Source organism: Hafnia sp. (genome assembly GCF_036648275.1).
Lineage (GTDB): Bacteria > Pseudomonadota > Gammaproteobacteria > Enterobacterales > Enterobacteriaceae > Hafnia > Hafnia alvei.
This window is the reverse complement of the sequence record NZ_JAVXIQ010000014.1, coordinates 57,672-103,159: the sequence shown is the minus strand read 5'-3', so window position 1 is coordinate 103,159 and position 45,488 is coordinate 57,672. Positions and strand designations below refer to the sequence as shown.

40 protein-coding genes and 1 tRNA gene (1 of these 41 only partly in view) are annotated in these 45,488 nt (G+C 47.5%); 16 read left to right on the top strand and 25 right to left on the bottom strand.

Annotation, left to right across the window (positions count from 1 at the left end):
• Positions 1-35 precede the first annotated feature (35 nt).
• On the top strand, positions 36-599 hold the full coding sequence (gene dnaT / locus RSC70_RS13785; protein WP_234619157.1) for a primosomal protein DnaT: 564 nt from the start codon (positions 36-38) through the stop codon (positions 597-599).
• A 20-nt stretch (positions 600-619) separates the two neighbouring features.
• On the top strand, positions 620-1,348 hold the full coding sequence (gene dnaC, locus RSC70_RS13780; protein WP_372338157.1) for a DNA replication protein DnaC: 729 nt from the start codon (positions 620-622) through the stop codon (positions 1,346-1,348).
• An 18-nt stretch (positions 1,349-1,366) separates the two neighbouring features.
• On the opposite strand, the gene RSC70_RS13775 is transcribed toward dnaC, so the two are convergent.
• Both RSC70_RS13775 and ppiB read right to left on the bottom strand, forming a co-directional pair.
• Positions 1,367-2,092 carry a UDP-2,3-diacylglucosamine diphosphatase gene (locus RSC70_RS13775; RefSeq protein WP_332542767.1) on the bottom strand — a complete coding sequence of 242 codons (726 nt, stop codon included), beginning with the start codon at positions 2,090-2,092 and terminating at the stop codon, positions 1,367-1,369.
• Between the two features lie 11 nt (positions 2,093-2,103).
• Entirely contained in the window at positions 2,104-2,598 is a 495-nt protein-coding gene (gene ppiB / locus RSC70_RS13770; RefSeq protein ID WP_004847094.1) for a peptidylprolyl isomerase B, read from the bottom strand.
• Between the two features lie 298 nt (positions 2,599-2,896).
• Here ppiB and cysS point away from each other — a divergent pair, with 298 nt between their 5' ends.
• Positions 2,897-4,282, top strand: a complete 1,386-nt coding sequence (cysS, locus tag RSC70_RS13765; RefSeq protein WP_063585710.1) for a cysteine--tRNA ligase — start codon at positions 2,897-2,899, stop codon at positions 4,280-4,282.
• A gap of 65 nt (positions 4,283-4,347) precedes the next feature.
• On the opposite strand, the gene ybcJ is transcribed toward cysS, so the two are convergent.
• From ybcJ to folD, 3 genes are all read right to left on the bottom strand, one after another.
• The gene (gene ybcJ / locus RSC70_RS13760; protein WP_025800580.1) at positions 4,348-4,560 is read right to left on the bottom strand and encodes a ribosome-associated protein YbcJ; all 213 of its coding nucleotides are present in this window, start codon (positions 4,558-4,560) and stop codon (positions 4,348-4,350) included.
• Between the two features lie 186 nt (positions 4,561-4,746).
• On the bottom strand, positions 4,747-6,114 hold the full coding sequence (locus tag RSC70_RS13755) for an NAD-dependent succinate-semialdehyde dehydrogenase (protein ID WP_332542766.1): 1,368 nt from the start codon (positions 6,112-6,114) through the stop codon (positions 4,747-4,749).
• Between the two features lie 276 nt (positions 6,115-6,390).
• Positions 6,391-7,248, bottom strand: a complete 858-nt coding sequence (gene folD / locus RSC70_RS13750; RefSeq protein ID WP_103009140.1) for a bifunctional methylenetetrahydrofolate dehydrogenase/methenyltetrahydrofolate cyclohydrolase FolD — start codon at positions 7,246-7,248, stop codon at positions 6,391-6,393.
• 205 nt (positions 7,249-7,453) lie between these two features.
• Between folD and RSC70_RS13745 the strand changes: the two genes are divergently transcribed.
• Positions 7,454-7,530, top strand: a tRNA-Arg gene (locus RSC70_RS13745).
• A gap of 201 nt (positions 7,531-7,731) precedes the next feature.
• On the opposite strand, the gene RSC70_RS13740 is transcribed toward RSC70_RS13745, so the two are convergent.
• From RSC70_RS13740 to RSC70_RS13705, 8 genes are all read right to left on the bottom strand, one after another.
• Positions 7,732-9,462 carry a flotillin family protein gene (locus tag RSC70_RS13740; RefSeq protein ID WP_442904303.1) on the bottom strand — a complete coding sequence of 577 codons (1,731 nt, stop codon included), beginning with the start codon at positions 9,460-9,462 and terminating at the stop codon, positions 7,732-7,734.
• A 35-nt stretch (positions 9,463-9,497) separates the two neighbouring features.
• Positions 9,498-10,136, bottom strand: a complete 639-nt coding sequence (locus RSC70_RS13735; protein ID WP_332542765.1) for an OB-fold-containig protein — start codon at positions 10,134-10,136, stop codon at positions 9,498-9,500.
• Between the two features lie 434 nt (positions 10,137-10,570).
• Positions 10,571-12,088: a sigma-54 interaction domain-containing protein gene (locus RSC70_RS13730; RefSeq protein WP_332542764.1), complete on the bottom strand. Its 1,518-nt coding sequence runs from the start codon at positions 12,086-12,088 to the stop codon at positions 10,571-10,573.
• Positions 12,089-12,223: 135 nt separating this feature from the next.
• Positions 12,224-13,507, bottom strand: coding sequence for an amino acid permease (locus RSC70_RS13725; RefSeq protein ID WP_234619150.1), 1,284 nt, complete (start codon positions 13,505-13,507; stop codon positions 12,224-12,226).
• 165 nt (positions 13,508-13,672) lie between these two features.
• Positions 13,673-14,866 (bottom strand): methionine gamma-lyase, encoded by a 1,194-nt coding sequence (gene megL, locus RSC70_RS13720; RefSeq protein ID WP_332542763.1) that lies wholly within the window; start codon positions 14,864-14,866, stop codon positions 13,673-13,675.
• A gap of 347 nt (positions 14,867-15,213) precedes the next feature.
• Positions 15,214-15,654: a GNAT family N-acetyltransferase gene (locus tag RSC70_RS13715; protein WP_040044508.1), complete on the bottom strand. Its 441-nt coding sequence runs from the start codon at positions 15,652-15,654 to the stop codon at positions 15,214-15,216.
• Positions 15,655-15,984: 330 nt separating this feature from the next.
• On the bottom strand, positions 15,985-16,476 hold the full coding sequence (locus RSC70_RS13710) for a FidL-like protein (RefSeq protein WP_282814496.1): 492 nt from the start codon (positions 16,474-16,476) through the stop codon (positions 15,985-15,987).
• Between the two features lie 12 nt (positions 16,477-16,488).
• On the bottom strand, positions 16,489-17,307 hold the full coding sequence (locus tag RSC70_RS13705) for a winged helix-turn-helix domain-containing protein (RefSeq protein ID WP_332542759.1): 819 nt from the start codon (positions 17,305-17,307) through the stop codon (positions 16,489-16,491).
• A gap of 394 nt (positions 17,308-17,701) precedes the next feature.
• Between RSC70_RS13705 and RSC70_RS13700 the strand changes: the two genes are divergently transcribed.
• Entirely contained in the window at positions 17,702-18,418 is a 717-nt protein-coding gene (locus RSC70_RS13700) for a GNAT family N-acetyltransferase (protein ID WP_130933716.1), read from the top strand.
• Positions 18,419-18,524: 106 nt separating this feature from the next.
• Here the strand turns inward: RSC70_RS13700 and RSC70_RS13695 are convergent, their stop codons facing one another.
• The gene (locus tag RSC70_RS13695; RefSeq protein ID WP_025800590.1) at positions 18,525-19,034 is read right to left on the bottom strand and encodes an RrF2 family transcriptional regulator; all 510 of its coding nucleotides are present in this window, start codon (positions 19,032-19,034) and stop codon (positions 18,525-18,527) included.
• Positions 19,035-19,268: 234 nt separating this feature from the next.
• Here RSC70_RS13695 and RSC70_RS13690 point away from each other — a divergent pair, with 234 nt between their 5' ends.
• On the top strand, positions 19,269-20,471 hold the full coding sequence (locus RSC70_RS13690) for an NAD(P)/FAD-dependent oxidoreductase (RefSeq protein ID WP_332542757.1): 1,203 nt from the start codon (positions 19,269-19,271) through the stop codon (positions 20,469-20,471).
• Between the two features lie 364 nt (positions 20,472-20,835).
• Positions 20,836-22,290, top strand: coding sequence for an EmmdR/YeeO family multidrug/toxin efflux MATE transporter (locus RSC70_RS13685; protein ID WP_043491694.1), 1,455 nt, complete (start codon positions 20,836-20,838; stop codon positions 22,288-22,290).
• A gap of 55 nt (positions 22,291-22,345) precedes the next feature.
• Here RSC70_RS13685 and lldD read toward each other — a convergent pair whose 3' ends face one another.
• The 4 genes from lldD to RSC70_RS13665 form a co-directional block, all read right to left on the bottom strand.
• Positions 22,346-23,491, bottom strand: a complete 1,146-nt coding sequence (gene lldD / locus RSC70_RS13680) for an FMN-dependent L-lactate dehydrogenase LldD (RefSeq protein WP_025800593.1) — start codon at positions 23,489-23,491, stop codon at positions 22,346-22,348.
• Positions 23,488-24,279 carry a transcriptional regulator LldR gene (gene lldR, locus RSC70_RS13675; RefSeq protein ID WP_025800594.1) on the bottom strand — a complete coding sequence of 264 codons (792 nt, stop codon included), beginning with the start codon at positions 24,277-24,279 and terminating at the stop codon, positions 23,488-23,490. Before lldR ends, lldD begins: the two co-directional genes overlap by 4 nt.
• Positions 24,276-25,931, bottom strand: a complete 1,656-nt coding sequence (gene lldP, locus RSC70_RS13670; protein WP_332542756.1) for an L-lactate permease — start codon at positions 25,929-25,931, stop codon at positions 24,276-24,278. The genes lldR and lldP overlap by 4 nt, the downstream gene beginning before the upstream one ends.
• A gap of 245 nt (positions 25,932-26,176) precedes the next feature.
• Complete coding sequence (locus tag RSC70_RS13665) at positions 26,177-27,070, bottom strand: LysR family transcriptional regulator (protein ID WP_332542755.1); 894 nt, start codon at positions 27,068-27,070, stop codon at positions 26,177-26,179.
• A gap of 185 nt (positions 27,071-27,255) precedes the next feature.
• Here RSC70_RS13665 and RSC70_RS13660 point away from each other — a divergent pair, with 185 nt between their 5' ends.
• Together RSC70_RS13660 and uraH are read left to right on the top strand one after the other, a co-directional pair.
• A complete protein-coding gene (locus tag RSC70_RS13660) occupies positions 27,256-27,651 on the top strand; it encodes a (R)-mandelonitrile lyase (RefSeq protein ID WP_130970249.1) in 396 nt (131 codons plus the stop codon).
• 129 nt (positions 27,652-27,780) lie between these two features.
• Entirely contained in the window at positions 27,781-28,194 is a 414-nt protein-coding gene (uraH, locus tag RSC70_RS13655) for a hydroxyisourate hydrolase (protein WP_025800598.1), read from the top strand.
• Between the two features lie 60 nt (positions 28,195-28,254).
• Here uraH and RSC70_RS13650 read toward each other — a convergent pair whose 3' ends face one another.
• Positions 28,255-28,869: a TetR family transcriptional regulator gene (locus RSC70_RS13650; protein ID WP_332542753.1), complete on the bottom strand. Its 615-nt coding sequence runs from the start codon at positions 28,867-28,869 to the stop codon at positions 28,255-28,257.
• A 578-nt stretch (positions 28,870-29,447) separates the two neighbouring features.
• Between RSC70_RS13650 and RSC70_RS13645 the strand changes: the two genes are divergently transcribed.
• From RSC70_RS13645 to yjfF, 6 genes are all read left to right on the top strand, one after another.
• Positions 29,448-30,611, top strand: coding sequence for an efflux RND transporter periplasmic adaptor subunit (locus tag RSC70_RS13645; RefSeq protein WP_063585695.1), 1,164 nt, complete (start codon positions 29,448-29,450; stop codon positions 30,609-30,611).
• Positions 30,612-30,649: 38 nt separating this feature from the next.
• Positions 30,650-33,763, top strand: a complete 3,114-nt coding sequence (locus RSC70_RS13640; RefSeq protein ID WP_130997885.1) for an efflux RND transporter permease subunit — start codon at positions 30,650-30,652, stop codon at positions 33,761-33,763.
• A gap of 433 nt (positions 33,764-34,196) precedes the next feature.
• The gene (gene ytfQ / locus RSC70_RS13635) at positions 34,197-35,153 is read left to right on the top strand and encodes a galactofuranose ABC transporter, galactofuranose-binding protein YtfQ (protein ID WP_332542751.1); all 957 of its coding nucleotides are present in this window, start codon (positions 34,197-34,199) and stop codon (positions 35,151-35,153) included.
• Positions 35,154-35,249: 96 nt separating this feature from the next.
• Entirely contained in the window at positions 35,250-36,755 is a 1,506-nt protein-coding gene (locus tag RSC70_RS13630) for a sugar ABC transporter ATP-binding protein (RefSeq protein WP_332542750.1), read from the top strand.
• 13 nt (positions 36,756-36,768) lie between these two features.
• Entirely contained in the window at positions 36,769-37,788 is a 1,020-nt protein-coding gene (gene ytfT, locus RSC70_RS13625; RefSeq protein ID WP_025800604.1) for a galactofuranose ABC transporter, ATP-binding protein YtfT, read from the top strand.
• The gene (yjfF, locus tag RSC70_RS13620; RefSeq protein ID WP_025800605.1) at positions 37,781-38,788 is read left to right on the top strand and encodes a galactofuranose ABC transporter, permease protein YjfF; all 1,008 of its coding nucleotides are present in this window, start codon (positions 37,781-37,783) and stop codon (positions 38,786-38,788) included. The genes ytfT and yjfF overlap by 8 nt, the downstream gene beginning before the upstream one ends.
• Positions 38,789-38,951: 163 nt before the next feature.
• On the opposite strand, the gene RSC70_RS13615 is transcribed toward yjfF, so the two are convergent.
• The 6 genes from RSC70_RS13615 to rhaB form a co-directional block, all read right to left on the bottom strand.
• Positions 38,952-39,557, bottom strand: coding sequence for a transglycosylase SLT domain-containing protein (locus RSC70_RS13615; RefSeq protein WP_025800606.1), 606 nt, complete (start codon positions 39,555-39,557; stop codon positions 38,952-38,954).
• Positions 39,558-39,745: 188 nt separating this feature from the next.
• Positions 39,746-40,060: an L-rhamnose mutarotase gene (gene rhaM / locus RSC70_RS13610; RefSeq protein WP_332542749.1), complete on the bottom strand. Its 315-nt coding sequence runs from the start codon at positions 40,058-40,060 to the stop codon at positions 39,746-39,748.
• 9 nt (positions 40,061-40,069) lie between these two features.
• Positions 40,070-41,218 carry a lactaldehyde reductase gene (fucO, locus tag RSC70_RS13605; protein ID WP_332542748.1) on the bottom strand — a complete coding sequence of 383 codons (1,149 nt, stop codon included), beginning with the start codon at positions 41,216-41,218 and terminating at the stop codon, positions 40,070-40,072.
• 78 nt (positions 41,219-41,296) lie between these two features.
• Entirely contained in the window at positions 41,297-42,121 is an 825-nt protein-coding gene (gene rhaD, locus RSC70_RS13600; protein WP_025800609.1) for a rhamnulose-1-phosphate aldolase, read from the bottom strand.
• A 25-nt stretch (positions 42,122-42,146) separates the two neighbouring features.
• Positions 42,147-43,403, bottom strand: coding sequence for an L-rhamnose isomerase (locus tag RSC70_RS13595; protein ID WP_332542747.1), 1,257 nt, complete (start codon positions 43,401-43,403; stop codon positions 42,147-42,149).
• Positions 43,400-44,878, bottom strand: coding sequence for a rhamnulokinase (gene rhaB, locus RSC70_RS13590; RefSeq protein ID WP_442904302.1), 1,479 nt, complete (start codon positions 44,876-44,878; stop codon positions 43,400-43,402). Before rhaB ends, RSC70_RS13595 begins: the two co-directional genes overlap by 4 nt.
• 338 nt (positions 44,879-45,216) lie before the next feature.
• Between rhaB and rhaS the strand changes: the two genes are divergently transcribed.
• On the top strand, positions 45,217-45,488 hold the 5' end (the start) of the coding sequence (gene rhaS, locus RSC70_RS13585; RefSeq protein WP_040045641.1) for an HTH-type transcriptional activator RhaS. It continues 550 nt past the right edge of the window; the window shows 272 of its 822 coding nt (coding positions 1-272); it begins with the start codon at positions 45,217-45,219; its stop codon lies off the right edge, out of view.

Sequence of the window (45,488 nt, the reverse complement as noted above, 5' to 3'; positions counted from 1 at the left end):
TATCAGTTCACACTTCATCAGAGTAAAAAGAAAACATGTCTGTCAAAATTTTGGCCTCCTCCATTACGAGCTTAGATTCATTTAGCCGCGATCCGGCGACGGCGTTAAAATCCGGCGATCGCGGAGTAATGACTGTGCTCGATAACAACATGCCAATTTTTTACGCCGTGACGCCTGAGAGAATGGCTGAGCTGTTGGCCATTGAGGAAGCGGCTGGTCGCGCAAATTCAGATGTCACTCTTGAAGAGTCTCTGTTTAATGATGATTTTAGCCATGACGTTGCCGCGCCTGTTGCACCGAATATTCCAACGCCGTTGGGCAAATTTGTGATGTACGCTGGATGGCAGCCTGATGCGGATTTTTTGCGTATGGCAGCAATGTGGGGATGCATTTTGACTTCACCGGTAACCCCAACCGAACTGGCTTCATTTGTTGCCTACTGGCAGGCCGAAGGCAAAGCCTTTCACCATGTGCAATGGCAGCAGAAACTCGCCCGTAGCGTACAGCAAAATCGCATGAGCAATGGTGGTCAGCCAAAACGTGATATCAATGACATAGGCGAACAAGATTATTCCATCCCTAAAGGTTTCAGAGGTTAATGATGAAAGATGCCGCTAGCATGAACCTGATGCAGAGATTGAAGAAAATGATGCCTGCTCACGTTGAGCCAAAGTTTACCAACGCTGAGGAATGGCGGATTTGGCAGGAAGAAGAAGGGCGTAAACGTTCAGAAGCCATTTCGCGTGAGAATCAGGCAATGAAAATGCAGCGTGTTTTCAAGCGCTCTGGCATTCGCCCCCTGCATATGAACTGTTCTTTTGATAATTATCGTGTGGAGTGCGAAGGGCAGCGCATCGCGCTGGAGCGTGCTCGCCAATATGCTGCTGAATTTGACGGCAATATCGCAAGCTTTGTGTTTTCTGGTAAGCCCGGCACAGGAAAAAATCATTTGGCTGCAGCCATTGGCAACGATCTGATTTTACGCAATAAGTCAGTGCTTATTGTCACCGTGGCGGATTTGATGTCGAGCATGAAGGGCACGTTCAGTGGCAACAGTGACACCACCGAAGAGCGTCTGTTAGAGGATCTTAGTGCGGTCGATTTGCTGGTTATTGATGAAATTGGTGTGCAGACAGAATCTCGCTATGAAAAAGTGATCATCAATCAAATCGTTGATCGCCGCTCATCATCTAAACGACCAACCGGTATGCTGTCTAACCTAAACGTGCAGAGTATGAATACGTTACTCGGCGAACGCGTGATGGATCGCATGAGTTTAGGCAATAGCTTATGGGTTAATTTTGATTGGGAAAGCTATCGCAGCCGCGTCGTGGGCAACGAATACTAACGCCAACTTAAGGCGCTTTTAGAAAGGGAACTCAATCAGTTCAATACCTGCGGGCGTAACGCTTATCATCGAACCTTGATAATGCCATGCGCCCAGTACGGCCCGTTTTGCAAGCTTACTGTTCGGCATGGAGATATCATGAATCGCTGGGCGGTGAGTATGTCCATGAATCAGCCACTCGGCCTGATTTCTCTCTAACGCTTCTATAACAGCCTGCTGATTGACGTCCATGATGGCGTCAGATTTATCACCATTGGTCATCTGGCTGCGATCGCGCATTTTGGCCGCGATATTCAAGCGGGTACGCAAAGGTAGCCATAAAAACAACGTTTGAATAATCGGGTTATGAACTTTACGGCGGTAACGTTGGTAGTCTGTATCGTCAATACACAGGGTATCACCGTGCATGATGAGAATGCGGTGCCCGTACAGCGTTAACAACATTTCCTGGGGAAGTAACGTCATTCCGCATTCCTGCGCGAAACGTTTACCTATCAAGAAATCACGGTTGCCGTGAATGAAATAACACGGTATGCCAGAAGCCGTTAGATCGCGTAATGCTGTGGCGATTTCACGGTGCAGTAGCTGTGGATCGTCGTCGCCAATCCAGTACTCAAAAAAGTCACCGAGAATATACAAAGCGTCAGCCTGATAGGCATCGCGCTGTAAAAAACGCAGAAAACCGGCGGTAATCGCCGGTTCCTGTTCGCTAAGATGCAAATCTGCAATAAATAGCGTACGCATCAAGAAAGCGATTATTCGCTTACGGTGACGCTTTTGATGATCACGTCTTCACGTGGAACATCTTGGTGCATGCCGCTACGGCCAGTAGAGACTGCTTTGATTTTGTCTACTACGTCTAAGCCTTCAACGACTTCGGCAAAGACTGCATAGCCCCAACCGTCTGGACGTTCTGAACGGAAGTTCAGGAAATCGTTATCAACCACGTTAATGAAGAACTGCGCAGTTGCTGAATGTGGGTCGTTGGTACGCGCCATTGCCAGCGTGCCACGGGTGTTTTTCAAGCCGTTGTTCGCTTCGTTTTTGATCGGAGCTTTAGTTTCTTTTTGTTTCATGCCAGGTTCGAAGCCGCCGCCCTGAATCATGAAACTGTTGATAACACGGTGGAAGATGGTGTTGTCGTAGAAACCTTCACGGCAATATTCCAGGAAGTTGGCAACGGTAGCCGGTGCTTTGTCGTCAAAAGTTTTGATGACGATGTCACCGTGGTTGGTGTGGAAAGTAACCATATCAATAATCCTGTTTTTTTGATGTAGAGGACGAAAGAATGCGATTGTAGCCGATGCGCAGGGCGCTGACACCCTTTTGTCGCAGTTAGCGTATCGCCTTTCTTAAGGGTACATCACTACGATAACGGAAATACCCCTTGGGCTGCAAAACTCTGTGAAAATCGAAAACGTGAAAGAGCACAAAGAAGAACACAGGAAATCGGTACCCAAACGGGTGAAAATAGGGGTTATTCTTGCAAACAGCCTTTCTTCGCGGTTCAATACACCTAATATTATGTCAAACATCATGGATGCCCCGATGCTAAAGATTTTTAACACACTCAGTCGTCAAAAAGAGGAATTCAAACCTATTCACGCCGGTGAAGTCGGTATGTATGTGTGTGGGGTAACCATTTACGATCTGTGTCATATCGGCCATGGCCGTACATTTGTTTCTTTTGATGTGGTGGCGCGTTATCTACGCTATTTAGGCTATAACCTTAAATATGTGCGTAACGTGACGGACGTAGATGACAAAATCATCAAGCGTGCACTGGAGAATGGCGAAACCTGCGAGCAGTTGACCGAGCGTATGCTGGCGGAAATGCACAAAGATTTCGACTCGCTGAATATCGCGCGTCCCGATCTTGAGCCACGTGCGACGCACCATATTCCTGAAATTATTGAAATCGTCGAATTGCTGATTGAACGCGGTCACGCTTACGTTGCTAGCAACGGCGATGTGATGTTTGCTGTGGATACCGATCCGGACTATGGCTTGCTGTCTCGACAGGATCTGGATCAGCTGCAAGCAGGTGCTCGCGTTGAAATTGCCGATGTGAAACGCAATCCGATGGACTTCGTACTGTGGAAAATGTCGAAACCGGGTGAGCCAAACTGGGAGTCTCCTTGGGGCCCTGGTCGTCCTGGATGGCATATTGAATGTTCAGCCATGAACTGCAAACAGTTGGGCGCACATTTCGATATTCACGGCGGTGGTTCTGATCTGATGTTCCCGCACCATGAGAATGAAATTGCGCAATCAAGCTGTGCACACGACGGTCCTTATGTGAACTACTGGATGCACTCCGGTATGGTGATGATTGACCGCGAGAAGATGTCGAAATCGCTGGGCAACTTCTTCACTATTCGTGATGTGCTGCAGCACTATGATGCTGAAACCGTGCGTTACTTCCTGATGTCAGGTCACTATCGTAGCCAACTGAACTACAGCGAAGAGAACCTGAAGCAAGCACGTTCTGCTTTGGAACGTCTGTATACCGCGCTGCGTGGCACAGATCCTCACGCTGAGCCAGCCGGTGGCAACGTCTTTGAAGCCCGTTTCCGTGAAGCGATGGACGACGATTTCAACACGCCAGAAGCTTATTCTGCGCTGTTTGATTTGGCGCGTGAAGTTAATCGCCTGAAATCAGAAGATATGGCGCTGGCGAATGCCATGGCGGCAGAGCTACGTAAGCTGGCGAAAATCCTAGGTCTGCTGGAGCAAGATCCTGAAGTATTCTTGCAAAGCGGTGCGCAAGGTGACGATGGTGACGTGGCCAAGATTGAAGCGTTGATCAAGCAGCGTAACGATGCTCGTGCGGCAAAAGATTGGGCGATGGCAGATTCGGCGCGCGACCAATTGAATGAGCTAGGCATTGTGCTCGAAGACGGCCCGCAGGGGACGACTTGGCGTCGTAAGTAAGGCGTTAGATTTATCCAATAAAAAAGCCGGCTTATCTGCCGGCTTTTTCACATCAAGCATAAAAGTTACGCTTTGACCTGCACGCTCTGACCGTTATAAGTTACCGTCTGGCCGTCAAGAATTTTGCAGCGTTTGCGGGTTTCGATCTTCCCATCAACTTTCACATAGCCGTCAGCAATGGCGTTTTTTGCCGCCGCGCCGCTGTCATTCCAGCCTTGTAGTTTCAGCAGATCGCACAGTTCAACGTGCGGATGGTTTTCCAGATGGAAGATTTCCATGGTGTTATCTCTTTATTCTTTGGGAGTGATTCGTTCGAGATGCCGTAGCCATCATACAGCCAATATATGACTATCAATATACGGCGGGCAATGCGCTATTATGCCAGTTTGCGCGCGATGGCGCATAGCTAATCTACGAAGTGCGGGTGCGTTGTACACCCGCAGAGAACTAATCCCAAGAATAAGTTAGGCCACAACCACCAGTTTTTGGTTCGTGAACTCTTTAATCCCAAGATCGGCCAGCTCGTGACCATAGCCTGAACGTTTTACACCACCAAACGGCAGTTCTGGCGCAGTACCGCTCAAGGTATTGATGAATACCATGCCGGTTTCAATGCGTGAGGCCATTTTTTTGCCGCGTTCAATGTTGCCTGTGAAGATGGCACCACCCAGCCCATAGTGTGAATCGTTCGCTAAGCTAATGGCTTCATCGTCACTCTTCACAACGAATACCATAGCGACTGGGCCAAAGAACTCTTCGAAATAGGCCGGATTATCACGCTTAATATCGGTGAGGATTGTTGGAGGATAGAAATAGCCTTGTTTATCCATCGCCTTGCCTCCTAATGTGGCCTTCGCGCCGTTTTTGACCGCTTTATCAACCTGTTTAGCTAAGTTCTGCAAAGCGCTTTTAGACGACAACGGCCCTAATGTAGTGCTCGGATCGAGTGGATCGCCCATTTTTACAGATTCCAGCTCTTTGGTAAAACCGGCAAGAAACTTATCGGCAATCTTTTCATGAATAATAAAGCGTTTGGCAGCGGTACACACCTGACCCGCATTTTGTAGGCGAGCTTGAGCACCCACTTTAATCGCCTTTTCGAGGTCGCAATCATCGAGAACTACAAATACGTCGTTCCCACCGAGTTCCATGGTGGATTTTTTAAGGTTCTTGGCAGCCTGCGCAGCTACCACGCTACCCGCCTGTTCGGAACCGGTAAGGGCAACGCCGCTGACACGATCGTCATCGATGATACTGGCGACCTGATCTTGAGAGATGAACAGATTGGTATAGGCGCCTTTGGGGGCGCCAGCCTGAGAGACCATCCGTTCGAAGGTTTCTGCACAGTGGGGGACGATGCTGGCGTGTTTTACCATCACGCTGTTACCAACGGCCATATTCGGGGCTAATACGCGCATGAGCTGGTAGAACGGGAAATTCCAAGGCTCAACGGCCATGATGATGCCAATGGGATGATGTTCAACCCACGCGTCACCGAGCGATGAAGAGTATTTAACCTGTTTGAGGAACGCTTTGGCGTTATCTGCATAATATTGGGCGATTGCGGCGCAGATCTTAACTTCCCCACGGCTCTGCTCGATAAGTTTACCCATTTCTTGGCTGATCGTTTTTGCCAGTTCTTCCTCGTGTTGGGTAAATAGCTCAGACAGTTTGCTAAGCACGTTAAGACGTTGAGATATATCGCCTTGTGCCCAGTCTGACTTATAGAGTTTGTGCGCGGTTGCTAAAGCGGATTCAACATATTTATCGTCGTGCTGCGGATATTCTTTGATGAGTTTGTCGGTATAAGGGTTGATTGTCTGGTATGGCATGATGGCTCCTTGGCGGTATAGATCATGTTGACGAAGACGAGTTGGATATTCTCCGAGATAGGTGATTGAATGACATAATGTTTATGAACGTGAATGGAGCAACTGAGGTTAACGAGTTCGCGGCTCAATCGCTGATGTGTAATAAATAACTATAGGCCGGAATGACATATCTACAAGGAAGTGGAGTGAGACTAGGAATTATCTTGCCGGGCTGACAGCCGCTAAAAATGAATAAAGCCAGTCAATGACTGGCTTATATAGAAAGTAGTTTGCTGCTTAAATATCGTGAAACTCTTCGCAGGCTTGCAGGGTATTTTGAATCAGCGTTGCTACGGTCATTGGCCCAACGCCACCCGGTACCGGCGTGATCCAGCCAGCACGCTCAACGGCAACATCAAACTCAACGTCGCCAACAACTTTCCCACTGGGCAAACGGTTGATCCCGACATCGATCACCACCGCGCCTGGTTTGATCCATGCACCAGGAATAAAGCCCGGCTTACCCACGGCAACGACAACCAGATCGGCATTTTCAACGTGCTTTTGCAGATCCTTGGTAAAGCGATGGGTGATGGTTGTGGTGCAACCGGCTAACAACAGTTCCAGCCCCATGGGACGACCTACAATATTCGATGCGCCAACGACCACGGCGTTTAAGCCGTAGGTATTGATTTCGCAGCGTTCTAGCATAGTGATAATACCGCGAGGGGTGCAAGGGCGGAGCTTTGGCGAACGCTGGCACAAACGGCCAACGTTATAAGGATGGAAGCCATCAACGTCTTTATCGGGGCTGATTCTTTCCAGCACTTTGACGTTATCGATACCGGCAGGCAGCGGAAGCTGAACCAAAATACCGTCGATAGTGTTATCGGCGTTGAGATCATCAATCAGACTTAACAGCTGCTCTTCGCTGGTAGAAATCGGCAGATCGTAAGATTTTGATACGATACCGACTTCTTCACATGCGCGGCGTTTGCTGCCGACGTAAATCTGTGATGCAGGGTTTTCGCCTACTAATATTACTGCTAGCCCTGGGGCACGTTTCCCCTCAGCCAAACGTTGTTCTACGCGCACAGCCATCTCGCTTCTAACCTGCTGCGCAATCGTTTTACCATCAATAATCTTTGCTGCCATCAGTGACGAAATCCATCAATATTGTTCAAGCGGGGGGAGGGCTTCTATTGTGTCAGATGCAAAGCGTGCTGTCAGGCAAAGAATAACCATAAAATAACCAAGTGGATGATCAAACGGACAAAAGGCATTGACTCAAAGCAGACTGACCGTATAATCCAAATCCGCTGCACTGCCTGACAGTTAGCCTCTGCTACACCGTCCCAATGCGCCCTTAGCTCAGTTGGATAGAGCAACGGCCTTCTAAGCCGTAGGTCACAGGTTCGAATCCTGTAGGGCGTACCATTTAACTCAACGAATAATATTCCTTCCTACTGACACAAAAATAACCCATAGCAAAAATTAATGTCACTGTTGGTATAAGCGAATTTTTTCAGATCTGGTCAAGGCTAATTTGTCTCCTGAATTGAATTTAGGCTGCGTCAGACTCTTTTCTCACATGCCACTGATCATCGAGTGACACAGCCTCGTTGTGCTGAAAATAATTTAAGCAGGTAGTGGGGCGTTTTCGTTGCCAACAACTGATATGTTTTCTTGTACTGGGTGTTCAGTCGTCGTCAGATCTGCATGACCAAGAGTGTTGGGTAATGCCGCGGTGAGCGCAGCTAATGAACCACCCGAAAGGCCGACTTCTTTGAGTAGGGAGTCTACAATCGGCGCATGTGTACGGTAGGATAACGCTGCCGTCATGGCTTGTTCCGCGAGATTGCCGCCGCCATTGCTGTTTGATTCTAACGCGCCACCGGCTGTGGCCGAACCATTCCGGTTTAAACCGTCAACCTGAATTATTTTGATTCCGTCGATAGATTTCATTGGCTCAACGGATTTCTCGATGATGCTAGGCAGGGACTGCAATAGCGCCAGTTTGAATTTTAAGCTGGTCTGATTATCAGACAGTATATTGACCGCATCATTCAACGCCCTCTGAGCTTCAGCTTCAGCAAGTCCTTTTTTCAATGTTGCTTCAGCAAGTTTAATGATGGCGGATGCTTGTAATTCTGCGGCCTCTTTCTCAGCTTGTGCCTTTAGCGTTAGCTGCACGGCTTCGGTTTCTGCTGATTGTTTAGCAACGATTAGCGCAACCTGTTTGGCACGATCTGCCTCGGCTGTTTCTCTGGTTGTCACCACATGCTCTTCGGCTCGTACTGCCTCGGCTAATGCATCGTTTGCTCTTGCCTGAGCTTGAGATTGCTGTTCTGATTTACTTGCAATAGCAATATCTTTATCCTGCGCAGCAATTTCGGTAACTTGCTGTTGTTCAATTTCTTTTATTCTAATTTCTCGTTCAGCTTCCACCTTACGAGTACGAACAGCCTGTTCTCGCGCAATTTCTGCTTCCTGAATCTGACGTTCGGTACTAATACGGCTCTGCTCCGCTTCTCGACGACGTTCAGCCTCGAATACGGCAATATTAGCGCTTTGTTCAGCGCTGCGGGTTTTAACCTGCTGCTCTTGGTCAAAGGTCATGAATGATTCTTGCTGCTCAATTTCTAGCTTACGTGACATGGCATCGCGGTTCTTTTCACGTACGGCAACTTCTATATCTTGCTCGACTTCATTACGTTCGCGGCGGCGGCGTTCGGTTTCCTGAGTGAGCTTGGTTAGGCCCTCTGCATCAAACGCATTGTTAGGATCGAAGAACTCTTTTGAGGTTTGGTTAAAGTTAGTTAATGAAACACTCTCCAACTCAAGGCCGTTCTTGGTTAAATCTTCAGCGACCGTATTCTGCACACCTTGAACGAAGTGTTCACGGGTGTCTTGGAGGTCATGCATGGTCATTTGTGATGCCGTTGCACGCAGCGCATCTACAAATTTGTCTTCAATAAGGATGCGCAGATCTTCTGGTGACAGCGTTCTTTGTCCTAACGTCTGTGCCGCGGTTGCGATACCTTCGATGGTTGGTTTTACACGTACAAAGAATGCGACGACCACATCGACTCTCATACGATCTTTGGTGATCAGGCTGTCTTTCATGGAGCGGCTGACTTCTAGCTTGAGGGTATTCATATTGATATGAATAAGCTCATGAAATATAGGAAGTACGATAGCTCCTCCGCTCATGACAACTTTTAGCCCACCCAAACCAGTTCTAACAAACGATTGTTCTGCTGAAGCTCGCTCATAGAGTCGAGAAAAAATAATCCCGATAACCAACAATATGATTAATACACCAACTGCAACAAATCCCCAATAAGGGATGTTATCCATTTCAAACATAAAATTTCCTTTTGATATCTCTGAGTAATATAGATTTACAGCAAATTAGGCCAAGGGTTTTTGCTTGCTAAAAATCGCGCTGCCGATATTTGGGCAATAATGAGTACGCGTTCCCCTCGGGTAAAAATAACGTCTGAATTTTCTGGTTCGATCAATAAATAGTGGGATTGTCCGTAAGCATCGATAATTTTGCATTCGGCCGACATCCCTGGCTGACCTGCTGATTGAGTCACGAGAGCCATTGAACCAACAAAACTATCTTCTGACACTGCAAAGGATTCATCTTTTGGAAGATATGGGGCGAGCCATCGCCCTATGAAATGTAAAGTAGGCAACGATAGCACAAATGAAATCAGAGCCATTAACCCCGCGGATAGCGGTGCTTGAAGCAGGCTAATCATTAAATATTGCCCGCTGATGCCAATAATAGCAAAGCTACCCAGCAGTAAAACGAGCGTAACCAATAGCGGAAGCTTGCCAATGTGCAACCAGCTCAGCGCCTGTACTAACAGGTTATTCCCAGTGGCGAGATCAAGATGAGTTCCTATGGAGGAATCTATATGGCTAAATGCGCTAGCGCCTATTAACAACGATAGAATCTCTAATACACCAAGTGAAATGATGAATGCGAGCGCAAAGAGAAAAGGGGCGTTATAGGCTGAGAGTAGTATCACTAGGGCATCCTTTCTGTGTATATCCGTAATATTTCTATTCTAACGTTATTTTTTTATTTCGGATACGGAGGAGAAGAGATATAGGATAATGACGTGGAAAGATAAACTTTACGAATATTCGATAGTAAATCATCAAGGTTTAAAGTGGCTTGTGTCAACTATCCAATCTTTGAGGTGCTAACCGATTATTATTTTAACGCAAATCAGACTTCCAAGATAAAATGGTGATAATGGACATCTTTGCGATATAATAATATTTAATTGAATGCTGTGGTAGTTGGAGGGCTCAGTTATGGTTGTGAATAAATTACTCATACCCCCATTTTTATAAGAGTAATTCATTCTGTAAATGTTGGGAGCCTAAGTTGATAGGGGAAGAAATTTTATTCATATAAAACATAACTATAATAAAAAATATATGAATCCCGAAGAAGCTATTTTTTGTTGTGAGACAGCAAATGCTCTAAATGATATTGCTTAATTTTATTGAGCACCGTGGTGTGCGATAGCCCAACTTGGTTTGCGACTTTCCTAGCTGAGCCCAGCGAAACAAGATATTTCCTAATAATGTCGCGTTCTTGTTTTTCAATCATCGCCTTAATGCTGCCATTATGTATGTGCTCTTCTAGATGCTTATTTTCAGGTAGCGGAATATCAGTACCCGCGATTTCTTGTTTCTCAGCTAATAGCATAATTCTAAGTAGGATATTCTTTAATTCACGTACGTTGCCAGGCCATGAGTACGCAGTCAGCGTGGCGAGAGCGCTGGGCAATAGCGTTAGTTTTTTATCCAGTTCTTGGCTGTATTTTTGGAAAAAATAGCTGACAAGTGGAAGAATATCTTCTTTGCGATCTCTCAGTGGCGGGATGACGATAGGCAGAATATTGACACGATAATAGAGATCTTCGCGAAACTGCTTCTGTTCAATCAGGTGTTCTAGATTTTGGTTGGTGGCTACGATCACTCTCACATTCACATGCTGTGTCTTGAGTCCTCCCACGCGCTTAATCATTCCGTCTTGCAGCACTCGTAGTAGCTTGCTTTGAAGGGAAAGAGAAAGCTCACCAAATTCATCAAGAAAAACAGTGCCGTGATTGGCACTTTCAAACAAGCCCATCTTGCCGCCTTTAAGTGCACCGCTAAAAGCACCATATTCGTAGCCGAAGAGCTCGCTTTCAACTAAAGACTCAGGAATTGCTGCACAGTTTATCGCTTCAAAAGCATTGTTCCGCCGCTCGCTGGAGTCGTGAATAGAACGTGCAATGAGCTCTTTGCCTGTACCTGTTTCGCCCCGAATCAGGACGGTGTATTTACTTTGCGCTATTTTGCGTGCTGCGGCTAAGCAGTCAGCCATAATAGGGCTTGCGTAGATGAGTTCATCGAAATCAGAGGATAGCTTTTTACTCTTGGACGTATGTATTCGTGATGTATTCTTGGTGTTACCAAGAATAATATTGGCCCCCGTAATTTTGTTATTGTGTAATACAGGGCGGATAGTGCAGCTAATCATCTCCCCGGTGATCTTGTTTTCTATTTCTTTAGTGCTGACTTTCCCACAGCGAAAATCCTTAACTTCTTCCCAATCAATCAGTGCAGATATATTTCTGCCAATCATTTCATGGCGTAATAAGCTGAACACTTTTTCTGCGCTAGAGCTAAAGTCATTAATAACGCCATAGTTTGAAATAACAATATGGGCAAAGTGTGAAGAGGGTGATGCCGTCGGTTCGCCATTAGCCGGATATATGCTTAGAATATCATTATTTATCAGTAAATTACCTAGTAGGTATTGAAGTTTTTTTTCCGAGGGAATACTAAAGCGAATGAAAATTTCACAAGATGATACGTGCATTGCATCAATATAAACATCCATGTTTCTGAATTCACTAATCACATCAGCAATCATGGCTGTGCGATCGATAGTTTTTATATTCCACCCAACGGTAAGCATGATAACCACCAGAGTCAAATGTATGACGACTATGGTAACAATGTTTGTTCGTTGAGCAATTGCAGATTGTCCGGCGAGTGATTTGGTACCCGCCGGACATCACAATACTGAGAGATTTTTGGAATGGACTAACCGCTATTCGAAAAATTTAAGGAAAGGTGATATGACCAGCAGGATGCCAAACGCTAACACACACCATGTTTGCACTCCCTTGAATTTATGTAATTTTTTTACTTTATAGACAAGGTAGCACGGGATTAAACATGATACGATGCCGTAGAGTGGGCTGCCGATATGGAAGAAGATCACCACGGAGAAACCAAGAGAAACCCAAGCAAATAGCAAAAGGACGATAAAAATATAAACGCCAAGCCCAAGCGCTTTATGGTTGATTCTCTCTTCTGGAATGAATCGCTGGATGATATTAACTAAAATACCTTTAACGGCTTCTTGAAAACCTAAATAGATACCCAAGAACGCGGTTAATACTGCGAAAATATTTAGCAGAGTTGTCATCACGTGGACAAGCGTTCCGGGGATAACCTTTGCTGCCATAGCGAGAGCAGAAATATTCAAGTTAAAGGCTTCTACGGCCTGCTCGTGGCTCATTGAGAAGGTAAACGAGAATGAAAAGAATATTATTATACTAATGAGGATAATATAGGAAATGCGATGTACGCGGATGGCTTTATAAGTGGCAAGCTGCTTATCCTCCTCTCTTTTTCTATAGGCAATGTTCATTGGATTTAAGATTTGTACAAACACAGCAGAGAAGAAAGCAAAAGGAGCTGTTAACAACACGTCTCGACAAAAAACACCTATTTCAGGGAATGCGGTAATATTATTCAAATCCCAGTGAGGGATCATCACTAAGCCGAGCAAAATAATAATGCCCACTTTTATGACAACCATCGGCCCTGATATTTTAAATAGCAAGCGTTCACCGCGAGAAGCAATAAACACTAGCACCATAAAAACGATGAGTTTATATACAGCAGAGTTAGACAGAATCTGATCCGTTACCCCAAACGTTTTTAAATATGATGCACTATCGTAAATTACTGAAATAGAATAGATAAACATGCCGTGGACCAGCATGATGAAATAGATGATCCCCAGAGCTATGCCCCAGTTTTTGCCAAGGTACTGGGTAATAATGTTGGAGTAGTCTTCACAGATATCGCTCTCTGAGAGCGTTTTCATATAAAGATTCTGTAACATGTAAGTAGCAGGGTAGGCGATTAAAAATGCGACGATAAATACCCAAATACCTTTCAAACCGATTTGTACTGGAACTAACACGGTTCCTGCCCCAATAGCCATGCCGATGCACAGTAATATCCAGCCAATATCATAGGCCGTGAGAGGAACGCTTTTGTATTGCCGCTTTGTTTCACTTAGAGAAGCAATGGTCGACATGAGTTACTCCTGTCTGAATAATCGAGAGAGTCAAAATTGCAGCCGGTGCCTATCTGTTTTATATGTGCGCACTCAGGCTGTTTCCCCTTGGTGCAGCCACGGCATGATGATAGTTTTCCCTATCGTGTGGGTGCGGTGGCTGCTAAGAGGACAAATGAGTAAAGGTTAATAAATCGCCTTATTAAAAGCTTGTTCGAGGTCAGCGATGATATCTTCAGGATCTTCAAGTCCTACAGATATTCTTATTAGGCCATCGGTAATACCGGCTTTCATTCTTTCCTCTGGTAACATAGGTGAATGCGTCATAGACGCAGGATGCTGAATCAAGGTTTCAGTATCGCCAAGGCTGACTGCAAGCAGGCATAGCTCAACGGAGTCCATCACTGTTTGCCCCGCTTCAACGCCCCCTTTGATTTCAAAGCTAATCACAGCGCCAAAATTCGACATCTGTTTTTTGCCCAATTCATAGTTTGGGTGTTCTGGCAGGCCGGGATAATAAACCTTTGTGACGGCAGAATGCGAGGATAAAAATTTCGCCACCTGCATGGCATTCTGGCAGTGGCGTTCCATGCGAACGGCCAATGTTTTTAATCCACGTAGCGTGAGCCACGCGTTGAAAGGACTGATGCAGCCACCTGTTATATCTTTGACGCCGACAAAGAGCGCCTGATTGATGAATTCTTGGTCACCGACGATCACCCCACCGATGACATCACCGTGACCATTAATATATTTAGTCACGCTGTGAACTACGATATCAGCGCCAAATTTAAGTGGGTTTTGACAATAGGGTGACATAAACGTGTTATCAACGACTAATAATGCATCGTTGGCATGAGCAAGTTTGGCGCTTTGCTCGATATCAATAATAGATAAGGTAGGATTGGCAGGAGTTTCAATATAAATCACTTTGGTATTCGGTTTTATTGCTGCTTTGATGTTCTCTATATTGGCAGCATCGACGAAAGTAACTTCTATCCCGAATTTGGGCATGCTGTGTGATAACAACGCATGGGTACAACCATATATTGCCTCTGAAGCAACGATATGATCGCCTTGTCCGCACAGCGTTAGCAGCGTTGATGAAATAGCGGCCATCCCTGATGCGGTGGCAAGCGCAGCTTCACCTCCCTCTAACATGGCAATTTTTTCTTCAAGAGCTGTTTGCGTTGGGTTCCCAAGGCGTGTGTAGATATATCCGGGCTCCTCAAGGGCAAACCTAGCGGCACCTTGTTTAGCGTTTTCGAATACGAATGTAGAAGTCTGAAAAATAGGTGTGGCTAGCGCACCGGTTGTTGCATCGGGATGCTGTCCTGCATGGATGATTTTAGTGTTATAGCCTTTGTCGTGCAGTTTCATACTTCGTTGCCTCATTAGGTTAGGTAATGTCCTAATGGATATAGCAATGGCTGTGCCAGAATTTAATCTATTGAAGTATATGTGTTTTATTATATTTTAATTCTTTTATGTCAATTTTATTACCAGTAATGGAAATATTATTTACAGTATGAAAAATAGTTTTTTAAATTTAAAATTTAAAATTTAAAATTTAAAATTTAAAAATAAAAATCAATCTATAAAATAAAATAGAATTTTAAACCAGGATTAATTAATGTGTTTTATGATTATCGTGATAAATTTTTAGATTAAAAGGAGACGTTGGGGCTCCATTCATGAATAATACGCAGAAGCCCCAATTATTTTTATTAAACTAATTTATTATAAACGTAGAATGCTTCGTCGCGGACATACCCGTTATTTTCGTATAGTGCCTGTGCTTTTGTATTATCAGTCGCGGTGCTAAGCATAATGAAAGCAGAGTTTGTTTCTTTGGCTAACTGATCAGCACGTTCAATGAGTTGTTTAGCAACACCGTGTTTTCTTGCCTCTGGCGCTACATACAAATCATAAAGCAACCAGATTCGTTTCATTTCTAGTGAGCAGAACAGCGGATAAAGCTGAGTAAACCCTACGGCTTTTCCATTATCTTCTACGTAGTAAATGACTGATTCACCGAGCGTAATACGGTTTGTCAGAAATTCCTCGGCGGCTTCTTTAGATTCGCTGACTTCATAAAATTTGCGGTATCCAAGATATAAAGGAAGGATTTTTTTTACATCTTCTGGCTGGGCTTTTAAAATTTTCATTGTGTATCCTTATCTTGATAAAGAAAATATTATAACTCTCGCACAATGTTGTATTTAGCACGTATATTCAATACGAAATAAGTGTAGCGTAAAAAACTATCTGCTTAGGATAATTTTTATCTTTGTCATAGGACTGAATAAGCACGTATCATTTAATACATCATTAAACCGATAAGTTTATGATATTGCGTCGAACGCTTCTTTTATATTTATAAATAGAAAATGAATGTTTTTGGTGAAAGCATCTAAAAAAATATCATTTATAGATTTTTATACTGCATAATCGATGGCTTGCGCCGTTTTTTAGTTATTTGGAAGAAGGTAAGACCGTTAAGATTTATCAACACACATAATAATAGGGCTATACATATTACCAATGCTATAAGTGTTGTTGTTAGCGCGGCGTACAACATACACTAAATCAGCGTTCGGCTTCCCAGTGATATTGTTTTCAATGAGCTGCGTGGGCGTGTTGTCACGTGCTGCTACGTGTTGTGCATTTAATTTTATTGAAAGTATATTGTTAGTATCTTTAGGTTGGTATTGGAATCCAACTTCTCTAGCAACATAATAATTAGTTCCATTGTATTCAGCATCGCCAGATAATCCGATATATCCAGTTGAATCAGGTTTAAAACGAACTAAAACGGTGCCTGAAAAATGAAAAGGTACATTTTCATTATCTCGATTGGTGCTGAGTTTAAGGGTAGACTCACAAAATATATCCAGTTTTTCCTTATGTGATGCGGTATGCGGTGCAAAATAAACCCACAGTGCAAGAATAAGATTAATTGCCAAAACAACACAGAATATTTTTTTCATCGTATTCATCACTTAATTAGTATAGTTGCTATGGCAGCTGGAATACTTGTCATCATTTATCTGTTCACAGATAGAAACGAAGATCATTGCTTTTTTACCCTGAAGTGCAGAATCCCCAACTTTAAGATAAATATCGCTGCCTAAGCGACAGCTGAGATCTGAGTTTTTTAAGCTATCATTCGCAAGGGCGAGAAGCTTATCTCTATTCGTTCTATCGGTATGGTAAAAGCTGTAAACTGGGCATGAATCTATTTTCCCGACCAGATAGCGGCTTTCGAAAGAAGGGCTCGGAGTGACTGAGAGAAAATAATAGATTCCGTTGGCGAGAGTTAAGAAAACCAAGGCACTTATGATGAACTTCTGCCACTTGTTTTTTACTACAGCCTTAGAATTTGGTGCTGCTGTGGATAGTGCTTCGCCCGTATCCGTAATAATCTCAGGCGCTGCTTTTTCTGCTGTTGAAGGTTCAATGGGCAAAGAACTTTCAATGGAGACATCGATATCCTTGCTGAACATAAAGCCAACCGTGGGAATCGTCACGATCACCACTTCTTCGATGCCAAGATCGGCAAAGTTGCGGCGAAGCATGCTGACATACTGGTTTAGGCTATTGTTAGACGCTTTTAAACCATGAGCGTCCCAAACTTGCTCAAGTAGTTCATCGCGTTGCAGGATGCTGCCATGATGAGCGATGAGTAGGCTAAGTAGGCGGTTAGCCGTGGGCGCTAGCGTAATCTCACCGGTTGAAAAATAGCTCGGATCGTCGCTGATGAGCTTTATGCTACCGTCATCTGGGGTATAGATAATAGAGTGACTGATTCGGTAGATCATAATCTCACCAGAACATTTATAGTTTAATAGAGTATAAGTGACAGATAACAATATTATCAAGATATGTATTGAGATCTTTTTTTAAATAAAAATCCGCAACGAGATAAATTTTCATACGTAATACACAGTTATTGAATGGCTATTCAATCATTATTTTCACTGTAAGAATAATCTGAACAGGAAAAGTCTTATTAATGTAAATAGTGTTTATGTAGTGAGGTGTTAGCTGTTTTTATTTTGTTAAATATTGTATTTGTATTATAGGATATATCTTAATTGGATATGGGTATATATACATTTAATTTTATTTTCATTATATGAGGCCGTGGTTATTATTTTTATGATAATAAGATACAATGGCATTACGGTACTCTACACAGAGAAAACATTAGTTATGAATAATGAATATAATCAGTTCAACCAGCCTGTAGGGCATAGCTTACCTCATTGGAATGGATGTGATGCGCCAACTCAATCTGTCCTTAACGGGCAGTATTGTCGGTTAGAAAGGGTATCCGCTGCTCATGCTGATGATCTGTTCGAGGCTTATCAATTGCCCGGATCAGAAAAGGATTGGACATATCTTCCTGCTGGCCCGTTTAACGATCGACCGGAGTTTGAACGGCACTTCAATGCAATCTTAGCTTCAGTGGATCCACTGCACTATGCGGTTGTTGATTTAGCGACGGGTAAGGCGATTGGTACCGTTGCACTCATGCGCATTGATGCGAAAAATGGCGTAATTGAAATGGGGTGGGTAGTTTATTCAAGAGCATTAATGCGCACTCGTATGGCGACGGAAGCACAGTTTCTGTTGATGTCATATGTCATGGATAACCTCCATTACCGCCGCTATGAGTGGAAATGCGACTCCCTGAATGAAGGGTCGCGTAAAGCTGCATTGCGCTTAGGGTTTAAATTTGAAGGATTATTCCGTAATGCCACGGTCTATAAAGGAAGAACCCGAGATACCGCATGGTTTTCGATTATCGATGAAGAATGGCCAGAAGTTCGAAATGCACTTGTCTCTTGGTTAAGCTCGGATAATTTTGATAATCAAGGCCAGCAACGCCAGAGCCTAAATGAAATTAGAAATAACAACGTGGCATGAGATTATTCTTTTCTGAATATAACTCTTATTCGCAATAAATCTATTGAGACGCTCTTGGGCGTCTTTTATTTTCTTCAGAAGTATCCGGCGATAATTTGCTGAGAATTTATCTTGAACTGCGACGCTCTGAAATCCAGTCCTGAATTTCGATAGCGAAAGTGTCAGGCGCTTTGCGGAATGTGCGCCGAGCCAAATCTAAAATCGTATGACGAGCCAACTCTTCTTCCATGCGTTGCTGGGCGCTATCCATCACCGCGCGAATGCTGCATGGACCTTCGCACGCCCAAGCCGGAGGTGTTTCCTCAAAAACGGCTAGGCGTTGACGAATTTCTTTGCATTCAAACACTGTTTTGGAGCCATCAATGGCCTGAGCAACGTCAAGCGCGGTAATGAGCTCAGGCGCTCTCGCTAAGCGGAATCCTCCCCCTTTACCTTCGGTGCTGACCACTAATCCGGCACGTGAAAGACGGGTAAAAATTTTGGCGAGGTAATCGAAGGGAACACCTTGAAGCTCTGCCATCTCACGCACATTCATTTCACGATCGTCGCCTTTGCTGTCGACCATGCATAACAGGCTATGAAGGCCATATTCCACGCCTGAACTATAGAATGCCATATCAAACTCCGCTTATTAAATTCTTAGTAAGAATACATGGAACCGCACGATCTGCAAAGGTATGCGTGATGTATAGTCTTAGGTGTAATTTTAATGACTTTAAAATCAAATAATTAGGAGATCTCACTGACTAAGCGCTGCCGTTAACTCCGAAACATGTTGTCGGAGTTAACGGCGACATGTATAGTCGTAGTTATTGAAGTAGATGATCAAATAATCAAAAGGTAGCAAAGCATGAATAACCGTATTCTTATCGTTGGCGCTGGTTTTTCTGGCATGTGGGCCGCTATCAGCGCTGCGCGTTTAGCACATCTGAATAATCGTCGTGATATCGAAATCACCGTCTTAGCACCGCAGCCAGAACTGCGCGTTCGTCCGCGATTTTATGAAGATAAAGTAGCCACGTTAGTTTCTCCTTTGCTGCCACTGTTTGGTGAAATTGGTGTCAACTTCCTGCAGGGAAGTGCAGAACAGATTGATTATAAAAATAAAACTGTTTCATACCGTGACGGTGCAGGAAATGCCGCTTCGGTATCGTATGACCGGTTAGTGCTAGCCAGTGGTAGTCGTGTGAAGAAGTCGTTGGTTGAAGGTGCGCAGAAATATGCCTTCGATATTGATCAGTTAGAATCGGCCCAGAAGTTTGAAAATCACCTGCAAAATTTATCGAATCAAGAGCCGAGTGAAGCGCGTAATACCGTTGTCGTATGCGGCGGCGGATTTACTGGTATTGAGTTGGCAACGGAGCTTCCTTCACGTCTTAAAGCGTTATTAGGCGAGGATACGAAGACTAAAGTTATCGTAGTTGAACGTGGTGCCGAAATCGGCAGTCGGTTCAGCGCTGAATTACGTGATGTCATCGCTCAAGCTTCTGAAGAGTTAGGTATTGAGTGGAAGCTGAATGCGGAAGTCGAAGTTATTGATGCCAATGGCGTGACGCTGAAGGATGGAACACGCATTGATACTGCTACCGTGGTGTGGACCGTTGGTGTAGAGGCCAGCGCACTAACACAGCAGTTGGAGGCTGAACGTGATAGCCAAGGTCGCTTGCTGGTTGATGAAAACTTGCAGGTTCGTGGATTGCCGGGCGTTTATGCCACTGGAGATGTTGCCCATGCCGCAACCGATAGTTTAGGGCATAAAGCGCTGATGACCTGTCAGCATGCGATTCAACTGGGGAAATTTGCCGGTAATAACGTTGCCGCCGATCTTATTGGCGCTTCTGGCGTTGCTTACCGCCAGGAAAACTATGTGACCTGCCTTGATTTAGGCGCGTGGGGCGCAGTCTTCACGCAGGGCTGGGAGCAAAAAGTCGACTCGGTTCGCGATGAAGCTAAAAAGATTAAAATCTCGATTACCAATGAGCTGATCTACCCACCAAAAGCAGAGCGCGATGTTGCTTTTGCGGCGGCAGATCCGTTGGCCGCGTTTGTATAACCACGTCGACGAGGGGCAGGCTTTGAGCTTGCCCTAGCTTTTCTGAGTCATGCGATGTTCTATTGTCGAATTTTAGCGTGGCTCAAATATCATTTTCTATTAATAATAAAAACGTATACCAATAACTCATTATTGTTTTCTACGTTATAACCCTGCCAGCGAAATTATTATCCCCCTCACGCTAATTCTCTCTTTTTACAATGCCTTAGTTTAAGTAAGCTTTTTGCCATTCCTTATTGTTATGCCATAAATCGCCTTTGTCCCGTTTTAGCGACAACAGTAGGATACAAAAAATACTTTGCAGAATAAGTATCTATAAATCATTATTTGAAACGTGGTTTCACTCCAATTTTGTAGGCTAATCTTGAACTTACATGCAGTACTGCGTCAACGCGTAGCCAATACGCGTTGGTATGCGAAAAGAAAAAGTTATCGGGTTCTATTCTGGCGAGAAATAACGCCGCTTGCTGTTCCTATCTTGGTAGAAAATGCCTGTGTGTTACTGATGGGCGTCCTCAGTACTTTTCTCGTTAGCTGGATTGGCAAAGAAGCGATGGCAGGTGTTGGGCTTGCCGATAGTTTTAATATGGTGATTATTTCTTTCATTGCTGCCGTTGACCTAGGGACGACCGTGGTGGTCGCCTTTAGTTTGGGAACACGCGATCGCCGTCGAGCGCGCGCCGCCGCAAGGCAATCACTGGTATTGATGACGGTTGTTGCTTTGCTGCTGGCTGCGGGTATTCATTTGGCGGGTGAACACATTATTGATGTCATCGCGGGTGATGCGACGCCAGAAGTCAAAACGTTAGCGCTGTCTTATCTGCAAACCACGGTGTGGAGTTATCCCGCGGCGGCCATTGCGCTCATCGGTAGCGGGGCGCTGCGCGGTGCCGGTAATACAAAAATTCCCCTGCTGGTTAACGGTGGGATGAATATCCTGAACATCATGATCAGTAGCGTACTGATTTACGGCATCTTTGGCTGGGGTGGGCTTGGTTTTATCGGTGCAGGGCTTGGGCTAACGCTCTCTCGTTATATCGGCGCGGCCTGCATTATTTACGTGCTGTTAAAGGGTTTTAACCCTGCGCTGCGTATTTCGCTGAAAAGTTATTTTAAACCGCTGAAGCTGAATATTCTGTGGGAGGTTTTGGGCATTGGTATTCCTGCCAGTATTGAATCGGTGCTGTTTACCGGCGGTAAGCTCCTAACCCAAATGTTTGTGGCCGGTATGGGCACCAACGTTATTGCGGGTAACTTTATTGCCTTTTCTGTAGCGGCATTAATCAACCTACCCGGCAATGCGTTGGGCTCCGCTTCAACGATTATCGTTGGACGACGCTTGGGCAAAGGGCAAATAGGCCAAGCTGAACGTCAGCTGCGTTATGTGTTCTGGTTATCAACTATTGTCTTAACTATTATTGCTTGGGGAACCGCACCTTTTGCAGGCCTGTTTGCATCTTTCTATACGCAAGAGTCCGATGTTATCGACGTGGTTAAAATATTGCTGTGGCTCAATGCCGCATTTATGCCGATCTGGGCTGCATCGTGGGTGCTTCCGGCTGGGCTTAAAGGCGCACGTGATGTTCGCTTCGCCATGTGGATTTCAATGCTTGGAATGTGGGGCTGTCGCGTAGTGGCAGGCTATACGTTAGGCGTTGTACTTGGCATGGGGGTCGTTGGCGTTTGGCTGGGCATGTTCTTTGACTGGGCAGTGCGCGGCGTCTGCTTCTATTGGCGAATGGTCAGCGGTCGCTGGCTATGGAAATATCCTCGTATTCAGCCTGAAATCGTGGAAATTGATACCAATAAAACAGAATAGGTCAGTCGTTGACGATATTCCTCCCCCCGTAACCGGGGGGAGATTGATGAATCAATTAGCTCAATCCTTCCTGTACCAAAGAGTCGCGGCTAATTTCAGCAATTGATTTCGCCCCTGTCAGCGTCATCGCAACGCGCATCTCTTTTTCAATTAAGCCCAACAGATTTTCTACGCCGGCTTGTCCGGCGGTGGCTAGCGCATACAAATAGGCGCGGCCTAATAATACGGAATCAGCACCGAGGGCGATCATTCTCACCACGTCTAAACCGCTGCGAATACCGCTATCGGCAAGAATTTTAATCTCTCCTTTAACCGCATCAGCAATCGCGGGCAGGGCGCGGGCAGACGATAAAACGCCGTCTAATTGGCGACCGCCATGATTCGATACCACGATGCCATCTGCGCCGAAGCGGACTGCATCACGCGCATCTTCGGCATCCAAAATGCCTTTAATCACCATTGGGCCGTCCCAAAAATCACGGATCCACTCTAAATCGCTCCAAGAAATCGACGGATCGAAGTTAGTCGCCAGCCAGCCGATGTAATCTTCGAGCCCCGTCGGTTTACCGAGATAGGCGGAAATATTGCCCAAATCGTGTGGTCGGCCATTGAGCCCCACGTCCCACGCCCAGGCTGGATGCGTCATCGATTGCAGATAGCGACGCATCGCGGCATTAGGGCCGCTCATTCCTGAATGGGCGTCACGATAACGCGCGCCCGGCGTCGGCATATCTACCGTAAACACCAGCGTTGAACAGCCTGCTGCTTTGGCGCGTTCTAAGGCATTACGCATAAATCCGCGATCTTTCAGCACATACAGCTGAAACCACATGGGGCGATTAATCGCCGGTGTAACTTCTTCGATAGGGCAAACGGAAACCGTGGAAAGCGTAAACGGAATGCCTTTATTATCAGCGGCGCGAGCGGCTTGAACCTCACCGCGACGTGCGTACATCCCGCATAATCCAACGGGACCAAGCGCAACAGGCATGGCGAGTTTTTCATTGAATAATTGAGTCTCAAGGCTCAGCGCCGACATATTTTTCAGTACGCGCTGCCGTAACGCTACCTGCGACAGATCTTCTACGTTGCGTCGTAGGGTGTGTTCGGCATAAGCGCCGCCGTCAATGTAGTGAAACAAAAACGGAGGCAGTTTGCGTTGCGCCGCGGCGCGGTAGTCGGTTGCTGCTGAAATAATCATGGATTTCCTTCCCTTGTTACATTTGTTTCTTCGTCGGGCAGGCGAGTGATACGGGCCTGCCGCGCTTCGTCTTCATGCAGATTTTTTATGGTGGAGTGAACGAAACCGAGGTGTGATTTTGCCGCTTTGCTAGCACGCTCGGGATCGCCGGCCAGAATGGCCTCAAGCAACTCGTTATGTTGCTCAGTGAGTCGAGAGAAAATGGTGGGTACGGTGTACATGCGCTGTCGGCTATGCATCACTGACGACTGCATTAAATCGAAAAAGCCGCGCATGGTTTGCAGTAACACCACGTTGTGTGAGGCTTCGGCGATGGCCAGATGGAAACGTACATCGGCCTGTGCCGCGAGATCGGGGTTATCGCTTTCTTTCAGTTTCAGCGTTGCATCAAAACAGTATTGGAGTTTTTCTTTGTCGGCGTCGGTGGCTCGCATTGCAGCGTGCCATGCGGTGCTGGCTTCAATCGCGTGTCGGGCTTCGAGGATGTCATAACGATAGTTGGGGTCCTCGGCGACCAGCGTTCGCAAAGGTTCCACGATACGTTGTTCCGACCAAGGCTGTAGCTCAAAGCGCACGTAGGTGCCGCCGCCACGCCGGCTGATCAGAATATTTTCACTGATCAGTTTCTGAATGGCCTCTCGCAGTGATGAACGAGACACCCCCAGTTCGGCGGCGAGCTGTCTTTCTGCGGGCAAACGCATGCCCGCCTCCAGATTACGTTCGTGAATAATCGCCTTAACGCGCTCAACTAAATGATCGGCAAGGCGAGGTTGCGGCAATGACGTCATGGAATCATCCAAGTTAGCAGATACGCCTGTAGCGTGGTGATCACACCCACCATGCAGGTGAATATCAGGCTATGTTTCACCGTGAAGCGAAACAGATCAGATTCTTTACCAACCAGCCCAACGGCGGCGCAGGCAATGGCGATAGACTGCGGTGAAATCATTTTCCCTGTCACGCCGCCGGTGGTGTTTGCTGCAACCAGCAGAACATCTGAAACACCGATTTGCTGCGCGGTTGTCGCCTGAAGGGCCGCGAACAGCGCGTTTGATGAGGTATCCGAACCGGTAAGGAATACGCCTAGCCAGCCAAGGAACGGTGAAAAGAAGGTGAATGCGTCGCCGGTGTGCGCCAAAGCCAGCGCCAGCGTTGCAGACAAACCTGAATAGTTAGAGATGAATGCAAAAGCCAAAACCATCCCGATGGAGTAAATCGGTAGCGCCAGTTCTTTCATCGTGGAGAAGAACGTCGCTACCGCGGCCTGCGGTTTCATGCGCAGATAGATAACCGAGATAACCGCCGCCACCATAATGGCCGTACCGGTTGCCGAGAGCCAATCGAGCTTATATACCGCAGCATAAGGCATGCTTTCTGCTACCACCGGCGGCATTTTTGCTACCAGCTTATCCAGCAGAGGAACGGAGAAGTTAAACACCCAATCCTGTAATGCGCCACCTTTGGCAAACAATGCCTTGAACGGTGGAATACTCCAGATAGTGACCGTCGCGGTCAGGAAAATAAAAGGCATCCACGCGCACACAACCTGTTTGGCCGTGTAGTTCTGGCGCGCGAGCGTTTGATCGGTGACGGATGCGCCCACATCGTTAAAACGGAAGATGCGCTTTGGCTGCCATACGCGCAGGAACGTTGTGAGGCACACTAATGACACTAACGATGAAATGATATCCGGCAGCTCAGGCCCGATAAAGTTAGAGCTCAGGTATTGGGCGACGGCAAACGAACCACCGGCAACCACCACCGCAGGCCAAGTCTCTTTGATACCGCGCCAGCCATCCATGATAGCCATAATCCAAAACAGCACGATGATGGTCAAGAAAGGCAGTTGGCGTCCCACCATCTGGCCAATTTCAAAGCTGTCTAGGCCAGTAACTTGTCCAGCCACAATAATAGGGATGCCCATTGCACCGAAGGCAACCGGCGCGGTGTTCACGATAAGGCAAAGGCCAGCGGCATAAAGCGGATTAAAGCCTAAACCTACCAGCAGCGCTGCGGTGATCGCCACGGGCGCACCAAAACCTGCGGCACCTTCCAAAAATGCACCGAAGCAGAAACCAACAATCAGCATTTGCAAACGCTGATCCGGCGTGATGGAAAGAATGGAAGAACGGATGATGTCAAACTGCCCTGTTTTTACCGAGATTTTGTATACAAATACGGCGGCAATAATGATCCAAGCGATTGGCCATAAACCATAAAAAAAACCATAAATGACGGAGGCGAAGGCGCGGTCGGCGGGCATTTGGTAGAAAAACAGCGCCACCAAAAGTGCAATGCCTACCGTAATCGTGGCGGCAATATAGCCTTTGAGTTTGAGTTTTATTAACGCAAAAAAGAAGAACAAAATGGGTAACGCGGCGATGAGGCTGGATAGCCAGATATTCCCGATGGGGTCGTAAACTTGTTGCCAAACTTGCATGCAGGTATCTCCAGAGAACAGACACTTTATTGTTCCGCTCCATTGGTCTGACCAAATTGGGCGGGTCACTGTTATAGTGTTCAATGGTTAATCTTTTGTTAATTTCTTGCAACGATAGCGTTTACTTTTTTTATTTTTCTGCCGCTAATGCTCACGTTTTTAGTTGGATTGGTACGACCAAAGAGAGGCGGTGAAGGGGTGGGGATTAGCACCAGCGGACTTTGCCGCTGGGCAAATGTTAAATCTTAAGACGAGTAGCGCAGCGCGTCGACGAATAAGGAAAATGCCGTGGTGTGCTGTTTGCGGCTTGGATAATAAAGATAGTAACCGGGGAATGTGTTACACCATGCGTCAAGTACTTGAACTAACCGCCCATCGGCGAGCTCGTTTTGCACTGAATCCTCAGGCACATAGGCTAAGCCAAAGCCAACCACGGCCGCATCAATACGCTGGCGTAGGCTGTTAAACGTCAGTTGCCCATCAACACGAACCCTCAGCTCTTGCCCGTCTTTCTCAAACTCCCATGCATACAGTCCACCTCGCGTGGGTAAGCGCATGTTGATACAGCGATGGTTTTGCAGTTCCTGTGGTGTAGAAGGGCTGTTGTGTTGCTGGAGATACTGAGGCGAACCCACCACTACCATTCGCATATCGGGGCCAATTCGCACGGCAACCATGTCTTTAGCGACTTGCTCGCCAAGGCGAACACCAGCATCAAAGCGCCCATTAACGATATCGGTCAGGGAATTATCAGCCACGATTTCAACGTTGATATCGGGATAGTTGGCAAGGAACGATTTCAAAAATGGCCACAGAACAGAATCTACGGCGTGCTCTCCGGCGGTAATACGAATATTTCCCGCTGGGGTGTCGCGCATATCACGTAAGGCATCTAACTCGCTTTCAATCTCGCGAAACCGTGGTTCAAGACTGTTGGCGAGTTTCTCACCGGCTTCCGTTGGCGCTACGCTGCGCGTAGTGCGGGTGAGTAAACGAATATCAAGACGCTCTTCAAGCCCGCGAATGGAATGGCTAAGTGCCGACTGCGATACGCCTAATTTCGCTGCGGCTTTGGTAAAGCTGCGTTCTCTGGCGATGACGAGAAAAGAGATCAGATCGTTAAAGTTTTCTTTCAGCATTTTGCAGGCCTTTTGGCTCAAGATAGCGCAAGTATAGGCCTATTTATGAATTTTACTCATAGCTCCTTGCGCATTTAGCTATCTAGTTACGTTGTTTGAATCGGGGTAACGTTTAGGCCAGACAGAGTATTAATGGCTTCAGCGCTTGATTGGCTTGGCCGTATGAGTTTAAAGAAGAGGAAAATATGAAAATTATCCATAACGGTTCGCAGGCTTCATTGGTTGGTTCAGATGATTATTTTACCGGTCGTGTGCGTATCGACGGCCTATTTCAGGCTGAAGATCCTGCGCGCGTAGGCGGAGCCACAGTGACCTTTGAACCCGGTGCGCGTACCGCATGGCATACACATCCATTGGGACAAACGCTGATCGTTACCCAAGGTCGCGGATGGGTACAGGAATTAGGTAAAGAGATTCAGGAAATTAGCCCAGGTGATATTGTTTGGATCCCTGAAGGCGTTAAACACTGGCATGGTGCTACATCAGAAACCGCCATGACACACATTGCGATTGCCGAGTCATTGAATGGCAGCGTGGTGGAGTGGATGGAAAAAGTGACGGATGAGCAGTATCGCAAATAGTGCTACACACGGCAGAACTGCGGTTTCATCATGCTCATGAGTTCATTGTTAAACTTTTTGTGATAAAGGCAGATCGCGTTTTTCGCGTGCTAGATTCAATGTTCAAGACAAAACAAAAAGGATTAACGCATGAAATTGTTGAAAATCGCGCTTCTGACCTCGCTTATCTCTTTGTCTACCACGGTGTTTGCGGAACAGGCTAAAAATCCGCTTAGCGTGCATATATTAAATCAGCAGACTGGACTGCCTTCTGCCGGTGTTGCCGTTACGCTAGAACATAAAGAGGGCGATCGCTGGGTGAGTTTATCAAGTGGAGTCACTGACAATGATGGGCGTATTCCAGCACTTTACCCGCAGGGGAAAAATATGGCGTTGGGAGATTATAAAGTGACGTTCAAAACGGGTGAGTATTTCTCAAAACTTAAACAAGAGACGTTCTTCCCAGAAATACCTGTTGTGTTTCACGTCATTAAAACTAACCAACATTTACATGTGCCTTTGCTGCTGAGTCAATATGGCTACTCAACATATCGTGGAAGTTAATACGTTTTGCGTTTAACATTCATATTTTTACTGGGTCGCATTTGTTTGCGGCCTTTTTATTTATTGCAGTTTAAGCAAGGTTATTAAGTTATTAACTAATCCCGATGCGTTACTACCGAGATCGTAGTTCTTAGAAGATAATAACCAATTCTCTATAAGCCCACTCATATATGCACGAATGATTACTATTGATTGGGGGATATTTAATGTGGATGGCAATTGATTTAATGTAACACAACGTTTTAGCGTGTTGGATAATCTCTCTTCCTCAAAATAGACCATGCGTCGTATTTCGTGTCTTGGCGTCATATCTTTTGTGAATTCACATTTATGGAATATTATTTCCATCAATGATTTTTGCTGTGGATCGCTAACCACTGCGCGTAGAAGATAGGTGAGGGTTTCTTGTAACGCCTTTAAAGGATTGTCTTTGTTTTCACTGTGTATTTTTTCTGATACATAGAGTGAGTAATGTGCAGACTGCTGCCATATTTCGTTGAATAACTCTTCTTTGTTTTTAAAGTGCCAGTAAATTGCACCTCGAGTGACCCCCGCAGAGCAGGCGATATCACCTAGCGTTGTAGATGAAAAACCACGCGTTGAAAATTCACTGATTGCTACATTTATTATTCTTTGGCGAGTAATAAATGCATCCTCTTTAGTTTTACGTGCCATAGTGATACCAAACATCCAAGACGGTGATTTACAGAGAAGGATAGGATTTTGTAGGATGGGCATCATTCTATTCGCTACGCATTCAGTTTGTCATTCTGATTTTATTATTTGGCTATCCATTAATAGTCGTAATTAAACTAGCCAACGTGTCTGTTCGCAATCATATTAGTCATGAAAGTCTGGGTGGTTCATAATAAATAATTTGTATGTTTGAATTGTGAGGTATTTACATGGGGAATTGTTTGAATTTAAACGTCAAGATGAACGTAAAGATAAAGTGGCTTTGATAATTAAACTTACATAATTAGCTGGGTGTTCTTGTTTTTTATCTGGATGTTAATCTCTTTTTCCTCAAAAATAGCGGGCTGCAACTCTGTTTTCGTATCGCTGGATAAGTTTTGTTTTTATTTTTTAATGTTAATCATTTATGTGATTTATCAATAGTGCGGCATTCACTATTTTCTATCAGAACACGTTGTTTATAACCATCAGAAGAACGATGTATGAATTATACCCGTACAACTTATTACCATTTATATGTACGCCTGGCGTCGTATCGAACTATTTAAGGAATAGCAATGAAGAAATACAGTGAGTTTATTCTCCTGCCCTCAGTGATTCTCCTTTCCGCCTGCTTCGTGTTGTCTGGGTGTGATGATAAAGAGGTCAAAGCGCCTCTGCCGCAGCCCCATGTGGGGGTGGTGACGTTGAAAGCAGAACCTCTGCAAGTGACGACGGAATTACCAGGGCGTACAGATGCTTACCGTGTTGCTGAGGTTCGTCCGCAGGTTGGAGGAATTATCCTCAAACGTAATTTCGCTGAGGGTAGTGATATTCGTGGTGGCGAATCGTTGTATCAAATCGATCCTGCTCCCTACAAAGCCGCTTATGACAGTGCGCAAGGCGAGCTCGCCAAAGCTGTTGCCGCAGCAAAACTGGCTCATTTAACCGTCCAGCGAGATAAGCCGTTGGTTGGCGATCACTATGTTAGCCAACAAGAATTCGATACGGCGGTGGCCAATGCGCAACAAGCCGATGCTGATGTCCAAGCGGCAAGAGCCAATGTTGAAACCGCTCGTATCAATTTGGCCTATACCAAGGTGACTTCTCCTATTGATGGGCGGATCGGGCAGTCTAACGTCACCGAAGGGGCGCTGGTGACCACCGAACAAGCCAATGCGCTGGCGACCGTGCAACAGCTTGATCCTATTTACGTTGATGTCACCCAATCGAGCAACGACTTCATCCGCCTTAAGCAGGCCGTCATCCAAGGAAGCCTGGAAAAAAGCGCGCTGCAAACTCAGGTCACGCTGGTGATGGAAAATGGCCAGCCTTACCCACTCAAAGGCCAACTGCAATTTTCAGATGTGAGCGTTGATGAAAGCACCGGTTCGATCACGATTCGCGCCTTGTTCCCAAATCCTCAACACGATCTCTTACCGGGGATGTTTGTGCGTGCTCGCATTGATGAAGGTATGCAAAAAGATGCGTTGCTGGTTCCCCAACAGGGCGTGACGCGTAACCCGCGCGGTGAGGCCTCGGTGATGCTTGTCAACGCTAAGAGTCAGGTTGAAGTGCGCAATGTGACCGCGGCGCAGGCAATCGGTGACAAATGGTTGGTGACGGATGGATTGCACAGCGGTGACCGCGTGATCGTCAGTGGGCTACAGAAAGTACGTCCTGAAATGACGGTAAAAGCGGAAGAGCAGAATCTGCAGGCGAATGCGTCTCAGGGTCAGTAATCGCTACGGCGATAATTCATACAAGGTAAAACGAGCGTATGTCTAAGTTTTTTATTGAGCGCCCGATCTTTGCTTGGGTACTTGCCATTATCCTCATGTTGGCCGGGGGATTGGCAATTTTGCAACTGCCGATTGCCCAGTATCCAACGATTGCACCTCCTGCGGTTGCGATAACGGCAACTTATCCGGGCGCTGATGCGCAGACCGTACAGGATACGGTGACGCAGATTATCGAACAGAACATGAACGGCATCGATAATCTTATGTACATGTCGTCAACCAGTGACTCTGCGGGTGGTGTAACGATTACCTTAACCTTCAATTCGGGGACTGATCCCGATATTGCACAGGTTCAGGTTCAGAATAAGCTCCAGCTGGCGACGCCGTTGCTGCCGCAGGAAGTGCAGCAGCAGGGGATTAGCGTTGAAAAGTCTAGCAGCAGTTTCTTGTTGGTAGCCGGGTTTATTTCAGACAACAAAAGCCTGACTCAGGATGATATTTCTGACTACGTTGCTTCAAACATTAAAGATCCGATCAGCCGTAGTAGCGGTGTGGGTGATGTGCAGCTCTTTGGTGCGCAGTATGCCATGCGTATTTGGCTGAATGCCGATCAACTGAACAAGTATCAACTGACCACGGTTGATGTTGTTAATCAGCTAAAAATTCAGAATGACCAAATCGCGGCAGGGCAGCTAGGTGGCACGCCTGCTGTAGGTAATCAGCAGCTTAACGCGTCCATCATTGCGCAGACGCGATTAAAAGACCCGGAAGAATTTGGCAAGATCTTGCTGAAGGTGAATCAGGATGGTTCGCAGGTACGTCTGAAAGATGTGGCTCACATTGAGCTTGGCGGTGAAAACTACAACATCGTGGCGAAAATCAACGGACAACCCGCGGCTGGCTTAGGGATTAAGTTAGCAACAGGTGCTAATGCGTTGGATACGGCCGCAGCGATCAAAACGAAGCTAGCAGAGCTACAGCCGTATTTCCCTCAGGGGATGAAGGTTGTCTATCCGTATGACACCACGCCGTTTGTTAAAATCTCGATTCACGAAGTGGTCAAAACCCTGTTTGAAGCCATTATCTTGGTCTTCTTGGTCATGTATCTGTTCTTACAGAATATCCGCGCAACGCTGATCCCAACCATCGCCGTGCCCGTTGTTTTGTTGGGGACTTTTGCGGTGCTGTCCGCGTTTGGCTATTCGATAAACACCCTAACCATGTTTGGGATGGTGTTGGCGATAGGCTTGCTGGTTGACGATGCCATCGTCGTGGTGGAAAACGTTGAACGCGTGATGGCTGAGGAGCATCTCCCGCCAAAAGAAGCCACGATAAAATCGATGGATCAGATACAGGGCGCATTAGTCGGGATTGCCATGGTGCTTTCGGCGGTGTTTATTCCGATGGCATTTTTCGGCGGCTCAACCGGTGCGATTTATCGCCAGTTCTCCATCACCATTGTTTCGGCTATGGCGCTATCTGTGCTGGTGGCGCTTATCTTGACGCCAGCACTGTGCGCCACGTTGCTCAAACCGGTTTCTGCCGAAGGGCACGGCGAGAAGCAAGGTTTCTTTGGCTGGTTCAACCGCAAGTTTGAGCAGAGTACACATCATTATACGAATAGCGTGGGTGGGATCCTGAGAAATACGGGGCGTTACCTCGTTATCTACGTATTGATAGTTGCCGGTATGTGCGTGCTATTTTTGCGCTTGCCGACGTCATTTTTGCCCGAGGAAGATCAGGGCGTGTTTATGACGATGGTGCAGTTGCCGGCAGGAGCGACTCAAGCTCGAACTCAGAAAGTCTTAGATCAGGTGACGAATTATTACCTGACTAAAGAGCATGCCAACGTTGAATCCGTCTTTACGGTTAACGGTTTTAGCTTTAGCGGATCGGGACAAAACTCCGGTTTAGCATTCGTGAGTTTAAAGCCGTGGGACGAGCGTTCGGGGAAAGAAAACAATGTGACATCTATCATTGGTCGTGCGATGAAATCTTTCACGCAGATCAAAGATGGTCTGGTCTTCCCGTTCAACTTACCAGCCATTATTGAGCTGGGTACCGCAACCGGTTTTGACTTTGAGCTTATCGATCAGGCAAACCTCGGTCATCAACAGCTCACTCAGGCACGTAATCAACTGTTAGGTATGGTCGCTGAGCATTCAGACGTGATGGTGCGCGTGCGTCCTAACGGGTTGGAAGATACGTCTCAGTACAAGCTGAACGTGGATCAGGAAAAAGCACAGGCGTTGGGCGTGTCGCTCTCGGACATTAACCAAACCATTTCAACTGCCTTAGGGGGAACCTACGTTAACGACTTCATCGATCGCGGGCGTGTGAAGAAGGTTTATGCCCAAGCCGATGCGCGTTTCCGTATGTTGCCAGACGACATCAATAATTGGTATGTACGCGGTAACAGCGGGAAAATGGTGCCTTTCTCTGCATTCTCAACCGCTGGTTGGATTAAAGGCTCACCGCGCTTGGAACGTTATAACGGCTTGCCGTCGATGGAAATTCTAGGCGAAGCGGCACCGGGTAAAAGTACTGGTGATGCCATGCAAATGATGGAACAACTTGTGACTAAGTTACCGTCAGGTATTGGCTACGACTGGACTGGAATGTCTTATCAGGAACGCTTGTCGGGAAATCAGGCGCCTGCCCTGTATGCCATCTCGCTGGTAGTTGTATTCCTGTGCTTGGCGGCGCTGTATGAGAGCTGGTCTATACCGTTCTCGGTAATGCTAGTTGTTCCGCTTGGCGTAGTCGGTGCCTTGCTGGCAGCGGCATTACGCGGTATGAACAACGACGTTTACTTCCAAGTTGGGCTATTAACCACCATCGGCCTCTCCGCTAAAAACGCCATCTTAATCGTCGAATTTGCTAAAGATCTGATGGATAAAGAAGGCAAAGGGCTGATCGATGCCACCTTAGAAGCGGTGCGAATGCGTTTGCGCCCAATCTTAATGACGTCGCTGGCGTTTATTTTGGGGGTTATGCCGCTGGTTATCAGTTCTGGTGCCGGTTCAGGCGCGCAAAACGCCGTGGGTACTGGCGTGATGGGGGGAATGCTGACGGCAACGCTGCTGGCTATTTTCTTTGTTCCGGTATTCTTTGTGGTTGTGCGTCGTCGCTTTAGCAAAGCGAAAGACTAAGAATAAAGACCGTTAAATCAAAAGGTAAAGGCCTGTGATGATGTATCACAGGCCTTTACATCAAAGTTTTCCACTCCGCTTTGCACATAGCTTCTGTGTTCCGAGATCTATCTCGCAAAACTCACAAAAGCCAAGTTGCCCAGCATCTCCGATTCCGTGACGTAAAAAGTACATATACAGCCTGAAGAAGTGTAATCGCTTTCATTGTTGTGAATGCAACTCCCCGTTCTCATTAGATTTCTCTATCTCTACCGTGGCGTGATGAAGTTAAACCGTCCATAACCTCAAGAAAAAGTTAGATAAAGCTAAGATGTATTCACTTTGTTAATTTTTCAATACTGTGATGTAACCCAAATCTCACTTCAACGCATTGACTATAGTGATCCCTGTTCGGTTGCTTTTTATCCAATCATTGCTCTATGAGGATCTCAGTATGTGGAAGCGTTTACTTTTGGTTACTGCCGTCTCTGCTGCACTCTCTTCAGCTGCGTTTGCTCAGTCGATGACCGTTGGTTTTTCTCAGGTCGGTTCTGAATCTGGCTGGCGCGCCGCTGAAACCAGCGTGGCAAAAAGCGAAGCACAAAAGCGCGGTATTACGTTGAAAATTGCGGATGGCCAGCAAAAGCAGGAAAACCAAATCAAAGCCGTTCGTTCCTTTATTGCCCAAGGCGTTGATGCCATTTTTATTGCTCCAGTGGTTCAGACCGGATGGGAACCCGTCCTGCAGGAAGCCAAAGAGGCGAATATCCCCGTTTTCTTACTTGATCGCGCCATCACCGTGAAAGACAAATTGCTGTATATGACCGTTGTTACCGCAGACAACGTGCTCGAAGGCAAACTGATCGGCGACTGGCTGGTGAAACAGGTCGCAGGAAAGCCGTGTAACGTGGTGGAACTACAGGGAACGGTAGGTGCAAGCGTAGCGATCGATCGTAAAAAAGGCTTTGCTGAAGCGATTGCCAATTCGCCAAACATAAAAATTGTCCGTTCTCAGTCTGGAGACTTTACCCGCAGCAAGGGTAAAGAGGTCATGGAGAGCTTTATTAAAGCCGAAAACAACGGCAAAGATATCTGCATGGTTTACGCACACAACGATGATATGGCAATAGGTGCCATTCAGGCGATCAAAGAAGCGGGGCTTAAACCGGGTAAAGATATCCTGACTGGCTCTATCGACGGCGTACCTGATATCTATAAAGCTATGTTAGCAGGAGAAGCCAATGCCAACGTTGAGCTCACGCCAAACATGGCGGGGCCTGCGTTTGATGCGTTAGAGAAGTATAAAAAAGATGGCACCTTGCCACCGAAAATTACCAAAACAGAATCCAAATTGTTCCTACCTGACAGCGCGCAAGCTGAGTTAGATAAGAAAAAAGATATGGGATATTAATTTTATCTCATCACACGTTTTCAATCTTATTAGCCACTTCACCGGCAGAGGTTTCGTCCTCTGCCCATGATTTTCAGCGAAGCTAGGAGCGATGGTATGCGCGGCGACGGCGATAATGAGGTGTTACTCCGCACTGAAGGTTTGAGTAAATATTTTCCTGGCGTTAAGGCACTCAATAACGTTTCTTTCAGCCTACGTCGTGGCGAAATTATGGCGCTGCTTGGTGAGAATGGTGCGGGAAAATCGACGCTGATTAAGGCGCTAACCGGCGTTTACCAAAGGGATAGCGGCACGGTATGGCTGGACGGTGCCGAGGTCTTTCCAAAAAATACGGCTCATGCGCAAATCTTGGGTATTGGTACCGTATATCAAGAAGTGAACCTGCTGCCTAATATGTCGGTGGCAGACAACCTGTTTATTGGCCGAGAGCCGCGTCGTTTTGGTTTTATTCATCGCGGTGAAATGATCCGCCGTGCCACTGAGCTGATGCAACGTTACGGTTTTTCGCTGGATGTCACGGAGCCGCTCGGGCGGTTTTCTGTCGCTATGCAGCAAATCGTGACGATCTGCCGCGCGCTCGATCTTTCTGCCAAGGTGCTCATCCTTGATGAACCTACTGCCAGCCTCGATACCAGCGAAGTAGAAATGCTCTTTACCTTGATGCGTCATTTACGCGATCAAGGAATAAGCCTGATTTTTGTGACCCACTTTCTCGAACAGGTCTATGCCGTCACCGACCGCATCACGGTGCTGCGCAACGGCGAGTTTGTGGGAACTCGAAACACCAAAGAATTGCCTTATATCGAATTAGTCAAAATGATGCTGGGCCGTGAGTTGGACAACAATGCTTTGCAGCGCGCGGGCCGCACTTTGCTAAGTGAAAATCCAACGGTTGAATTTGAAAACTATGGCAAAAAGGGTGTTATCGCACCGTTTAATCTCAAGGTTCGTCCCGGTGAAATTGTGGGGTTAGCTGGGTTACTTGGCTCTGGTCGTACGGAAATGGCTGAGGTCATTTTTGGTATCAAACCAGCGGACAGCGGCACCGCACAGGTCAAAGGCAAACCAAGATCGTTACGTTCACCGCATCAATCATCGCGCTACGGATTGGGATTCTGCCCTGAAGATCGCAAAACCGATGGCATCATCGCGGCGGCATCCGTGCGTGAGAATATAATTCTGGCGCTTCAGGCACAGCGTGGGTGGCTGCGTCCGCTTGCACGCAAAGAGCAACAGCACATTGCGGAACGCTTCATTCGCCAACTGGGGATTCGTACCCCAAGCACTGAACAGCCCATTGAGTTTCTTTCCGGCGGCAACCAGCAAAAAGTTTTACTTTCGCGCTGGTTGCTCACCAAACCCCAGTTTCTCATTTTAGACGAGCCGACACGCGGGATTGACGTGGGCGCTCACGCCGAGATTATTCGCCTGATAGAAACCTTGTGCGCCGATGGTTTAGCGCTGCTGGTGATCTCATCGGAGCTTGAAGAGCTGGTGGGGTATGCCGATCGGGTTGTGATCCTGCGCGATCGCCAGCAAATCGCCGAAATCCCGCTTGAGCAGCTTTCGGTTGCCGCCATTATGAATGCCATTGCGGCATAAGGAGATGAACGCCATGTCTGGTTCTTTGCCCGATGCCAATCCATCCAAAACCTCACGGCTACGTTGGCCAACGGGTATGCCGCAAATTGTGGCGTTGGTTGTGGTGTTATTGGTTGATAGCGTTGTCGCCAACAATTTCTTTTCTATTCATATTCAAGATGGGCGCTTGTTTGGCAGCTTAATCGATATTCTCAACCGCTGTGCGCCAGTGGCGCTTTTGGCGATAGGTATGACGCTGGTGATTGCGACCGGCGGTATCGATCTTTCCGTGGGCGCGGTGATGGCAATCTCAGGGGCGACCGCCGCTTCGTTAACGGTTCAGGGCTATGGTTTGCCAATCGTGATTTTATCCGCGCTAGGCGTCGGCATTTTATCTGGGCTATGGAATGGCATTTTGGTGGCACTCCTTAAAATTCAGCCGTTTGTCGCCACGCTGATTCTGATGGTTGCAGGGCGAGGCGTAGCCCAATTGATCACGGCAGGGCAGATTGTCACTTTCAACTCCCCCTCGCTATCGTGGCTGGGCAGCGGTTCGCTATTTTTGCTCCCCACGCCGGTGATTATCACGTTACTGACCCTGTTGGCTTTCTGGCTACTGACGCGTAAAACCGCGCTGGGACTTTTTATTGAAGCGGTAGGGATTAACATCCGAGCGGCGAAAAATGCAGGGGTGAATACGCGGCTGATCGTCATGGGAACCTACATGCTGAGCGGCCTATGCGCTGCGATTGCTGGAATTATTGTGACGGCGGATATACGCGGCGCCGATGCCAATAACGCTGGTTTATGGCTAGAGCTGGATGCCATTTTGGCCGTGGTTATCGGCGGTGCATCGCTGATGGGAGGCCGATTTAATCTCCTGTTATCGATACTTGGGGCGTTAATTATCCAAGGAATGAACACCGGCATTTTGCTTTCAGGATTCCAACCGGAATTGAATCAGGTGGTTAAAGCCGTGGTGGTATTGGTTGTTTTAGTGTTCCAGTCACCGCGTTTTCTCGCCGCAATCAGAAGGAAGCCGCGCCATGCTTAAACGTAATTTGCCGTTGATGATTACGCTGGCGGTTTTTGTACTGGGATATCTGTTTTGTTTGAGCCAGTTTCCCGGTTTTGCCACCACGCGTGTTATTTGTAATATCCTCACAGATAATGCTTTTCTCGGTATTGTCGCCGTTGGGATGACGTTTGTGATCTTGTCGGGTGGCATCGATCTTTCTGTTGGTTCGGTGATCGCTTTTACCGGCGTATTTCTGGCGCGCATGATAGGTGATTATCATATGTCGCCGCTGGTGGCTTTTCCGTTGGTGCTCGTGATGGGATGCGGCTTCGGGGCCTTCATGGGATGGCTGATTGATGCGCTAAAAATTCCGGCGTTTATCATCACGCTAGCAGGCATGTTTTTTCTGCGCGGTGCCAGCTATTTGGTTTCAGAAGAGTCGTTGCCTATCGATCATCCGATATACACCACGCTCTCCTCACTGGCTTGGAAAATTCCAGGAGGAGGGCGCTTGAGCGCCATGGCGTTATTGATGTTGGCAGTGGTCGTGCTGGGGATCTTCTTGGCTAATCGTACACGCTTTGGTAATCAGGTTTATGCGATTGGCGGTAATGCCACATCGGCCAATCTGATGGGGATTTCAACCCGCAGCACCACCATCCGTATTTACATGCTTTCAACTGGATTGGCGACGTTAGCGGGCATTGTATTTTCCATTTATACCTCTGCGGGCTATGCGCTTGCAGGAATGGGCGTTGAGCTGGATGCCATAGCCTCCGTGGTGATCGGCGGCACGTTGCTGAGCGGCGGGGTGGGAACCGTTTTGGGCACGCTGTTTGGCGTTGCGATTCAGGGATTGATTCAAACCTATATTAACTTTGACGGCACGCTCAGCTCATGGTGGACAAAAATCGCGATAGGGATTTTGCTGTTTGCATTTATCGGGCTGCAGCGCTTACTCACGGTGATGTGGGAGAACCGGCAAACGGCAGAGGTGAAGAGGATTGATGTTATTAAAGCCGATCGTGCTGTATGACCCCACCCTAATCCTCCCCTTGGCAGGGGAGGGAACCGATTCGGTGCTGGATGCGGGAACTTGAACCGTTCTTTTTTAGGTTGGGAAAGCGATGCAGCATAAGAATCCGATCAGCCCCTCCCCCTGCCAAGGGGGAGGTTGGGAGGGGGATTACTCCCAACTATCACAAACTATTATAAACCTGCTCCACCTTCGCCATATAACGCGGAGCCTGCGCCGCAGGATGATATTGACGCACGTGCCAGTGGAACGCTTCTGGTGAAAGCTGATTAATCATCTGAATCGCGGTTTTGCGATTGCTCGAAAAAGTACGCAGCAGTGCGCCCGCGCCGTTAGCGTAAGCCACCTCGGTTGCATAGCGACGAGTTACAGGATCGTCAATCCAATTCAGCTGTTGATGCTGGATCGCGCTGATGTAAGCGGCACCTAAATCGATATTGGTTTCGGGATCGAGTAAATCATCGTCGTCAGGGCAGCCGCGTTTACCTTTATAACGATAGGCATCACACCCGCCTGTTGAGGCTTTGAGCTGCATGAGGCCGATGGCGTTTGAAGGGCTGACGGCTTCTGGATTGAAGCTGGATTCCACCTGAATAATCGCGGCGATAAGTTTGGGATCGACCTTATAGTCATCGGCAGCATCTTCGATCACATCGTCGTAGGCATGGGTATCGTACTTTTTATAATGATGTTTGCTTGAACAGCCCGCTAAGAAGAGCAATAGCAGCATAATGCCAAATCGCGAAGGGTGTTTGAGTATTGAAATCATTGGTGAGTACGCCAGCCTATATCCATTAAAATAGAATAGGACTCATTAGTGAGACGACCATGTCGAAGGGAATGCCTGATTTAAATAGACGGATCCCTACGCCCGAAACAGACGCAGGGATCATATAGTCATCCAGCAAGCAGGTCACCTGCTGTTTTGCGCATTTTTAGTAAAAAAATAAGATCCTTTCAGCGAAGATAAAACACCTCTTTAAGCTCATCGGTAACTGGGCTGTTGTCCGTGTTGCTCGGCATTACATCGGCCATATTTTTCCACCAGCGCTGACAAACCTCGGTCTGTGCAACCGCATTCCAACGCGCTTCGGATTCAATTTCGACGAAGCCAAACAGCAGATGACGTTTCTCATCCAAAAAGATCGAATAGTTGTGTGCGCCATGCGCTTTTAATTCGGCTTCCAGCTCTGGCCAAATCGGCGAGTGGCGACGCTGATACTCTGCGTGGGCGTCTGGATTAACCTGCATGACAAAGGCTTTACGGATCATGTTTTCTCCTTACATCGCCTGAAGGTAGAGCGCCCGAACCTGTTCACGATCTGCGCTACGCGGGTTACACGGCGCACAGGGATCGGCCAGCGCTTTATCTAACCAGCCGTCGATATCACTTTCTTTGATACCCAGCGCGTGGAATCCAGAAGGAATACCAACGCGTGCCGAGAGCTCACGAATGGCCGCGATAGCGCTGTGGCTAGCCTGTTCCTCATCTATTCCCTGCGTATTTACTCCCATTGCCTGCGCGATTCGGGCAAAGCGAGAAACCGCGTTAGGGCGATTAAAGGCTTCAACCACCGGCAATAAAATGGCGTTGCATACGCCGTGTGGCAGATTATGAGTCGCCCCCGGCTGATGCGCTAATGCATGAACTAAACCCAGGCCGGCGCTGTTAAAAGCCATCCCTGCCAGATATTGCCCATAGGCCATCATTTCACGTGCCTGAAGGTTTTGCCCATTATCCACCGCCAGCGGTAACCATTCGGCGATCATGCGAATAGACTCCAGTGCGGAGTGGTCGGTCAGTGGATGAGCGCCCACCGAAACATAGGCTTCAATCGCATGGGTTAGCGCGTCCATGCCGGTTGCGGCGGTTACCGAGGCGGGAATATTCAGCATCACAGCCGGATCGTCCACGGCAATATCAGGAATAATATTGCTGTCGATAATCACCTCTTTCACCTGACGCCGGCTATCAATAATCACCGCGTTGCTGGTGAGTTCTGCGGCGGTTCCCGCCGTAGTATTAATGGCGACCAGCGGCACACCGGCATTTTTCACTTTGCCCACGCCAGAATAGGCGGTGGAAGGGCCAGGATTGGCGGTCAGAATTTTAATGGCCTTGGTGGTATCAATTGGGCTACCACCGCCGAAGGCGATCAGGTAATCACACTGGTTTTGCTGATAGGCTTGAAAACCTGCCTGCACTAATTCTTCGGTTGGATTTGGAAACACATCTTTAAACAGCGCGTACGGCAGATTTTGCTGCTGCATTGCGCTAAACAGGCTGTCTAGCAACCCCATTTCCACTAATTGCCCATCGGTAACAATGAGCGCTTTGCCCCACTTTTTGTCGCCAAGCAGTTTCACCATATCGACGATGGCGCCGTTGCCGTGCAGGCTGATTTTCGGTAATGCCAGCATGAAACTCATGATATTGCTCCTGAAAATGAAAAACCGTTGTAATGCGCTTCCTGAAAAGAAGCGCATGCGATCGGTCTTTCTCAGCGATTAATCTTCAAGTGCCGCAGCCATTGGCGTAACACCAAAGCGTGCGGCGAGCGCAATCAGCTCCTGCGTGGAGATCGTCTGTTTTTTCCCGCCCATCGACAGTACTTTCACCATAATCTCCGCTGATTTTTCTGCGGTATCGATCAGGCCGAAAGCATCGTCTAACGTTGGGCCGCTGCCGAAAATTCCGTGGAAAGGCCACAGTACTAAACCGTGCTGGCGCATTTGTTCTGCGGTTTGCGTGCCGATGCCGTCGGTGCCCGGCACCATCCAAGGTACGATGCCAATGCCGTCAGGGAACACCACTAAACACTCGGTGCTACCTTCCCATAACAGACGGGTGAATTTGGCATTGTCCAAATCATGCACGTAGCTAAGCGCAATCAAATTGGTGGCGTGGCAATGCATGATGACGCGGTTATCGCCGCCGGTAACCTGCATACGTACGATATGCGATTGAAAATGCGCGGCCAGTTCAGAGGTTGGCAGGCCGCCTTTGGTCAATCCCCAGTGGATGTGATAGGCCATGCCATCGGCGCTAACCTGTAGCAGCACCAGATTTTCCTGCGGTGCAATTTGTACGTTGCGGAAAAATTTGCCTGAGCCGGTCACTAAGAACCAGCTATTGGCGAGTTCGGTGGCGGGCTGTGTCAGCTCAACGCAGCGCGGCTGTGAGTTAAAATCAGCGCGAAACGGCGCCACTTCTTCCTCTAATAAACGCAGGCTAACGTTGCCTCCGTTGCGTTCATCCCAGCCTTTGAGCCACATGTCGCTGGTGGCTTTAATCATGCCCTGAACGAACCAGGAATCGATGATAGATTGCATAGTTTTTATTCCTTTTATTTATCACTTAACGCTGAGACAAAATTTGTTCTTCATATTCGCGTACTGCTTTTAGCCAACTGGCATCAACGGGAACGTCGTTGCGCTGGCAGTACATTTCCCAAACCGCCTGCCAAGGCAGCGATTTTTGTTCTTCCAGCAGAGCCAGACGTGCCGTGTAGTCACCGCTTTCTTCCAAATTGCGCAGATGGTTAGTGGGTTCTAGCAAGGCACGCAGCAGGGCTTTTTTCATATTGCGGGTGCCAATCACCCACGCCGCAATGCGGTTGATGGAAGCATCGAAGAAGTCCAGCCCGATATGCACGCGGTTAAACAGGTTGTGGCGGACGATTTCGCTGGCGATTGCCTGGGTTTCATCGTCGAGCAAGACCACGTGGTCGCTGTCCCAGCGTACTGGGCGGCTAACGTGCAGCAGCAAACGAGGCACATAAAGCATGGCGCTGGAGATTTTGTCGGAGATCACTTCTGTTGGATGGAAGTGACCGGCATCCAGACACAGGGCGGTCTGGCGGCTGGCTGCGTAGCCGAGGTAGAACTCGTTCGAGCCCACGGTATAGCTCTCAGCGCCGATGCCGAAAAGTTTGCTTTCGACCGCGTCGATGTGGTGTGCAGGGTTAAGCTTTTCAGAGATAACCTCATCCAGTGCCGAAGCTAAGCGTTGACGCGGAGCCAAGCGGTCAATCGGCGTGTCTTTCATGCCGTCTGGGATCCAGATATTCATGACAGACGGCGTACCCAACTGTTCGCCAAAATAGGCCGAAATACGACGGCTGGCTTGGCAGTGCTCAATCCAGAACTGACGTGTTTCAGGGTTAGCTGAGGAGAGGGTAAAACCATCGGCGCTCAGCGGGTGAGAGAAACACGAAGGATTAAAATCTAAGCCTAAATGGTGTTTTTTAGCCCATTCGACCCAGTTTGCAAAATGGCGTGGTTCGATTTTATTACGTGCGACCGGCGTATCAGATTCTAAATAAATCGCGTGCAGATTCAGGCGTTTTGGCCCAGGGATCAGCGTTAATGTCATTTCTAAATCGGCACGCAGCTCTGCGGCGTTGCGCGCTTTGCCCGGATAGTTACCGGTGGCCTGAATACCGCCGGTCAGTGAACCTTCAGGATTTTCAAAACCGGCAACGTCATCGCCCTGCCAGCAGTGCATCGAAACTGGCAGTCTCTCCATGGTTTTCAGTGCGTTTTCGACGTCTACGCCAACAGCGTTAAAACGTTGTTTAGCCAGTTCCCAAGCCTGATCGATTGAAGTGGTCATACACATGTTCCTTTGAATTGGGCAGATGTTTGCGCACCGCCGTTGCTGAGCGATGCGGATAAAGAGCGGTGAGATGGGTTAGGGAAAAAATGTTCCAGCGGGAAGTTATGTGCCACCACGCTGCGGAAATCATGCACATTGGCGATATCTCCTAGCGCGATTAACTGGCAGCCGATATTGCCTAACGTTGAGGCCTCCACCGGACCCGCGCTGACTTCGATGTTGCAGAGATCGGCACACAGCTGATTGAGGAAACGGTTTTGGCTGCCACCGCCGACGATATGCAAATGACTGATCGGCTTACCGCGCAGCTCGGAGAGCTCTTCGGCTACCTGCTGATAGAGTTTTGCCAAGCTGTCAAAAATGCAGCGCGCCAGTTCTGCCGGTGTTTCGGGCACCGGAACACCACGCTCGCGGCAGTCGTTTTGAATTTCCAAACACATATTGGGCGGATTGATGAAGCGCTCGTCGTTCGGGTTAATCAGAAAATGGTGTGCGGGTTGTTGAGCGGCCTCTGCAATCAGGTCGGGAAGATACTGCACACCCAGCTCTTGGGTTGCGCGTTGCAGCAGCCATAAGCCCATAATATTTTTCAGCACCCGATAGCGGCCTTCTGCACCCCCTTCATTGGTGATATTGGTCTGCAAAGCATGGCTATCAGTGAACGGTGTGCGGCTTTCAATGCCCATTAATGACCATGTTCCTGAGCTGAGATAGGCCGAATCGCTATCTTGCATCGGGGTGGCTATCACCGCGCTGGCGGTGTCATGGGTGGCCACGGCAACCACAGGAACCTGTTGTCCTTTCGGGCTTTGCCAGCAGCCGATACGCTGACCCGGCTGGGTAGGTTTGCCAAACCAGCGAGCCGGAACGCCGGCATAACTCAGCAAATCGGTATCCCAATCGCCGCTATGGATATTCAACAGCTGTGTCGTACTGGCGTTGGTGTATTCCCAGTTCATTTGCCCGGTTAAACGGTAATGCAGGTAATCGGGAATAAGCAGAAAATGCTCAACCCGATCCAGCAACTCAGGCTGCTGTTCGCTGAGCGCACGCAGCTGATAAAGGGTATTGAAGGGCAAAAACTGAATGCCGGTACGCTGATAGATAAACGGTTTACCTAAGCGCTCTTGCGCCTGTGCCATAAGGCCGTGGGTACGATCGTCTCGATAAGCGACGGGATGACCGACTCGCTCGCCGTTGGTATCCAACAACACAAAATCTACGCCCCAGGTATCAATGCCAATGCTGTCCAGTGGGATATTTTCAGCATCAATTTGCTCTAGTCCGGTCCGAATTTCCTGCTCAAGGGCATCAAGATCCCAAGTATCAAAACCGTCACGAGGTACCAGCCGATTGGTGAAGCGGCGGATCTCTTTTAGCGTAAGGTGTTGCGTGCCGACGTGGTAACTCGCCAGCATCACTCGCCCGCTGGAGGCACCAAGATCGATTGCGGCAATATGGCGTGTCGTCATGTTGAACCGTCCGTCGTTGAACATTCTTATTTATCAATGACGGTCAGTGTAGAAACTTGCTTGGTGGGGCACCTTCTCATGAATGCCAGCGAAATTATGGCGATGGCAATACAGCAAAGGTGAAAGTGAAGTAAGTCACAGTTCTTAGATGCGCTGGCCTGTGATGTTCGCCGCATTTCTTAATATTGGTCGCGCATTCTTAAATAAACGAACGCTAAAAGCCGTTTTGGCGTCAAAAGTTTAAGGTTCATTTTTCAGCCTTCTTCTACTATCGAGCCATAGCAAACCGCTGGATAAATCACCCGCGTTGATACCCCGATAAGATAAGGAGTCTGACGATGACGGTTTTGCACAGTATTGATTTTTTCGCTTCTGGTTATGCGCCTGTCGCCATTGAACCTCGCGCTCCGCAGCCGGAATTTCCCGAACATCATCATGATTTCTATGAAATTGTGATTGTAGAGCAGGGCGCTGGCGTGCACGTTTTTAACGGCAATCCCTATACGCTCAACAGTGGATGCGTCTGTTTCGTTCGCGATCACGATCGTCATTTGTTTGAGCATACAGACGGTCTATTTCTCACCAATGTGCTCTTTCGAGCGCCGGATGC

What these genes read in the sequence shown, in the direction of transcription:
- RSC70_RS13715 (WP_040044508.1), bottom strand. Translation starts at nt 15,654, where the DNA reads ATGAAAATTTTAAAAGCCCAGCCAGAAGATGTAAAAAAAATCCTTCCT.
- yjfF (WP_025800605.1), top strand. Translation starts at nt 37,781, where the DNA reads ATGCTTAAACGTAATTTGCCGTTGATGATTACGCTGGCGGTTTTTGTA.
- ytfT (WP_025800604.1), top strand. Translation starts at nt 36,769, where the DNA reads ATGTCTGGTTCTTTGCCCGATGCCAATCCATCCAAAACCTCACGGCTA.
- lldP (WP_332542756.1), bottom strand. Translation starts at nt 25,931, where the DNA reads ATGCAAGTTTGGCAACAAGTTTACGACCCCATCGGGAATATCTGGCTA.
- RSC70_RS13755 (WP_332542766.1), bottom strand. Translation starts at nt 6,114, where the DNA reads ATGCCATACCAGACAATCAACCCTTATACCGACAAACTCATCAAAGAA.
- fucO (WP_332542748.1), bottom strand. Translation starts at nt 41,218, where the DNA reads ATGAGTTTCATGCTGGCATTACCGAAAATCAGCCTGCACGGCAACGGC.
- uraH (WP_025800598.1), top strand. Translation starts at nt 27,781, where the DNA reads ATGAAATTGTTGAAAATCGCGCTTCTGACCTCGCTTATCTCTTTGTCT.
- RSC70_RS13775 (WP_332542767.1), bottom strand. Translation starts at nt 2,092, where the DNA reads ATGCGTACGCTATTTATTGCAGATTTGCATCTTAGCGAACAGGAACCG.
- RSC70_RS13690 (WP_332542757.1), top strand. Translation starts at nt 19,269, where the DNA reads ATGAATAACCGTATTCTTATCGTTGGCGCTGGTTTTTCTGGCATGTGG.
- RSC70_RS13700 (WP_130933716.1), top strand. Translation starts at nt 17,702, where the DNA reads ATGAATAATGAATATAATCAGTTCAACCAGCCTGTAGGGCATAGCTTA.
- rhaB (WP_442904302.1), bottom strand. Translation starts at nt 44,878, where the DNA reads ATGACGACACGCCATATTGCCGCAATCGATCTTGGTGCCTCCAGCGGG.
- megL (WP_332542763.1), bottom strand. Translation starts at nt 14,866, where the DNA reads ATGAAACTGCACGACAAAGGCTATAACACTAAAATCATCCATGCAGGA.
- dnaT (WP_234619157.1), top strand. Translation starts at nt 36, where the DNA reads ATGTCTGTCAAAATTTTGGCCTCCTCCATTACGAGCTTAGATTCATTT.
- ytfQ (WP_332542751.1), top strand. Translation starts at nt 34,197, where the DNA reads ATGTGGAAGCGTTTACTTTTGGTTACTGCCGTCTCTGCTGCACTCTCT.
- RSC70_RS13710 (WP_282814496.1), bottom strand. Translation starts at nt 16,476, where the DNA reads ATGAAAAAAATATTCTGTGTTGTTTTGGCAATTAATCTTATTCTTGCA.
- rhaM (WP_332542749.1), bottom strand. Translation starts at nt 40,060, where the DNA reads ATGATCCGTAAAGCCTTTGTCATGCAGGTTAATCCAGACGCCCACGCA.
- dnaC (WP_372338157.1), top strand. Translation starts at nt 620, where the DNA reads ATGAACCTGATGCAGAGATTGAAGAAAATGATGCCTGCTCACGTTGAG.
- RSC70_RS13595 (WP_332542747.1), bottom strand. Translation starts at nt 43,403, where the DNA reads ATGACCACTTCAATCGATCAGGCTTGGGAACTGGCTAAACAACGTTTT.
- lldD (WP_025800593.1), bottom strand. Translation starts at nt 23,491, where the DNA reads ATGATTATTTCAGCAGCAACCGACTACCGCGCCGCGGCGCAACGCAAA.
- lldR (WP_025800594.1), bottom strand. Translation starts at nt 24,279, where the DNA reads ATGACGTCATTGCCGCAACCTCGCCTTGCCGATCATTTAGTTGAGCGC.
- cysS (WP_063585710.1), top strand. Translation starts at nt 2,897, where the DNA reads ATGCTAAAGATTTTTAACACACTCAGTCGTCAAAAAGAGGAATTCAAA.
- RSC70_RS13740 (WP_442904303.1), bottom strand. Translation starts at nt 9,462, where the DNA reads ATGTTTGAAATGGATAACATCCCTTATTGGGGATTTGTTGCAGTTGGT.
- RSC70_RS13645 (WP_063585695.1), top strand. Translation starts at nt 29,448, where the DNA reads ATGAAGAAATACAGTGAGTTTATTCTCCTGCCCTCAGTGATTCTCCTT.
- rhaD (WP_025800609.1), bottom strand. Translation starts at nt 42,121, where the DNA reads ATGCAATCTATCATCGATTCCTGGTTCGTTCAGGGCATGATTAAAGCC.
- ybcJ (WP_025800580.1), bottom strand. Translation starts at nt 4,560, where the DNA reads ATGGAAATCTTCCATCTGGAAAACCATCCGCACGTTGAACTGTGCGAT.
- RSC70_RS13725 (WP_234619150.1), bottom strand. Translation starts at nt 13,507, where the DNA reads ATGTCGACCATTGCTTCTCTAAGTGAAACAAAGCGGCAATACAAAAGC.
- RSC70_RS13640 (WP_130997885.1), top strand. Translation starts at nt 30,650, where the DNA reads ATGTCTAAGTTTTTTATTGAGCGCCCGATCTTTGCTTGGGTACTTGCC.
- RSC70_RS13660 (WP_130970249.1), top strand. Translation starts at nt 27,256, where the DNA reads ATGAAAATTATCCATAACGGTTCGCAGGCTTCATTGGTTGGTTCAGAT.
- folD (WP_103009140.1), bottom strand. Translation starts at nt 7,248, where the DNA reads ATGGCAGCAAAGATTATTGATGGTAAAACGATTGCGCAGCAGGTTAGA.
- RSC70_RS13630 (WP_332542750.1), top strand. Translation starts at nt 35,250, where the DNA reads ATGCGCGGCGACGGCGATAATGAGGTGTTACTCCGCACTGAAGGTTTG.
- RSC70_RS13695 (WP_025800590.1), bottom strand. Translation starts at nt 19,034, where the DNA reads ATGGCATTCTATAGTTCAGGCGTGGAATATGGCCTTCATAGCCTGTTA.
- RSC70_RS13705 (WP_332542759.1), bottom strand. Translation starts at nt 17,307, where the DNA reads ATGATCTACCGAATCAGTCACTCTATTATCTATACCCCAGATGACGGT.
- RSC70_RS13650 (WP_332542753.1), bottom strand. Translation starts at nt 28,869, where the DNA reads ATGGCACGTAAAACTAAAGAGGATGCATTTATTACTCGCCAAAGAATA.
- RSC70_RS13730 (WP_332542764.1), bottom strand. Translation starts at nt 12,088, where the DNA reads ATGCTTACCGTTGGGTGGAATATAAAAACTATCGATCGCACAGCCATG.
- ppiB (WP_004847094.1), bottom strand. Translation starts at nt 2,598, where the DNA reads ATGGTTACTTTCCACACCAACCACGGTGACATCGTCATCAAAACTTTT.
- RSC70_RS13615 (WP_025800606.1), bottom strand. Translation starts at nt 39,557, where the DNA reads ATGATTTCAATACTCAAACACCCTTCGCGATTTGGCATTATGCTGCTA.
- RSC70_RS13665 (WP_332542755.1), bottom strand. Translation starts at nt 27,070, where the DNA reads ATGCTGAAAGAAAACTTTAACGATCTGATCTCTTTTCTCGTCATCGCC.